At 39.6% G+C, this 57,671-nt stretch carries 58 protein-coding genes, 1 CRISPR repeat array and 2 riboswitches (1 of these 61 only partly in view); of the genes, 50 read left to right on the plus strand and 8 right to left on the minus strand.

The genetic code is table 11. The features are described 5' to 3' along the window. The first annotated feature begins 13 nt into the window (after positions 1–13). The 3 genes from JYB65_RS00605 to JYB65_RS00615 all read left to right on the plus strand — a co-directional run bounded on the left by JYB65_RS00605 (position 14) and on the right by JYB65_RS00615 (position 1,292). The gene (locus tag JYB65_RS00605) at positions 14–205 is read left to right on the plus strand and encodes a hypothetical protein (RefSeq protein ID WP_206580650.1); all 192 of its coding nucleotides are present in this window, start codon (positions 14–16) and stop codon (positions 203–205) included. Positions 206–550: 345 nt separating this feature from the next. Continuing rightward, positions 551–745, plus strand: coding sequence for a hypothetical protein (locus JYB65_RS00610; protein WP_206580651.1), 195 nt, complete (start codon positions 551–553; stop codon positions 743–745). A 217-nt stretch (positions 746–962) separates the two neighbouring features. Next, positions 963–1,292, plus strand: a complete 330-nt coding sequence (locus tag JYB65_RS00615; RefSeq protein WP_206580652.1) for a DMT family transporter — start codon at positions 963–965, stop codon at positions 1,290–1,292. A 5-nt stretch (positions 1,293–1,297) separates the two neighbouring features. Here JYB65_RS00615 and JYB65_RS00620 read toward each other — a convergent pair whose 3' ends face one another. Continuing rightward, the gene (locus JYB65_RS00620; RefSeq protein ID WP_245156548.1) at positions 1,298–1,765 is read right to left on the minus strand and encodes a rhodanese-like domain-containing protein; all 468 of its coding nucleotides are present in this window, start codon (positions 1,763–1,765) and stop codon (positions 1,298–1,300) included. Positions 1,766–1,931: 166 nt separating this feature from the next. Here JYB65_RS00620 and JYB65_RS00625 point away from each other — a divergent pair, with 166 nt between their 5' ends. The 4 genes from JYB65_RS00625 to JYB65_RS00640 all read left to right on the plus strand — a co-directional run bounded on the left by JYB65_RS00625 (position 1,932) and on the right by JYB65_RS00640 (position 4,332). Next, positions 1,932–2,333, plus strand: coding sequence for a hypothetical protein (locus tag JYB65_RS00625; protein WP_206580653.1), 402 nt, complete (start codon positions 1,932–1,934; stop codon positions 2,331–2,333). A 170-nt stretch (positions 2,334–2,503) separates the two neighbouring features. Next, entirely contained in the window at positions 2,504–3,133 is a 630-nt protein-coding gene (locus JYB65_RS00630; RefSeq protein WP_206580654.1) for a TetR/AcrR family transcriptional regulator, read from the plus strand. Positions 3,134–3,151: 18 nt separating this feature from the next. Next, the gene (locus JYB65_RS00635; protein WP_206580655.1) at positions 3,152–3,568 is read left to right on the plus strand and encodes an FMN-binding protein; all 417 of its coding nucleotides are present in this window, start codon (positions 3,152–3,154) and stop codon (positions 3,566–3,568) included. After that, the gene (locus tag JYB65_RS00640; protein WP_206580656.1) at positions 3,565–4,332 is read left to right on the plus strand and encodes an EFR1 family ferrodoxin; all 768 of its coding nucleotides are present in this window, start codon (positions 3,565–3,567) and stop codon (positions 4,330–4,332) included. Before JYB65_RS00635 ends, JYB65_RS00640 begins: the two co-directional genes overlap by 4 nt. On the opposite strand, the gene JYB65_RS00645 is transcribed toward JYB65_RS00640, so the two are convergent. Then, on the minus strand, positions 4,327–5,286 hold the full coding sequence (locus JYB65_RS00645) for a DMT family transporter (protein ID WP_206580657.1): 960 nt from the start codon (positions 5,284–5,286) through the stop codon (positions 4,327–4,329). The genes JYB65_RS00640 and JYB65_RS00645 overlap by 6 nt on opposite strands. A gap of 211 nt (positions 5,287–5,497) precedes the next feature. On the opposite strand from JYB65_RS00645, the gene JYB65_RS00650 reads away from it, so the two are divergent. After that, positions 5,498–5,938, plus strand: a complete 441-nt coding sequence (locus JYB65_RS00650) for a DUF3842 family protein (RefSeq protein ID WP_206580658.1) — start codon at positions 5,498–5,500, stop codon at positions 5,936–5,938. A 58-nt stretch (positions 5,939–5,996) separates the two neighbouring features. Here JYB65_RS00650 and JYB65_RS00655 read toward each other — a convergent pair whose 3' ends face one another. Next, complete coding sequence (locus JYB65_RS00655; RefSeq protein ID WP_206580659.1) at positions 5,997–7,589, minus strand: ABC-F family ATP-binding cassette domain-containing protein; 1,593 nt, start codon at positions 7,587–7,589, stop codon at positions 5,997–5,999. A 510-nt stretch (positions 7,590–8,099) separates the two neighbouring features. Between JYB65_RS00655 and JYB65_RS00660 the strand changes: the two genes are divergently transcribed. Both JYB65_RS00660 and JYB65_RS00665 read left to right on the plus strand, forming a co-directional pair. Beyond that, entirely contained in the window at positions 8,100–9,095 is a 996-nt protein-coding gene (locus tag JYB65_RS00660; RefSeq protein ID WP_245156549.1) for a sodium:calcium antiporter, read from the plus strand. A gap of 114 nt (positions 9,096–9,209) precedes the next feature. Continuing rightward, positions 9,210–9,342, plus strand: a riboswitch (cyclic di-AMP (ydaO/yuaA leader). Between the two features lie 114 nt (positions 9,343–9,456). Beyond that, the gene (locus JYB65_RS00665; protein WP_245156550.1) at positions 9,457–10,026 is read left to right on the plus strand and encodes a GNAT family N-acetyltransferase; all 570 of its coding nucleotides are present in this window, start codon (positions 9,457–9,459) and stop codon (positions 10,024–10,026) included. A gap of 257 nt (positions 10,027–10,283) precedes the next feature. Here JYB65_RS00665 and JYB65_RS15050 read toward each other — a convergent pair whose 3' ends face one another. From JYB65_RS15050 to JYB65_RS00680, 4 genes are read right to left on the minus strand one after another with little or no spacing between them, the layout of a single operon-like run. Then, complete coding sequence (locus JYB65_RS15050; RefSeq protein WP_280634472.1) at positions 10,284–10,415, minus strand: hypothetical protein; 132 nt, start codon at positions 10,413–10,415, stop codon at positions 10,284–10,286. Positions 10,416–10,469: 54 nt separating this feature from the next. Then, a complete protein-coding gene (locus JYB65_RS00670; RefSeq protein ID WP_206581735.1) occupies positions 10,470–11,747 on the minus strand; it encodes a glutamate-5-semialdehyde dehydrogenase in 1,278 nt (425 codons plus the stop codon). Continuing rightward, entirely contained in the window at positions 11,743–12,654 is a 912-nt protein-coding gene (locus tag JYB65_RS00675; RefSeq protein WP_206580660.1) for a metallophosphoesterase family protein, read from the minus strand. The genes JYB65_RS00670 and JYB65_RS00675 overlap by 5 nt, the downstream gene beginning before the upstream one ends. Further along, the gene (locus tag JYB65_RS00680; RefSeq protein ID WP_206580661.1) at positions 12,651–13,664 is read right to left on the minus strand and encodes a ribonuclease H-like domain-containing protein; all 1,014 of its coding nucleotides are present in this window, start codon (positions 13,662–13,664) and stop codon (positions 12,651–12,653) included. The genes JYB65_RS00675 and JYB65_RS00680 overlap by 4 nt, the downstream gene beginning before the upstream one ends. A gap of 511 nt (positions 13,665–14,175) precedes the next feature. Here JYB65_RS00680 and JYB65_RS00685 point away from each other — a divergent pair. From JYB65_RS00685 to JYB65_RS00740, 12 genes are all read left to right on the plus strand, one after another. Further along, entirely contained in the window at positions 14,176–14,436 is a 261-nt protein-coding gene (locus tag JYB65_RS00685) for a stage V sporulation protein S (RefSeq protein WP_206580662.1), read from the plus strand. 220 nt (positions 14,437–14,656) lie between these two features. Further along, positions 14,657–15,349 carry a CRISPR-associated endoribonuclease Cas6 gene (gene cas6 / locus JYB65_RS00690; RefSeq protein WP_206580663.1) on the plus strand — a complete coding sequence of 231 codons (693 nt, stop codon included), beginning with the start codon at positions 14,657–14,659 and terminating at the stop codon, positions 15,347–15,349. Between the two features lie 14 nt (positions 15,350–15,363). Then, a complete protein-coding gene (locus JYB65_RS00695; RefSeq protein WP_206580664.1) occupies positions 15,364–17,139 on the plus strand; it encodes a type I-B CRISPR-associated protein Cas8b/Csh1 in 1,776 nt (591 codons plus the stop codon). Between the two features lie 15 nt (positions 17,140–17,154). After that, positions 17,155–18,111 carry a type I CRISPR-associated protein Cas7 gene (locus JYB65_RS00700; protein ID WP_206580665.1) on the plus strand — a complete coding sequence of 319 codons (957 nt, stop codon included), beginning with the start codon at positions 17,155–17,157 and terminating at the stop codon, positions 18,109–18,111. A 53-nt stretch (positions 18,112–18,164) separates the two neighbouring features. After that, positions 18,165–18,980 carry a type I-B CRISPR-associated protein Cas5b gene (cas5b, locus tag JYB65_RS00705; RefSeq protein WP_206580666.1) on the plus strand — a complete coding sequence of 272 codons (816 nt, stop codon included), beginning with the start codon at positions 18,165–18,167 and terminating at the stop codon, positions 18,978–18,980. A gap of 112 nt (positions 18,981–19,092) precedes the next feature. Then, complete coding sequence (gene cas3 / locus JYB65_RS00710) at positions 19,093–21,681, plus strand: CRISPR-associated helicase Cas3' (RefSeq protein ID WP_342366606.1); 2,589 nt, start codon at positions 19,093–19,095, stop codon at positions 21,679–21,681. Positions 21,682–21,692: 11 nt separating this feature from the next. After that, positions 21,693–22,184 (plus strand): CRISPR-associated protein Cas4, encoded by a 492-nt coding sequence (locus JYB65_RS00715; RefSeq protein WP_206580667.1) that lies wholly within the window; start codon positions 21,693–21,695, stop codon positions 22,182–22,184. Between the two features lie 20 nt (positions 22,185–22,204). Next, positions 22,205–23,203 (plus strand): type I-B CRISPR-associated endonuclease Cas1b, encoded by a 999-nt coding sequence (gene cas1b, locus JYB65_RS00720; RefSeq protein WP_206580668.1) that lies wholly within the window; start codon positions 22,205–22,207, stop codon positions 23,201–23,203. Next, a complete protein-coding gene (gene cas2 / locus JYB65_RS00725; protein ID WP_206580669.1) occupies positions 23,203–23,499 on the plus strand; it encodes a CRISPR-associated endonuclease Cas2 in 297 nt (98 codons plus the stop codon). The genes cas1b and cas2 overlap by 1 nt, the downstream gene beginning before the upstream one ends. Positions 23,500–23,676: 177 nt before the next feature. Further along, a CRISPR array of direct repeats spans positions 23,677–25,411; the repeat unit is 30 nt; unit sequence CTTGAACTTTAACAGATGCTGTATTTAAAT. Positions 25,412–25,578: 167 nt separating this feature from the next. Beyond that, positions 25,579–26,382, plus strand: a complete 804-nt coding sequence (gene proB, locus JYB65_RS00730; RefSeq protein ID WP_206580670.1) for a glutamate 5-kinase — start codon at positions 25,579–25,581, stop codon at positions 26,380–26,382. Positions 26,383–26,482: 100 nt separating this feature from the next. Further along, positions 26,483–27,286 carry a pyrroline-5-carboxylate reductase gene (gene proC / locus JYB65_RS00735; RefSeq protein WP_206580671.1) on the plus strand — a complete coding sequence of 268 codons (804 nt, stop codon included), beginning with the start codon at positions 26,483–26,485 and terminating at the stop codon, positions 27,284–27,286. A gap of 31 nt (positions 27,287–27,317) precedes the next feature. Then, the gene (locus JYB65_RS00740) at positions 27,318–27,854 is read left to right on the plus strand and encodes an NUDIX domain-containing protein (protein ID WP_206580672.1); all 537 of its coding nucleotides are present in this window, start codon (positions 27,318–27,320) and stop codon (positions 27,852–27,854) included. Here the strand turns inward: JYB65_RS00740 and JYB65_RS00745 are convergent. Next, a complete protein-coding gene (locus tag JYB65_RS00745) occupies positions 27,823–28,449 on the minus strand; it encodes a stage II sporulation protein M (protein ID WP_206580673.1) in 627 nt (208 codons plus the stop codon). The two genes, JYB65_RS00740 and JYB65_RS00745, sit on opposite strands and share 32 nt — an antisense overlap. Before the next feature lie 246 nt (positions 28,450–28,695). Here JYB65_RS00745 and JYB65_RS00750 point away from each other — a divergent pair, with 246 nt between their 5' ends. The 28 genes from JYB65_RS00750 to JYB65_RS00885 form a co-directional block, all read left to right on the plus strand. Continuing rightward, positions 28,696–29,586, plus strand: coding sequence for a site-specific tyrosine recombinase (locus tag JYB65_RS00750; protein WP_206580674.1), 891 nt, complete (start codon positions 28,696–28,698; stop codon positions 29,584–29,586). Between the two features lie 143 nt (positions 29,587–29,729). Then, on the plus strand, positions 29,730–30,074 hold the full coding sequence (gene rplS / locus JYB65_RS00755) for a 50S ribosomal protein L19 (RefSeq protein ID WP_209010468.1): 345 nt from the start codon (positions 29,730–29,732) through the stop codon (positions 30,072–30,074). A gap of 112 nt (positions 30,075–30,186) precedes the next feature. After that, positions 30,187–31,026 carry a ribosome biogenesis GTPase YlqF gene (gene ylqF, locus JYB65_RS00760; protein ID WP_206580675.1) on the plus strand — a complete coding sequence of 280 codons (840 nt, stop codon included), beginning with the start codon at positions 30,187–30,189 and terminating at the stop codon, positions 31,024–31,026. An 11-nt stretch (positions 31,027–31,037) separates the two neighbouring features. After that, positions 31,038–31,703: a ribonuclease HII gene (locus tag JYB65_RS00765; RefSeq protein WP_206580676.1), complete on the plus strand. Its 666-nt coding sequence runs from the start codon at positions 31,038–31,040 to the stop codon at positions 31,701–31,703. A gap of 216 nt (positions 31,704–31,919) precedes the next feature. Next, complete coding sequence (locus tag JYB65_RS00770; RefSeq protein ID WP_206581738.1) at positions 31,920–33,596, plus strand: formate--tetrahydrofolate ligase; 1,677 nt, start codon at positions 31,920–31,922, stop codon at positions 33,594–33,596. A 128-nt stretch (positions 33,597–33,724) separates the two neighbouring features. Continuing rightward, positions 33,725–34,360: a cyclodeaminase/cyclohydrolase family protein gene (locus JYB65_RS00775; RefSeq protein WP_206580677.1), complete on the plus strand. Its 636-nt coding sequence runs from the start codon at positions 33,725–33,727 to the stop codon at positions 34,358–34,360. 22 nt (positions 34,361–34,382) lie between these two features. Next, positions 34,383–35,234 carry a bifunctional 5,10-methylenetetrahydrofolate dehydrogenase/5,10-methenyltetrahydrofolate cyclohydrolase gene (locus JYB65_RS00780; protein WP_206580678.1) on the plus strand — a complete coding sequence of 284 codons (852 nt, stop codon included), beginning with the start codon at positions 34,383–34,385 and terminating at the stop codon, positions 35,232–35,234. 217 nt (positions 35,235–35,451) lie between these two features. Continuing rightward, positions 35,452–36,435 (plus strand): porphobilinogen synthase, encoded by a 984-nt coding sequence (gene hemB, locus JYB65_RS00785; RefSeq protein WP_206580679.1) that lies wholly within the window; start codon positions 35,452–35,454, stop codon positions 36,433–36,435. 34 nt (positions 36,436–36,469) lie between these two features. Next, positions 36,470–37,762: a glutamate-1-semialdehyde 2,1-aminomutase gene (gene hemL, locus JYB65_RS00790; RefSeq protein WP_206580680.1), complete on the plus strand. Its 1,293-nt coding sequence runs from the start codon at positions 36,470–36,472 to the stop codon at positions 37,760–37,762. A 239-nt stretch (positions 37,763–38,001) separates the two neighbouring features. Then, positions 38,002–38,188, plus strand: a riboswitch (cobalamin riboswitch). 162 nt (positions 38,189–38,350) lie between these two features. Next, a complete protein-coding gene (locus JYB65_RS00795; RefSeq protein WP_206580681.1) occupies positions 38,351–39,118 on the plus strand; it encodes an energy-coupling factor ABC transporter permease in 768 nt (255 codons plus the stop codon). Further along, complete coding sequence (locus JYB65_RS00800) at positions 39,115–39,423, plus strand: energy-coupling factor ABC transporter substrate-binding protein (protein WP_206580682.1); 309 nt, start codon at positions 39,115–39,117, stop codon at positions 39,421–39,423. The genes JYB65_RS00795 and JYB65_RS00800 overlap by 4 nt, the downstream gene beginning before the upstream one ends. A gap of 33 nt (positions 39,424–39,456) precedes the next feature. Continuing rightward, on the plus strand, positions 39,457–40,239 hold the full coding sequence (gene cbiQ, locus JYB65_RS00805) for a cobalt ECF transporter T component CbiQ (protein WP_206580683.1): 783 nt from the start codon (positions 39,457–39,459) through the stop codon (positions 40,237–40,239). 26 nt (positions 40,240–40,265) lie between these two features. Further along, the gene (locus JYB65_RS00810) at positions 40,266–41,138 is read left to right on the plus strand and encodes an energy-coupling factor ABC transporter ATP-binding protein (RefSeq protein WP_206580684.1); all 873 of its coding nucleotides are present in this window, start codon (positions 40,266–40,268) and stop codon (positions 41,136–41,138) included. A 60-nt stretch (positions 41,139–41,198) separates the two neighbouring features. Then, a complete protein-coding gene (locus JYB65_RS00815) occupies positions 41,199–41,981 on the plus strand; it encodes a sirohydrochlorin cobaltochelatase (RefSeq protein WP_206580685.1) in 783 nt (260 codons plus the stop codon). A 28-nt stretch (positions 41,982–42,009) separates the two neighbouring features. Further along, positions 42,010–42,702 (plus strand): precorrin-2 C(20)-methyltransferase, encoded by a 693-nt coding sequence (gene cobI / locus JYB65_RS00820; RefSeq protein WP_206580686.1) that lies wholly within the window; start codon positions 42,010–42,012, stop codon positions 42,700–42,702. Between the two features lie 43 nt (positions 42,703–42,745). Beyond that, positions 42,746–44,014, plus strand: coding sequence for a glutamyl-tRNA reductase (hemA, locus tag JYB65_RS00825; RefSeq protein WP_206580687.1), 1,269 nt, complete (start codon positions 42,746–42,748; stop codon positions 44,012–44,014). Between the two features lie 26 nt (positions 44,015–44,040). After that, the gene (gene cobK, locus JYB65_RS00830; RefSeq protein ID WP_206580688.1) at positions 44,041–45,321 is read left to right on the plus strand and encodes a precorrin-6A reductase; all 1,281 of its coding nucleotides are present in this window, start codon (positions 44,041–44,043) and stop codon (positions 45,319–45,321) included. A 45-nt stretch (positions 45,322–45,366) separates the two neighbouring features. Then, a complete protein-coding gene (gene hemC / locus JYB65_RS00835; protein WP_206580689.1) occupies positions 45,367–46,248 on the plus strand; it encodes a hydroxymethylbilane synthase in 882 nt (293 codons plus the stop codon). A 1-nt stretch (position 46,249) separates the two neighbouring features. After that, on the plus strand, positions 46,250–47,761 hold the full coding sequence (cobA, locus tag JYB65_RS00840) for a uroporphyrinogen-III C-methyltransferase (protein WP_206580690.1): 1,512 nt from the start codon (positions 46,250–46,252) through the stop codon (positions 47,759–47,761). Positions 47,762–47,878: 117 nt separating this feature from the next. Then, positions 47,879–48,661: a nitroreductase family protein gene (locus JYB65_RS00845; protein WP_206580691.1), complete on the plus strand. Its 783-nt coding sequence runs from the start codon at positions 47,879–47,881 to the stop codon at positions 48,659–48,661. 64 nt (positions 48,662–48,725) lie between these two features. After that, on the plus strand, positions 48,726–49,475 hold the full coding sequence (gene larB / locus JYB65_RS00850; protein WP_206580692.1) for a nickel pincer cofactor biosynthesis protein LarB: 750 nt from the start codon (positions 48,726–48,728) through the stop codon (positions 49,473–49,475). Between the two features lie 63 nt (positions 49,476–49,538). Continuing rightward, the gene (gene larC / locus JYB65_RS00855) at positions 49,539–50,318 is read left to right on the plus strand and encodes a nickel pincer cofactor biosynthesis protein LarC (protein WP_206580693.1); all 780 of its coding nucleotides are present in this window, start codon (positions 49,539–49,541) and stop codon (positions 50,316–50,318) included. A gap of 359 nt (positions 50,319–50,677) precedes the next feature. Continuing rightward, entirely contained in the window at positions 50,678–53,374 is a 2,697-nt protein-coding gene (locus JYB65_RS00860) for a valine--tRNA ligase (protein WP_206580694.1), read from the plus strand. Between the two features lie 64 nt (positions 53,375–53,438). Beyond that, positions 53,439–54,767, plus strand: coding sequence for a bifunctional folylpolyglutamate synthase/dihydrofolate synthase (locus JYB65_RS00865; protein WP_206580695.1), 1,329 nt, complete (start codon positions 53,439–53,441; stop codon positions 54,765–54,767). Then, positions 54,727–55,650 carry a YegS/Rv2252/BmrU family lipid kinase gene (locus tag JYB65_RS00870; protein WP_206580696.1) on the plus strand — a complete coding sequence of 308 codons (924 nt, stop codon included), beginning with the start codon at positions 54,727–54,729 and terminating at the stop codon, positions 55,648–55,650. Before JYB65_RS00865 ends, JYB65_RS00870 begins: the two co-directional genes overlap by 41 nt. Positions 55,651–55,676: 26 nt before the next feature. Further along, entirely contained in the window at positions 55,677–56,762 is a 1,086-nt protein-coding gene (mnmA, locus tag JYB65_RS00875; protein WP_206580697.1) for a tRNA 2-thiouridine(34) synthase MnmA, read from the plus strand. A gap of 16 nt (positions 56,763–56,778) precedes the next feature. Next, a complete protein-coding gene (locus JYB65_RS00880; protein ID WP_206580698.1) occupies positions 56,779–57,231 on the plus strand; it encodes a GNAT family N-acetyltransferase in 453 nt (150 codons plus the stop codon). 220 nt (positions 57,232–57,451) lie between these two features. Further along, positions 57,452–57,671, plus strand: partial view of a polysaccharide deacetylase family protein gene (locus JYB65_RS00885; RefSeq protein ID WP_206580699.1) — the 5' portion only. 533 nt of this gene lie beyond the right edge of the window; 220 of the gene's 753 nt are visible here — the first part of the coding sequence; its start codon is at positions 57,452–57,454; its stop codon lies off the right edge, out of view.

Below are 57,671 nucleotides of genomic sequence, written 5' to 3' on the forward strand. Positions count from 1 at the left end.
TGGAGGTAATACTATGAAAATGACTACAGAAGACTATCTAAAAAAGGCTTTATTGGATACACAGGAACGAGTTCGTGATTTCATGGATATTTCTTATGAAGTGAAAAACCCCGAAGTCAAACAATTTCTCCGTGAATATGCTGCAACAGAAGGCCTTCATGCACAGGAGCTCAAAGATTATCTTGAAACCGGCAAAGTACGATAGAGAAGTTACTAGAACAATCAACAATAAAAAATACTGAATCGATAAACCTTAGAGTATTACTCCAAGGTTTTTTCATAAAAAAACGCTCACTTGTTAGGTGAGCGTGATATTTAATTAGAAACGGCGCCTGCAACAGCAATCACGGGGTTCGCAGCAACAATTTCCTCCGCCGCCACGATTAGTTCCCCAAAGAGCTAATAATACAAGCCATATACCAGGATACATAAAAGCACCCCCTTCCATTGTTCATTTTATATTATGCAATATGTGTTAAATGGTGATTTAGGTGGACATGACGAATACCCTCAAATGATTTGGTTAGGCTAATGGCAAGGAGGTGATATCATGTACGATAATATGGATTTAGGCAACATGAAGTCAAGAGATATTGGGAATTTAACATCAAAGACTCTTATAGATCTTGGCAAGCAGGTTGTTACCGACGGAAACCCTAATCAGGAAGTGGACTATGGGGATTTACCATCCAGAAGATTAGCCGATCTTGGAAAGCAAGTTGTCATAAATCAGTTAAATCAATAGGTTATACAAAAACCTGAATGAGATAAACCCCTTTAGAAGTGAGCTTCTAAGGGGTTTTTTTAATCAAATAATTGCACGCTCTCTTTATAAAAATGATATAATAACATAATTGTTTAAATTCAGCGTTGCTGTAAGAAACGTTCATTGAATCACACTGCGACGCTGCTTGTGTGATAGAATAAAAAATCAGGATGAAGAATATAAGAGGAAACGAGTTATGGGATATTTATATTTAGGCTTAGCTATCGTCGGAGAATTGATCGGAACTACATTTTTAAAGTACTCGGAAGGATATACGAAATTGATTCCTTCTATCGTAAGTATTCTATCCTACGCTTTTTGCTTTTATATATTTTCCAAATCCCTTCTAATGAACATCCATTTAAGTGTTGCTTATGCAACTTGGTCTGCGGTTGGTTTAATTATAACGACGTTGATTTCTATTTTGATCTTTAAAGAAGGGATCACCTTTGCAGGCGTCATCGCTATAGTTATGATAACCATAGGCGTTATTATCCTAAACCTTTATGGAACACCTTCTCACTAATGCCTTTATTCGGTTTCGTAAGGCCAATTGATAATGCCTCCAAAATCGTATATATTGCTGTATCCCATGTCCGCTAATTTTTGAGCCGCTTGCTTACTGCGGCTGCCGCTTCGGCAATACACTAAAATTGTGTCTTCAGGCGATAAACCGGCGGCAGATACGCTTTCTTCATCAATCGTTTCATTTGGCAGAAGAACGGCGTTGGGAATATGTTGAGCGTTGTATTCGTCTTGCCGACGTACATCAACGACGATTGCTTCTTTGTTATCCTCCATTATATCCTTTGCTTCCTCTGGGGTAATGGTTTTAAATGAAGTGGCAGCAATAGATTTAGAACTTGAAGTTTCCATTTGATAATCATTGCCGCACGTATTATCAAAATTGATTTCTTTTAACGGGTCATTGCTTCTCCTGCAACCTGTAAAAATTAAGATTACAATTAAGCCTGATACTAAAATTATACCTTTCAACATTTCGGAGCTCCTTTCTGATCTAATAGTATGATAGGTTATTCATGTCTCCAAGAACAATGTGTAAGCTCCTTCTATTATGCACTGAAATTTCCGATTTTTCAATCCAAACACATTAAAGTCATAGGTGTCATATAATGAAAACGATATATGAAAGGAGAGAATCAGATTGGAAACAAGCGTACCGCAAAAACTGGAAGTCTATATTAATGCGGAGCTGGAGAAGGCAGCACTTTATCGAGAACTTGCTAAAATCGCTCCCAGTGAGACTGCTCGAAAAATTCTTTTAGAATTTGCCAATGATGGTCAGTTTCATTTAGATGAATTTAAACGGATTTATCGTTCTATGACAGGAAACAGTTATAATCCGGAGGTACAGCCGGTTTATCTAACAAAACCCTATCAGGACATATTAGGGAAGTTGGTGCTGGACGAAAGCGGAGACTTTCGCAAATATGAGGAACAGTATCTAGATACTTCTCAAAATTCACCTCTAAAAAACGCGTATTATCGGGCAAAGACCGATTCAAATGTACACGCATTAAGGCTTTTGTACTTACTTAGTGAATGAACTCAATTCATAAAATACCATGTGTGAAACGAGCACATGGTATTTTTATGGAATCAAGCGGGGTTGCGGAGCCGCAAATCAGGTAATATTTTGTTTATCGAATACTAGTTGACAATTTATCGAACTGATAGTACGATAATCGTAATAAAAGTTTTGAAATGGAGTATAGGATGAGAAAAAAAAGAAATGCTTTAATTCAGTTTAATCGCCACTATATCTTAGAGGCCTCAAAACAATTATTTCTGGAAAAGGGTATAGAAAAGACCACCGTAGATGATATTGCAAAGCTCGCCGATTGCAGCAAGTCCACCATTTATGTGTATTTCAAAAGCAAAGAAGAAATTTTTAATTATATTGTCTATGAGTATATGTCTGTATTAAGACAGGGCATAGAGGACAGTATTCAGTCTTCCGCAGAATTTATCGAATGCTATTATGCTATTTGCAGGAAAATGGTCGACTTTCGAAATCAATATCCGATGTATTTTGAGAGCATATTGGCTGAAATCAGTGTTCAATCAGAAGATTTTGAGCAGCAGCCTATTTTAAAAGACATTCACAGGGTTGGTGAAGAGATCAATAGTAGCCTTGAAAATTTTATACGTAAGGCTATAGAAGACGGTCATCTTCGTTCAGAGCTTGATCCGCTGCTAACGGTATTTTCTTTGTGGGGAAGTATTTGCGGGATTATTTCTCTTGCTGACAAGAAAAGAAAATATTTTGAATCAGACTTAAACCTTGATAAACAGAAGTTTTTAGAGTACAGCTTTGAACTATTATTAAGTTGCTTATTAAAATAAAAATAGTGGGGAAAGAGGATGAGTGATAAGAAAAAAATAATGACGAGCGTCATAGCAGTCATTGTCATTGCAGGACTTCTTGTATCCTTGGGCTATTTGGCGGGTGTTGCTAGATATAAAACAGAGGTAAAAGCACTCACTTTTGCCGAAGTAGAGCTGAGTCAAATCCCGGATGGAGACTATGAAGGAAGCTGCGATGTAGGTTTGATCGCTGCCAAGGTAAAAGTGGATGTAAAAGAGGGGCAAATACAGCACATTGATTTGTTAGAACATAAGAATGGAAGAGGCGAAGCAGCAGAAGCGATTATAGACGATATCGTCCGCCGGCAAAAAATTGATGTAGACGCTATAAGTGGAGCTACGAATTCAAGTAAAGTGATTAAAAAAGCAGTTGAAAATGCATTGGAAAGTGCGAAAGGAGGTACATCTGAATGATTTATTATTTTTCAGCTACCGGAAACAGTAAAGTTGCAGCCGAACGGCTGGCCGAGAAGACAGGAGAAGAATGTCTTTCTATTTCAGAACTTCTCAAGGAAGGTAAGTATTGCTATTCTGCCCATGAAAATGAACGCATCGGATTTGTCTTTCCGACTTATTTCTATGGAGTGCCGACCGTTGTGATCGATTTCATAGAGAAACTGGAACTGCAAAATATACAGGGGTCGTATTTCTATCTCGTTTTGACTTGCGGCGGTTCCACCGGGGAAGCCGGAAACGCGTTCGAGAGGATGCTCGCACAAAAGGGGTATGTATTAAGTGCTCAATATTCTGTTAAAATGCCTGATAATTATGTTCCAATTTTTAAGATTCCAGCTCCGGAAAAGCTGGAGGAACTGAATCGACAGGCAGACCAGCAGATCGAAGACGTGTGTGAGCAAGTGGTACGACGAACCGCAGGGGATAGAAATAAACTCAAAGGATTCGCTTCTGCACCAATGACAAAATTCCTGTATCCTCTTTATGAAAAGGGGAGAAAGACGAAAAAATTCTATGTTACGGAAGTCTGTTCTCATTGCGGACTTTGTCAAGCCGTATGTCCCTGTCAGGCGATTCAGATGGCAGAAGGAAAGCCGCATTGGACAAAAGAACGCTGTTCGCTTTGCCTCGGCTGTTTGCACCGATGTCCTGTAGCTGCTATACAATACGGAAAGAGTACGGAAAAGAAGGGGAGATACCTTCATCCAAAGGCACATTTATAAATCCACTTCCAAAACCGGTCGACTTGCGGCAGTAGATTGACAAATACAAACTCCCAGGATGATGATCAATGCGGTAAGCAGTTTTACAGGCTGTAATGGCTCGTGTAAAATAAGCACTGCCAGAATGATCGAAAAAGCCGGAACCAAATTGACAAATATAGAAGAACGGCTGGGGCCGATCTGTTTAATGGCAATTTGCTGAAATAAATAGCCTATCACCGAAGGGAATATCGCCATATAAAGAACCCCGAGCCAAGCACTGAAGGGTATTTCAGGCAGGAATATCCAAGGTCTTTCATAGAGCACAAAAGGAAACAGCATAATATCGCATACGATAAAGCTGTAATAGGTAAGTTGGAGCGGAGGAATCAGGCTTCCTTTTACCTTGCTGAAAACGCTATAGGCCGCCCAGCAAATGACGGCTAAAAGCATTAGGATATCGCCGTTATTAAAATCGAAATTTTTCAGCACTTCCATATGACCGCCGGATATGGTTAAGACGACTCCGGAGAATGAAATCAAGATGCCGAATAGGTGCTTCAACGGTATTTTTTGCGAAAGTGCAATGGCAGCGATGAGTACGGTAACGATAGGATTCATCGCTCCGATAATGGAAGAATTGATGGCAGTGGTATATTTTAGGGATGTAAAAAAAAGAACGTGATAGCCAAACATTCCGATGCTTCCCGTAAATAAAAAAATAGGTAAATGCTGCTTACTTAGCTTAAAAGAATCTGTCAGGGCTTTATTATTTCTATGCCTTACCACAAAATATAAAATGAGAGAGGCGAAGAAAAAACGCAAGAAGGTCAACGAAAATACCGGGATATATGGAATGCAAAACTTTCCGGCGATAAAAGCGCCTGACCAAAAGACGGCGCATATGACCATGCCAAAATAGATTGTATAATCTTTCTTTGAATGTTGCTCGAATAAATTTGATTCTGTGTTCATTGATGTCTCCGGTTTCTATTCAGATGGTTATAAAATGTTAGTACATACTATCATAAATACAGGGAATGGTAAATATTTCAGAAAGTCTTTAGAATATACAGATTATTAAACAAAAAGTGCTGCAAGAGCTGTACTTTAATAGCAGGGGTATGATATCTTACTATATGAAAGATATTTTAAAAGAATGAATCAAAAGGAGTAGAGTTTAAATATGATTATAGCAGTGGTGGACGGACAAGGCGGGGGAATCGGAAAGGCTATTGTAGAGAAAGTTAAGGCAGGTTTCCCGAAAACGGTTGTTTATGCACTTGGAACCAATTCGGTTGCGACAGGTCAGATGCTGAGGGCCGGTGCAGATGAAGGAGCTACGGGCGAAAATGCAATTGTGCACAATATGAAGCGCGTAGACGTAGTGGTCGGTGTAATCGGTATATTGAACGCAAACTCTATGATGGGGGAATTGACTCCGAAGATGGCTGAAGCCATCGGAAGCAGCCCGGCACAGAAGATTTTGCTTCCTTTAAACCGATGCCATATACATGTAGTCAGTGTGAAAGAGCTTTCAATCGGTCAACATATTGACAATGCTGTTTTAGCCATTAAAGAATATATCCAAGCAAACGCAGGCAGTGAAGACTGCCGGCCTGTATAATAGAACAACAGTAAAAATGCCGGAGCACTTATAAAGGCTCCGGCATTTTTTATACCATTTATTTCTGAACTTGTTCGATGAATTCATCGTAAGTGCATATTTTATCTACGATGCTGCCATCTTCCTGAATTTCAATGATTCTGTTTGCGATAGTCTGAATGAATTCGTGGTCATGAGAAGCAAACAGTAAGTTCCCCTTAAAGTCAATCAAACCGTTGTTTAATGCGGTGATGGATTCCAGGTCTAAATGGTTGGTTGGCTGATCTAGCACAAGAATGTTAGAGCCGAACAACATCATTCTGGAAAGCATGCAGCGAACTTTTTCTCCTCCGGAAAGAACCTTTACAGGCTTGTATACATCATCTCCGGAGAATAGCATTCTGCCTAAGAAGCCTCGAAGGAATGTTTCTGTCGTTTCTGTTGTGAATTGACCTAACCACTTGATGATACCCAGGTCACAGTCATCAAAGAATTCAGAGTTTTCTCGCGGAAAGTAGGATTGAGAAGTGCTGACACCCCACTTGAAGGTACCTGAATCCGGCTCCATCTCTTCCATTAAGATTTTGAATAGTGTTGTATTGGCGATTTCGTTTTCACCGACGAATGCAATTTTATCTCCCTTATTTAATCTAAAGGAAACATTATCTAGCACCTTTACGCCGTCAATGGTCTTTGTAATGCCTTCTATAGTAAGAAGCTCTTTACCTGCTTCACGGTCCATCTGGAATCCAACATAAGGGTATCTTCTGGAGGAAGCCGGCATTTCATCTACCGTTAGCTTTTCAATCAGCTTTCTTCTGGAAGTCGCCTGCTTAGACTTGGATTTGTTGGCGGAGAATCGCTGAATAAATGCCTGCAGATCTTTAATCTTATCTTCTGCTTTTTTATTCTGATCTTTAATCATTCGCTGAATCAGCTGAGAAGATTCATACCAGAATTCGTAGTTACCTACATACATCTTAATCTTGCCGTAGTCTACATCGACGATATTGGTACAAACAGTATTTAAAAAATGTCTATCGTGAGAAACAACCAACATCGTACCTGTATAGTCGAGCAGGAAGTCTTCCAACCAATTAATCGCTAAAATATCAAGACCGTTCGTCGGTTCGTCCAATAAGATGATTTCCGGCTTGCCGAACAACGCCTGTGCAAGCAATACCTTTACCTTTTCTTTTTCAGTCAGGCTGCCCATCGGACTATAGAGGATGTCCAAAGAAAGGCCCAGACCTTGCATTAATCGACCGGCATCGGACTCTGCTTCCCAACCATCCAATTCAGCAAATTCACCTTCCAATTCGGACGCTCGGATTCCATCTTCATCGGTGAAATCTTCTTTTGCATAAATAGCTTCTTTTTCAATCGTGATTTCGTAGAGTCTAGGATTCCCTTGGATAATGGTGTCCAGAACATTGAATTCGTCAAAAGCAAAGTGATCTTGCTTCAATACGGACATTCTCATATCCTTCCCGGTTGTGACACTTCCGGTGGTAGGATCTAAGTCTCCCGAAATAATTTTTAAGAAAGTGGACTTTCCGGCACCGTTGGCACCGATAATGCCGTAACAGTTACCGGGTGTAAACTTCAGATCTACATCTTTAAACAATGTAGTGCCGCTAAAGTTCATGCTAACATTTGTTACATTAATCATATTAAAATTGTTCTCCTTTATATACAGTACTGAAAATTTCAGTAAAAATAAAATTTCAGTATTAAAATTATTGCCGCGTAAAAAACACAAGTCCATATATTATACAAAAAATATTAGAATTAGTCAATCAATAAACCTATAGACAGGTACAGAGCCTTTTCGCTATAAGCCTTTTGGAATAGACAATCCATAATCAGACGGTCCTTGAAATTTTGAGAATGGCGTAACAAAAAAATAATTTTAAAAAGAGAAGAATTGACAATACATACAAGCTTGTAGTAATATAGTAGTGTTAAAAGGGAGTAGTTGAGATTACAAAGTCAACATACCGATAGTTTAAAATTATCTGGCTTTGGAGCCTATTTAGGTAACGAGACTTTTAACATAGCTCTAGGAAGAGAGTTATGTTAAGAGTCTTTTTTTTGTTATAGGTAGATCGTCTGCATCCTTCGATTTTCGCAAAAGAAAGTCGTCATAAATGAGTTGCTTGAATTAAGAGGAGGAAAGACTATGTTCATGAATGCATTTTTGCTATTTGTCTGTCTGGGATTGATATTGTTTTCCTGTATTGTTTTCACCAATGCTATTGAATGGTTTGGGAAGAGATTAAATCTAGGGCAAGGAGTGATCGGGAGTGTCTTTGCAGCAATCGGCACGGGACTGCCTGAAACCATCATTCCTATTCTTGCTATTGTCGTCTATAAAAATGAAGGGGCGGACCAAATCGGTATCGGAGCCATCGCCGGTGCACCCTTTATGTTGGGAACATTAGCCTTTTTCGTAACCGGAATGGCTGTATTGATCTATTCCAAACTCGGCAAGAGAAGCATACACATGAAAGTGGATCTCGATGTCATTTCTAGGGACTTGAAATTTTTCATCATTATCTATGGCATCGCTGCACTGACGACTCTTGTACATACGCATCTTATTATAAAGTCCTGCATCGCAATTTTACTGATGTTATCTTACATTATCTATCTAAAATATACCTTTGATGACGAAACCGACCACATAGAAGCCGTCGAAAGATTATATCTGGCCAGGCTTCTTAAAGTGAAGACAAACTTAGCATCGATCTTAATACAATTGGCTGTTGCTTTGTCCGGTATTATTTTTGGAGCACATTTATTTGTGAAATATGTGGAAGAGCTTGCTGTCTGTCTTGGCATAACACCATTGATTCTGTCGATGATCATTACACCGATTGCAACGGAATTGCCGGAAAAGTTAAACTCCGTTATCTGGATAGGCAAGAGAAAAGACACCCTTGCATTGGGAAATATAACGGGTGCCATGGTATTTCAAAGCTGCTTCCCTGTTGTATTCGGCATCCTATGCACCCCTTGGAATCTGACCGGAATCACGTTGATTTCTGCCATATTGGCATTAACCTCAGCGATTATAACCCTTGGATGGATCAAGTTGACGAAAAATTTGAATCCGTATATCCTGATGTTTGGAGGGGTTTTATACGGCGTTTTCCTAATCAATGTATTTTATTAAAAATATCGTAATGCCTCTATTTTGCTGTAGAAATACAGGTAACTTAAGATCGAAGGATACATTTAAATTTGACTTTTAATGTATAAAATGTTAGAATAATAAAAAATAAAATAGACATATGTGTTGCTGAGTCAAGTAATTGAACGGGAGAACCAAATTTATGGGGTGAATCACAGATTAAATGTGTAGGGTATCTTTTCTGCCCGAATCCGTCAGCTAATCTCGTAAGCATAAGAAAAGAGTATATATAATACGTGTTTTTTGTGTGCATAATAAAAGCTACGGGTTCAATCCGTAGCTTTTCGTGTTATTTTGGCTTTAGCAGGAGGGGAGTATTAGAAAAAAATAGAAGGGGTATTTTATGAATAATAATATGTTAGAAGAAATCAATCGTTTGCCACGAAAATTGATTAAAGATTTGGATTTGAACTTGAGCAATTTTAAAGTATATTTAGTTCAGGATTTTGATTTATTGCTGTTAGAGAATATGGTGAATTTTGGACTTAATATATTTGGAGAGCTTGGCATGAATGAATGGGGATTGGTTCCTCAAATTAGACATGGAAGTGTTTATATATTAAAAGAAGATGATAAAACGGATATTGTCGGTCTGGCAATTCTTATGAGAGATTGGGAAAATACTGAAAAAGCGTATCTTTTTGATTTTGCGATAGAAAAAGAAATGCAGGGCCATGGTTTTGGCCGTCAATTTCTTAAAATTATAGCAGAGAATTTGCAGGAACAAGATTTTAAAAAAATAAGCCTGACTGTTGATGTAGAAAATCAGTCGGCCATACATTTATATCGCCATATAGGGTTTAAGCCTGTCGAATATAGCCCGAATGAATACGGTGAGGGACATAACCGTTATATCATGGAGTGGGAGCTTAAGGACTCTAAAGCGAGAGAAAAAGTAATTTATAATTCATAATAGGCATTTAATCTTAAATTTAGTTACAATGAATTCTTAAAAAATGGTTATCTTCTTTTTAAATTGCTATTTTATCATAGTATATGTTAACTAGTTCAACAGATATAAAAAATAAGTTCCCTATCTTTGGGTTCTGTTTATCATACCAAAAAAAGAAGAAGGTTAAATTCACAAATAAAAAAACAAACTACTTTTACTCTGTAACGATTTACAGCGTAAGATAGTTTGTTTTTGTATTCTTTGCGTGTGGGATTATGTTACATAGTGATCCGATCTGCTTTTTTCTTTGAAAACTTAATCGTGGTGATTGCAGATAGGACAATCATAGCGGTCCCTAAGCATACATTAATAATGGATAGTATAAGATTTGCTCTTGCAATTGATTTCATAACCAAATCCTCCTTTTGAAAACTTAAAACTGTATTTATTAGGTTCATTGTATCTTACTTTTCTTTGAAGTGAAAGCTTTTTTTACCTTCTGCATAATCAGCAACAATGTGACCGTTTCCAAACAACTTATATTTATAAGTAACCAGACCGTCAAGCCCTACCGGACCGCGGGCGTGAAGTTTACCGGTACTGATGCCGACCTCTGCGCCAAAGCCATATCGGAAGCCATCCGCAAACCGTGTCGAACAGTTTTGATATACGCTGGCAGAATCAACAAAATTCATAAATTCAGCCGCTGCCGAATCATCCTCTGTAATGATGGAATCGGTATGATGCGATCCGTATTTATTAATGTGTTCAATCGCATCTTGAATAGTATGAACGACCTTAATGGATAATATGTAATCCAAATACTCCGTCTTAAAGTCTTGTTCTGTGGCAGGTTCACAAGAAATCAGCTGTTGTGTCTGATCACAACCTTTCACCAGAACATTTTTAGAGGCAAGTGCATCTTTTAAAGAAGGAAGCAAAGAAGCAGCAACATCAGCATGAACCAGTAAGGTTTCAAGGGTATTGCAAGCCGCCACATACTGTGTTTTCGCATCTAAAATAATTGGAATGGCTTTTGAGAGTTCTGCCGATTGATCTACATACACATGACAGATGCCGTCCGCATGCCCCATAACGGGAATCTTTGAATTCGCCATGATATATTGAACAAACTCATTGGAACCTCTTGGAATCAGCAGATCGATGGATTCATGGCATTTAATCAACTCATCAATACCAGCTCTGTTCTCTACCAGCGTGATAAATCCTTCCGGTAATCCGCAGGAAATCCCGGCATCCTTTATAATGGTAAATAGAGCTTTATTGGTTCGGGCGGCTTCGCTGCCTCCTTTTAGGATGGAACAGTTTCCGCTTTTGATGCATAACGTGGAAATCTGAATCAATGCATCCGGTCTGGACTCAAAGATAACGCCGATTACGCCGATAGGGCAGGTTGTTTTTATAAGAGTAAGTCCTTCATCCAATTCTCTTTCTAAAAGTGTATGAAACAGGGGATCAGGCAGACTGATGAGACTGTCTATTCCGCTTAGTATATCGCTTAATTTGTGCTCATCAAATTTTAGCCGGTTAATAATAGGAGCAGCAAGCTGATTTGCCTTTGCATCTGCCAAATCGGCTTCATTAGCCTCAAAAATCTCTTCCTTCTTCTCTGTGAGAGCATTTGCAATGGCTTGCAGTGTATTGTTCCGGACAGATTCCTGTAAGGTTGCCATACGAAAACTATCCTTCTTAACCTGTTGTGCTATTTCATTATAATTAATCATGTGTAACTACTCCATTCTGAACATAATCCTTAATAGGAACAGGACCTTTTAGGGCCGTACGCTTAATATACATGGTTCCATCCTTTTTTGTATGAACCCGCCAAGTCACTAAAACCAATTTACCATAGACCAATTCGATACCGATAATACCTCTCGGATGCATGCAGCATCCGGTGTTAAAGTAGGTGGACTCCCCGGGGTCGGGGAATTTAGGACGGTGCGTATGTCCGCATATCAGTATTGTATCATGCTCCTGATTCCATTTGGTATAGTTTTTTTCTACCTTATGACGTTTCCTCCGGCTTTTTGCAGGACTCGCGGCATACTTTACCCCGGCCAGATGCATAAAGCGCCAGAAAAAATGAATCATAAAATAGGAGACATGAGACAATTGATCGTTGAGGAGGTCTCCTTGATGACCGTGTACAACAAATATTTTCTGCCCCGTTTTTTTATGCTTAAAAAGAATGGATTCGTACACCTTTAAACCGGGAAAGAGGTCGACCTCCTCTCCTAAATAGTCATCGTAGACACGATACATGTTTTTCTCTACCCAGGCCGGAGATTTTAAACGGTCATTATGATTGCCGAATAACATGAGTAACCTTCCGTTGTCAAAGAACTCTTTTAAAAGTTCAAAAACCATATAGTGTGCGTTTCTGATGTGCTCATAATTGTTATGTTCCCAAAGCTCATCCCCATCGCCTACCTCCACGTATGTAAAATCGTTTTGGTAATAGTAGTTTAAAGCATGGTAAAAAATATGCTTGTTTCGTCCGAATTCGTCGGACAGACTATCATCGCCTCTGTGCGTATCACTGAAAAAAACATATTTTGAGGCATCGTCAAAAGGCATTTCTACTGCTTTTTCATAGACTGCATTTAATCTCGAATTCGTCCTCATCGATTTATGACCTCCAATACTCTTTCTAACAATAGTTTGACAAAATGATTGATTTCTATGTAATGAATGTGGTCGCCCTGTTGTAAAACGAGGAAGCCGTTCTCAAAGGTTTCATATTTACTTAAAGAAGAAAAATCTTTTTCAAAAGACTTGGTATCCACAATTCCTAAAACGGAACGCCTGATGATGGGAAGACCGATGTAAAAGTCCTTTGAATATCGGTCGAAATCAAGGAAACAAGGGCTGTCATCCAATCCATACGAAGAGTAAGAAATCGGATATCGCTGATGACCCCAAATTTTCAACTCTTTCGCTTCCATTGTGATTTTAGAGATGGATAAGCTTTCTACCGGAAATCCTAGAGAGAAAAAGCCTTTATGGATATCGACCTTTTTTAGTACCGGAAGTAATTGAGATAACTGTAAAATGTCATCTCGATTATGTAAGAGAATCAGATCTCGCAAATCACTATCTTTTGTAGACAAATAGCGTTTATATAGTTCTACGCTTTCCGCACCGGAGATTTCATCTTTTCTGGAAGACCAAAGTCCCATGAAATTCTCTACCGTTTTTTGCTTTAAATTCGGAAGCAGCTTGCGTAAGGAGGAATGCCCGTTAATCATCAGATATAAATCGAAATTGTAAGGAAAAAGATTTTCATCTGACAGGCCAAGCTCTGCCATTCTGGTTTTTAAATATTTTATATCAAAATGCTTTCCATTATAGGTAATCAGTATGTCCATTTTTTTTGCCTCATCGAGAAAAGCTGTTAAAGTTTGCTTTTCTTCTTGAAGGTTTTCTGCAAAATACTGTTTGACACGGACGCCATCTTCTTGAAAGATCAAAAGACCGCCAAGGATAAAATGACTGTACTGAGGGTTTAAACCCGTCGTTTCAATATCCAGTACACCGATCTTTTTCTTTCCGAAATAAAAATCTAAAATTCTGGATTGATACATGAGGTAGCTTGTATCAATATATTCTTGTTCTATAATATACGTATGAATCACCACTTTACTTTACTAAAATTAAGCTATATTTTATCCTTTTATTATAACATGCAGGCTACGTCGCCGCATGTTTCAATAAACGCTTCTTTGAGGCAACACCGTCGGCTCCGACTCGCTTTGCTCCCTGCTGTCCGTTTTGCCTAGCCAAGCAAGCTTGAGGCAAAAATGCAACGCCGCATTTCTAATTGATGCGTTTATTATACCAAAAAACAATGGATATTTTATAAAAAATAATACAAAAAACAAAATAGACCGCAGGGGTGCAGTCTATTTTGTTCAAAAGGGGTATTGGGATTAGAGATTAATGAGGTTATCAGGGGGATAACCACGTGCTTATTATAACTAAAAATGTCGTAATATGCAAGAGCTCGTCACAAAAAACTGTAAAAAAAAATATTTTGACGTGCGGTTTATATATAAATTGTTTTTTTGACCCTATATAATAAAAGTATAATATATAGCTTAGCCCGAACAAGAGGGGTTAGAACAAATTATTAGGGAGGAACCAATAATGGAAGTTTTAAAGGTATCAGCAAAGTCAAATCCGAATTCAGTAGCAGGAGCACTGGCAGGAGTATTGAGAGAGAAAGGAGACGCAGAAATTCAAGCAATAGGGGCAGGAGCTTTAAATCAGGCTATTAAGGCGGTTGCAATTGCCAGAGGTTTTGTAGCACCAGGGGGGGTAGACTTGATTTGTGTTCCGGCATTTACGGATATTCAGATTGATGGTGAAGAGCGGACCGCTATAAAATTGATTATTGAACCGAGATAATAAAGATACATAAACGAGGCCGCAGCTTTTCTGATTATACAATCAGAAAAGCTGCGGCCTTTTTCTTTTAATTTGGATTCGAATATTAATTTACATATTATGTAGTAATATGATATATTTTGCATATAAAACATATGATATGACCAAAAAGAAAGCGATAAGGCTGAAAGGAATACTTTCATGATATTTTGTGCATTCAGAAAGGGATGGATATGAAAAAATGACTTATGAATTAAATGTAAAAGTATATTTATTAAAAGATATAACCATTAACGAGATGATGGGGAAGATCGCAGCTCTTATTGATGGAACATTAGGACAAGATGAGGAGTACCTTCGTTTTCATAAGGAAAACAAGCATAAAGGTTATGTTTTTGATGGCTTGTATCCTGTGGAACGAGAGGTAATCTACCATCAAGGAAAAATTTATACCCTTAGAATCCGTACAGTAGATTCTACCTTAGCAGATTATTTTGAAAAGTATCTATTCACGGCCTATACCGACGAAATAAAAGTACTTACCGTAACTAAAAGGTTAATTCCCCAGAAACATATTGAAAAAATATATACGTTGACACCATGCGTCATAAAGAATGATTTCGGTTACTGGCGGGGACATATGACGATAGAAGACTATGAACGCCGTATTCGGGAAAATCTGATTAAAAATTTTAATCAGTTCTATGGGGAAAAGATCAATGAAAATTTCGAATTGTTTACCCGCGTAGAGTTTGATAACAGAAAGCCTATCTCCATACCGTTTAAAAACAATATTACTTTATTAGGGGATAAGCTTACCCTTTATGTTAGTGAGAATGAAATGGCACAGAGTCTAACCTGTTTTGCGCTCGGTACGGGGGTCGGAGAGGGCGGATCACGCGGATTCGGCTTCTGTGGATATAAGTACTTATAGAAGGAGGTGATAGAGTGCTGAAAGATGTCATACAAATCTTTGAGAAAGAGTATCTCAAAGGCAGTACGCCAGAGAATAAGGATCATTTCGTTATTAAAGACCATATACCTGTTGATGGAGACTATTTTGTGATACGGGAAACCGAACAGGGCTTTGAAGTGGCAGACCGAGTGAAAATTCGATACGATAAAAAGACGAAAAATATTGAAAAGACCAATAAATACTTTGATTTTCTACAACATGCGGATTATATGAGCCGCTATTTGAGTTCAAATAAATCTATTAGAAACAAAAATATTTATAGCAATAATTATCTTACGCTTTTCATAAAAAAAGAAACTTTTTTCAATGGGAAGATAACGGAAGAAATATTAGCGGATTATTATGAGGTCTTTAAAGAACCTTATAAAAAGAAATATAAAAAACCGCAGTTAAGAAAGATTTATAAGTTAATGGAAGAAAAGTATGGAAAGGCAGATATAGATCGAATCAATAGAATTGAGGCTTGGGTAAAAGAACACTTGTCTCACCTTGACGTAGAGAATGATAAAACCCATGTTAAGCTGTTTTTCTTATATGATATTAAGGAGTATCAGGCCGAAAGCGAGAAATATATTCAGACAAACATTTATCTTAAGGATAAATATAATAGGCTAGTCAATGGAAAACTGTTTGGTGTTCCCAATGATAATTTAGCACTCAATGATAGCAAGCCCTATACAGAACAGAAAAGCCGGAAAAATACTTCGCCCATTCTATTGAGCCAAGAAGACGTGTTACTCCAAAAGAAGTTCTTTGATTACTTAAATAATATGGCGACTAAAGGTCTTGTGAATCTGTATTTTGGCGAAGAGGGAATTTTAGCGCTAGACAACCAAGAGATTCCAAAGGGCACGTTTTCGGGATATTTTCTAAGGCTTCAAAAGGGAATGGAGCCGGAGATTCATGATTTTGATGTAATTACCAGTTTCAGCAATGAAATACGGCCAGTACTCATCAAAAATGTATTGAAAATCAAACAATCCAACTTGGCATACAGAACGGTAAGTACTTTAACGGAATTGGAGAAAGTCATTGATGATATATTTTTTAAAAAGTCTTTAATTTTCAACTATTTTAGAGAGCCTCAAAAAATCACTATCTATGATGAAGGGGTTAAAAAGAATTTGTTGTTAGCTCGGACAAGCCTATTTAATTGGTTTCATAAAGGAATGGATGATACAGTTTGGGATGTATTGAAAACATGCAGCTTGGATCTGATTAAAGGCTCTATTTACAGAGGAGAAATCTGGAAAGGCGGAGGACGGGCGTGCGAACAATTTAATCTGTATATTTCATTAAGAAATTATTTTGAAAGGAGAGAACGGATGGATAACAGTATCTTGGATGTGGAGAAGCTTAGGGAAAAAATAAATCAGAAAGAGACAGGGCGAATAGAAAGTGACGAAGAATACTATTTCGCTGTAGGTCAACTAGCCAATTATTTTCTGACACTTAGTAGGGCAAAAGTGAGAAATCATTTTCTTTCTAAATCGATCTTAACGGCGAAAACAGATGAAAAGATAAAAAATGAATTGAAGAAACTTTATCATAAATATAACTATGACATTAAGTTCAGCCGTAGGTTTAATAATCTATATGCGATGGTATGCCTGTATTCAAACACAAAATCTCAGGTTAATGAAGATGCTTTGCTGGCAGGATATTTACACAGCAGTTTGATTTATGAGACAAAAAAAGACTCAAATAGCGATGAAATTGAAATGGATTTGGATAAAGAGAAAGAATAACGGAGGAAAGATAGGATGGATAAACGTGTTTATGGTGTAATTGGAATCGCGTCCAGAATGAGTAATTGGAATGCAGACTTTACAGGATATCCTAAAACTACATCGGATGGAAGTATCTTTGGGAGCGACAAAGCTCTGAAATACCCTATTAAAGTGATGTGGAATCAGATGGGAAAGAATGTTTTGTACCTCAAGTCTTTCAAGAGACAAGAGAATAAAAAAGGCGAAATGGAACTTCTGCCTAGATCATTAACGGAACGATATGATTATTTATTTGAAAGAGATGATAGTCAGATCAAGGATAAAACCCAAGTATTAAAAAATCTCTTTTCTGCAATTGATGTGAAAAACTTTGGAGCTACCTTTGCGGAGAAAGGGAACAACATCTCCATCACCGGAGCCGTTCAGATCGGGCAGGGAATGAACAAATACGGGGCTTCCAGCACTTTGGAGCAACCCATATTATCTCCGTTCCGGGATGATTCGGTCAAAGAAAATAACAAAAATGAAGAAAAAGAAGATGCAAAGGCAACAACCCTTGGCACAAAGATAGTTAGTGATGAAGCGCATTATTTTTATCCTTTTTCCATTAATCCTAGTGCCTATAGTGAGTTTATAGAATTAGGCGTTACAGACGGTTATACAGATGAGGATTATCAAAACTTTAAAGAGATTTCATTAGTAGCGGCTACCTCCTTTAGTACCAATGCGAAGATCGGTTGTGAAAATGAATTTGCCATTTTTGTAGAGACAGAAGCAGATTTGTACTTACCAGATTTATCCCAATACATCGTGTTTAACAAGAAAGACTTCATAGATGAAATTCAATTGGGAATGGATGAACTATTGAACGATTTGAAAACCGGCATTAAAAAGGTTGAAATCTACTATAATCCATACACGTTAAAGGTAGTGCATGAAATAAATAATGCCAAAGCTTATAACATCTTTACGAAAAAAGAAATACGATAACATCCGTCAATGGAAGTACAACGATGTCCTTTTACAGGAGGATAGGAGCAGGAATGAATGTATTAAAGTTTACCTTAAGTGGGAAAACAGCTTTTTTTAAAAAACCGGATGTGAATAGTTATTTCTATTTTACTTATGGACATATCCATAAAATAGCTTTGCTGGGGATATTCGGAGCCATCATGGGGTATGGGGGATACAATCAGCAAGTTCGAAATGGAAATGCGGTTTACCCGGAGTTTTATGAAAAGCTTAGAGAGATTAAAATCAGCATTGTGCCGAAGGAAGCTGTAAATGAGGCGTATCAACCAGCTGTTCCCCGTAGGAACGATAGGCAAAAGGGTTATTTTAACAAGAAAGTTCAAATTTTTAACAATACGGTGGGGTACGCCAATGCAGACGGGAACCTGATTGTCAAGGAGCAATGGCTGGAAAACCCTTGCTGGGATATTTACCTGATCTTGCAAGGAGAAGTTGAAGAGGAAATTGCAAAGCGCATTATTAATTCTAGGGCAACGTATATTCCTTATCTAGGGAAAAATGATCATCCGGCTAAAATCAGCCATGCGGAAATCGTGGAGATGGAGCTTATCTCGCTCGATCAAAGCTTTTGTATGGATAGCTTATATCTGAAAGACTGTTTTAAAATTTGTTTGGAAGATGATGATAAATTATTTGATATGGACGAAGATATAGAAATAACCTTTAAATATGAAGAACGCCTCCCCGTCGAGTTAGAAGAAGCGACCAATCAATATATAACGGCTCCCTTTGCCTATACCAATAGCAAGGTTATGTTCAACCAATCCGAGACAGCAAAAAAAACCATAGTAGGCTGCTGTCAAGGGAAGTGCTTACAATTTTATTAAAGTAAATACTTAAAATGTCCTATCGATTTTATCTATCCAGTGTTTGGCCTGAAAGAATATGAGATAAAGTGCAGATAGGACATTGTCATTATTGAAATGGATGGTGCAAAGCGTGAATTACTTTATAAATACAAAAAGAGTAGACTTAAACAGCTTACTGAGTGATGCAGACAAAGTACATGCCCATGTGATGGATGGAAAGCCGCCAGAAACACTAGAAGAGCATAGCAATCGCTGTATTGGTTATTTACATAAGATCATAGATAGAAAACAGCTGGAAAATGTTTTTATAAACTTGGAGAACAGGTTGCTTGAAAAGGTAGGGGAAGAAAGCAGACAACTTTATAGAGACATGTTGTACCATACGATATATTTCCACGATATAGGAAAGATTAATTTTAATTTTCAAAGAATCAAAATGAAAAATAAATTCTATAGTGAGATCTATGATGACGATTGTAATAATAGCAATCATTCTATGCTCTCTGCGCTTATTTATATCAATGAGTTTTTTAGGAGAATAGGGAATATCAATGATGCAGATGAAAGAAATCTACTGTTCTTATTTTTACTGTTGAATGCTTATATGATATCGAAACATCATGGGAATTTGGATTGTTTTGAACTTTTTACGCGGAAATTAACAGAGTCAGACGGAGAGGGAACACTTCTATATACAGAGCAGACGGAACTGTTTCAAAGAAACTATCCGGAAAAGATCCTAGGAGTTGGACCCAATAAAAGAATGATCAAAATAGTGGAATTAGCAGATAAGGGCAAAAAATTTTTGTGTGAGGAAAAGGATGAAGTTTCCATCGCCTTGTATATTTATGAACGATTTGTGATTTCCTTGCTTTTAGCATGTGATTATTATGCAACCACAGAATTTAAAAATCAAAAAGAAGTAGATGATTTTGGTGAGATACAGGATATTGAAGCATTTTATAAAATATTTAAGGCTTCTCCAATTTATCAAAATATACGCTCGTATGAAACGAAGGTTTATTATCAAACAGGAAAATCCTATGATGCTGTAAAAGATATGAACATCTTTAGAAATGAATTATTTTTGGATGCAGAGAAAATGCTGCTGAGAAACTTAGCATGTACTATTTTTTATTTAGAAGCCCCTACTGGTGCGGGGAAAAGTATGGTCAGCTTTAACTTAGCTTTCAAGCTGGTAGAGCAAGCCCCCGCCATCAATAAGATATTTTATGTGTATCCTTTTAATACGCTGATCGAGCAAAATATGGAGAGTCTAAGCAAAATATTTGGAAATAGTGATCAGATGAAGAACATTGCCGTTATTAACTCCTTGGTGCCCATCAAGACCATGCCTAAAGTAAAGAATAGTCAGGAAGATAGCGATGTAATCAATACAGAGAACATTGACTATACAAAATCCTTGTTGGACAGGCAGTTCTTGCACTATCCCTTTATTTTAACAACCCATGTCAGTATGTTTCGGTTTTTATTCGGGACAGGCAAAGAAGACTTGTTTCCTTTATCTCAAATTGTCAATAGTGTGATTATTTTTGATGAGATACAGAGCTATAAGAACAGCATTTGGAAAGAAATCATCACTTTCTTGAATCAATATGCACAGTTATTGAACATTAAGGTCATTATTATGTCTGCGACACTGCCGAACCTCAGTAAATTGGTAGGCACTGAAATAGATGCCGTAAACTTAATTGAGGATAAAAATAAATTTTTTCAACATCCGATTTTCAAGAACAGGGTAAAGGCAGACTTTAGTTTATTAGATATAACCAACGATGTCATGTATCATGTCATAAAGCATGCTGCTAAATGTTCAGAAAAGGACAATATCAACTTACTCATGGAATTTATCTATCGAAGCAGTGCGGATGAGGCCTATGCGCGATTTTGTAATATGGAGATAAAGAATAAGGACATTATGCTTTTGACAGGAGAAAGCTCTGCCTATGAAAGAAAACAGATTGTAAAGGCGTTTAAGGAACGAAAAAATATTCTATTGGTAGCTACCCAAGTCGTTGAAGCTGGGATTGATTTGGATGCGGATTTTGGATATAAAGACATTTCCTTATTGGATTCAGAAGAACAATTCCTAGGAAGAGTAAACCGGCATTTCTCTGATGCAGAAAAAATAGGAATCGTGTATTTCTTTAATTTGGATTCTGCCGAAGCGTTATATCGAGGAGACGTTCGGAAAGAGCCAGCCCATACGCTTGTTGATGAAAAAATTCGAACATTATTCGTTAATAAAGATTTTGATGTTTATTATGAGAGAATCTTGGCGTATTTGTTAAAACGGGTGAATAGTGCGGACGGATTCAACGAATTCATGAACAATGATGTAAATCCATTGAATTTTAAGAGTATTGCAGAAAGAATGAATTTAATCGATGAGCAGTACCAGTATAGTATTTTTTTAAGCAGAGATTTATGGATAAGCGATTCGGAAATGTTACACGGGGAAGAAGTCTGGAATAACTACGTCGGTTTATTGGAAGATACGAAAATGGATTATGCGGAGAAAAGGATTAAACTTCAAGAAGCCTCTATCCAGTTGAATTATTTTATCTATAAAACCCGTAAAAATGATTTCCCTTATGAGAAGCATATTGGAGATTTGTATTATCTTTCTGATGTGGATCAATATTTTGAAGACGGCCGATTCGTTCGGAAGAATTTTGATAACGACCTATTTACCTAAAGGAGGCAGAAATGAAAGTAAACGGAACTCTCATAAATTATTATTTTCACTGTAAAAGGCAATGCTGGCTTCATGGAAATCGTGTCAATTTAGAAGATAACAGTGAAGATGTCAAAATAGGAAAAGCCATTCATGAACTCAAACAGGAACAGAATAAGGAAACTGAAATCAGTATTGAGAATATAAAGATTGATAAGTTATCAGCGGAGTATTTGACAGAAATTAAAAAGTCCGATGCAGACGTGAATGCTGCCACTTGGCAGCTATTACTGTATTTAAAAATATTAAAGGATAAAGGGATTGATAGGAAGGGAAAGCTGGAGTTTATCGAGAAAAACAAAAGCAAAAATATAATTTATGTGGAGCTTGATGATGAAAAAATAGCGGAACTGGATCAAGTCGTGAGAGAAATAGAGGTACTTTTGCAGCAAGCCACAGTACCCGTAGTAAGCAAAATGCCAAAGTGTAAAAAATGCGCTTATTACGAATATTGTTTTATCTAAGAAGATGAGGAGGATTCATAATGGGGAGCACTCGATATATAACGTCTATGGGAGAACTAAGTAGAAAAGATAATTCCCTGTGCTTTCGCAAGAATGGTAAAAATGTATATATTCCGGTAGAGAATACCCGTGAAATTTATTGTATGTCTGAGGTTAGCTTGAATACTAAATTATTGGATTTTATAGCGCAAAATAATATTATTATTCATTTCTATAATTATTATGAAGGCTATAGCGGTACTTTTTACCCAAAAGAGCATTATTGCAGCGGAAAACTATTAGTGAAACAGGTAGAGGCCTATCGTGATAAAAGACTGGAGATTGCGAAAGCCTTTGTCCAGGGCATTGCAGACAATATTTATGAGGTTTTGTATCATTATTATAAGCATGATAAAAAAGAAACCAAAGGAACGATTGACTGGCTAAGGAAGGAATGTAAAGAAAATCTGGAACGTGCAGAGACAATTAAGCAAATTCTTCAAGTAGAAGGAGAGATATGGCAACGGTTTTATAGTGAATTTACACATATCTTACCAGAAGACTTTGTCTTTAATCGCCGGGTAAAACGTCCCCCGGATAACCCGATGAATGCTCTTATATCATTTGGCAACACCTTATTATATGGGAAAACTGTATCTGCAATTTATAATACCCATTTAGATCAAAGAATCAGTTTTCTGCATGAATTAGCAGAAAGAAGATTTTCCCTTAGTTTAGATATTAGTGAGGCGTTTAAACCGGTTATAGTTTTTAAAACTATCTTCGATTTAGTCAATAATAAAAAATTACAGGTGGATAAGCATTTTGAGAAAAAGTACAATTATTGTTTACTAAATGAAGAGGGAAGAGATATTTTCATTAAAGCATTTGAAGAAAGGTTAGAAACTCCATTCCTTCATAATAAGCTTGGCAGAAAAGTAACTTATCGGACTGCCATTAAGCTTGACTGCTATAAATTGATTAAGTGTATTTTGGAAGAACAGGGATTTAAACCTTTTAGTTTGAAGGAGAGATGCTGATGAAGAAGAAAGAACATTACAATTACAACTATGCTTTTCTTTTTTACGATGTAAATGAAAAAAGAGTTGCTAAAGTATTTAAGGTATGCAAAAAATACCTTTCCCACTTTCAAAAATCAGTATTTCGCGGTGATATTACCCCTTCTAAGCTATTATTATTAAAGAATGATTTAAAAAAGGTCATTGATGAAGAAGCGGATTTTGTGTGCATCATCAAATTGAAAAATGATAATGTCTATGGAGAAGATGTACTGGGAAACAAAAGAAATGAAACAGGAGAAGAGCTAATATTATAAAGATTTTACCAAGCGAACATAAACAAAATGATGCTGAGAACCACTTCATGTAAGGTGCAGGAGAGATTTTCTTATTGGAATTCAATTTTAAGACTTTACTTGGTAAAATTTTGGCTTCCCCTTGATTTATAAGGATTGCCAGGTAAAATGTAATTCAGATAGCGCCATTTCCCAGTGCTTGAACTTTAACAGATGCTGTATTTAAATTCCATTCTGACAAATGCAGCGCTTGCGTTATTAACTTGAACTTTAACAGATGCTGTATTTAAATGTATCACCCGCGATGCCTGCGACATCTTGAGCCATAGCTTGAACTTTAACAGATGCTGTATTTAAATGATTGAAACCAGACTGTTGAACGTGGCCGGAGTTACTTGAACTTTAACAGATGCTGTATTTAAATTGGCCCAGCTGTATATGGCCGTTATCGTGAATTAACTTGAACTTTAACAGATGCTGTATTTAAATGCAGTCCGATAAGTTACTTTTCTGCCAAGCTTATTACTTGAACTTTAACAGATGCTGTATTTAAATGTATAGGAGATATTTAGATTAGAACGTATCATTAGACTTGAACTTTAACAGATGCTGTATTTAAATTATGAGCCTAACGCCCTTCTTTGTTGCCCTTCTTCTTCCTTGAACTTTAACAGATGCTGTATTTAAATGTTTCCCATTCTTCCGCATCTGCTCGATCTGCACTTCTTGAACTTTAACAGATGCTGTATTTAAATTATGACTTAGGGGTGAGAGGAAGCTTTTCTTTAAAGCTTGAACTTTAACAGATGCTGTATTTAAATTGCACATTAGTAAGTAGTAAGGATTCTTTTCCTCCCCTTGAACTTTAACAGATGCTGTATTTAAATCACTTAATCAATCTTAGCCTCTCGTCGATTTGGACTACTTGAACTTTAACAGATGCTGTATTTAAATAAAAACAATCCTATATCTGCCGAAGAAGTATACCGACTTGAACTTTAACAGATGCTGTATTTAAATAAGTTTAAGCGACCGAATCGACAGCGAGCAGGGACTTGAACTTTAACAGATGCTGTATTTAAATGCGGTGGGAGTGGGGGACTGACATCAAGCAACGCAACTTGAACTTTAACAGATGCTGTATTTAAATTGCTGTTTCCATTTCTGCATAAGGACCTTTAATATCTTGAACTTTAACAGATGCTGTATTTAAATAATTATTATCTGAAGAAGAGGACTAATTTATTTTTACTTGAACTTTAACAGATGCTGTATTTAAATATTGGTGCCTCTGATATGCAACAGGCTGTATATGACTTGAACTTTAACAGATGCTGTATTTAAATCACTTTTAATTGTTTTAATCGGGTATAGGTTGGATTCTTGAACTTTAACAGATGCTGTATTTAAATTCGATCAAGGTGGCTAGGACATGTTCGCAATCATATCTTGAACTTTAACAGATGCTGTATTTAAATGCCTTTTAACTACGTTGAAATATTTGACGGCAAAGCTTGAACTTTAACAGATGCTGTATTTAAATTAGCTTCTCCGCCTGATGAATACCCGCTTTCAGAACTTGAACTTTAACAGATGCTGTATTTAAATGCGGTCAAGGACTGCTTGTATTCGACGACGAACCGGCTTGAACTTTAACAGATGCTGTATTTAAATACGAAGGTCGTAACGCGGCTTTATTGCCTTGGATACTTGAACTTTAACAGATGCTGTATTTAAATCTATGGCATTGATACCACAGACTATTATTTCTCTTCTTGAACTTTAGCAGATGCTGTATTTAAATCCCTTTACGGTTCCCGCCACAAATCCATAAGTGACCTTGAACTTTAACAGATGCTGTATTTAAATTCGTCAAATTCTTTAACGCTTGCAGGTTTACCGACTTGAACTTTAACAGATGCTGTATTTAAATTGCAAGATTATATCGTCCAAGCTGTTGCAACTTAGACTTTTTGAGAATATTGATAGAAATCAAAAGGTTTTTCCAACTCTTTTATGCATTTATGCTTTAAATATAGCAAAAAAAGGTGTATAATCTTTGGCTATAGGATTAAACATAAAGAAGGATGATAATGATAGATGAGTGTTATAAGTGAAGTAATCAATACGAGTCGAAAAATTGTAATAAAATTGGGCAGTAATGTACTGTCTGATGAGCATGGCACTGTCAACAAAATGGTGATGCACAATATCGTAGAACAGGTCAATGGCTTGATGCAGCAAGGTAAACAGGTTGTCATCGTATCCTCGGGTGCAGGAATCTGCGGGGTAGGGGCTATTAATAAATGGAACCGCCGCGGCGATATTAATTACAAACAGGCGCTTTGCGCAATCGGTCAAGTCGAACTGATGATGGCCTACAAACAATTTTTTGCGGATTATGATTTACATGTAGGACAGATATTACTTACCAAAGAGGACTTTGAAGAGAATACAAGAAATCGGAACATCCGAAATGCTTTATTTACACTGATTGATGAAGGCGTAGTGCCGATCATCAATGAAAACGATAGTGTAAGTGTAGATGAAATCAAGATCGGCGATAACGATACGCTGAGTGCGTTGACCGCAAGCCTGTGGAATGCGGATGCATTAATTATACTGAGCGATATAGACGGTGTATTTGATAAAGACCCTAAGACTTACAAAGATGCCAAACTGATCGAAGAAGTACATGATATCGATACATTGCTGGAGAAGATTGATGTAAGAGGGAAGAGCAGTTTTGGTACGGGTGGTATCACCACTAAGATTGAAGCAGCAAGAAAAGTCAATGAGTATGGCATTCCCCTTGTACTCCTGAACGGTAAAAAGTTAAACATTATCAGGGACGCTGCAGAAGAGCAGGAAACTGGAACAGTATTTTTTGGCAAAAATGAATAGACTTGATAGGTTGAGCTGTCTCCGGTGAGGCAGCTCTTATTGTAGATATTAAATCGTTATATACGAAATATAAAAAATATTTTAGATAAGGAGTAAACAAATGAAGATAGGTTTTATAGGTGCCGGTAATATGGGTGGAGCAATTTTAAGAGGGTACTTAACAACTACCAATATCAATAGGGAAGATGTTTTTGTATCGGAACAAAATCAGGAAAAAGCAGAACAGCTGAAAGCTGAGCTTGGAATCACGCCAGCTAAAGATATAGCCGAATTAGTGGCGCTTTGTGATGTCATCTTATTAGGTGTAAAACCAAATAATTTTGAAACAGTGCTGCCGCTAATCGCAGAAAAATACAGCACGGATAAGGTGTTGGTTTCGATGGCAGCAGGCATCGAGATGAGCTTCATCGAAAAGTATCTTGGGGCAGAGGCAAAGATTGTGAGAATCATGCCTAATACGCCAGCCATGGTCAACGAAGCAATGGTGGCTGTGTGCAGAAATGCCAATGTCAGCGATGAAGAATTTGCACCTGTGTTTCATATCTTTAAAGCAATCGGGAAGGCTGAGGAAGTTCCTGAAAGCTTAATTCATTGTGTGATAGGTGTTAGTGGAAGCAGCCCGGCGTATACCTATATGTATATCGATGCATTGGCAGAAGCTGCTGTGAAAAACGGTATGGCAAAAGAGCAGGCAATTATTTTTGCTGCTCAGTCTGTTCTTGGTGCCGCTAAAATGGTATTAGAAACGGGTGTGGACCCGGTTCAGCTTCGAATTAACGTATGCTCACCGGGAGGAGCTACTATTGAAGCTGTTACCATTCTTCAGCAAAACGGATTTGAAAAAAATATTGCAGAAGGGTTTCAGGCGGCAGTAGAAAAATCAAAAATGATGACTAAGAATTAGATCTTCTAAATAATGAAGAAGGGGAATCGGTATGACATTTGAAGAAAAAACAATCTCCAGTGAGATGATATATAACGGGAAGATTTTGAATTTACGTAAGGATAAGGTTGAAGTAGTCAACGGAGGCGTTTCTTACAGAGAAATCATCGAACACAACGGCGGGGTGGCCGTTTTGGCAATAAAGGATGACCGAAAAGTGGTGATGATTAAGCAGTTTAGAAAACCTATTGAGAAGGTGATTATGGAATTGCCGGCAGGAAAAATAGAGAAGGGTGAAGACCCTTCTGCTACTGCGGTAAGAGAACTGAAAGAAGAAACCGGATATCAAGCGGAACATATTGAATTTCTATGCAAATTTTATCCGACTGTCGGCTATTCCATGGAAATGATCTACATTTATCTGTGCACGGGGCTTACCAAAGGAGAAACCGAATTTGATGATCATGAGGCAATTGATACCTTCGAGTGTGATCTGGATGAATTGTATCAAATGGCCATCAACGGTGAACTGGAAGATGCTAAAACCATGATCGGAGTTATGCAAGCGCGGACACGATTGGCGAAATAATGAACTGTACGATGCAGCTAGCTAAGACCACTATCCATAGAAATATATAAATATGAAGATAAGGCCAGTTTGCTTCTGCAAAACTTTTTCCTACGACCCGCCTTTTTGAATATTTGCGTTGGGATGCTTTATTAATTGCACAGATGGCAGCTAGGAAAAGAGCCGGTAAGAACAGAAGGTTTTGTGGCAGCATCGAAACTAAAATAACTTTTACCCCTGTCAAACCCAGCGCATCCAATATCAGAATGCTGGTGTATCCAAGCGGGATACCTTTGAAAAAGATAATAGATAGAGCGACAGGTAAAACCAGAGGGGTAAAAGCAGAGATAAACAGTATAAATACTAAAAAAAGATTTATCCCTATGGAATGGAATAGTGCTGCAAAGGAGGCTGCCGTGCTGTGTGCATCCATGGAAGAAGTAAATAGATTCAGTTCTATGTAATTTTGCATTTCTAATTTGGTCTGCGGGCTCATCAGCAATTCAAAAGACACTCCTGTGGAGATACCGAAAAGCAGAAAGAAAAACAGCAGTAAAAAACCCTGCCGACTGAAAGTAAGTAAAGAAGATATTTCCTTTAAGTTATATTTTCCCATATAGTTATCCTCAATTAATCCTTTATAAATTATAATGAACGCTAAGATGGAAAACGGCGTCGCCGCAAGGAAAGCGTTCATTGAAACATACGGAAGCTTTGCTTGTATGTTATAATAAAGGATATGTCTGGAATAGAAAAATAGTACTAGTTTTCACGGGATTTATTATTGTAAACCTACTCGACGTACGTTATACTAGTGAATGTTAGAGTGAAAGAGGAAGAAAATTTTTAAGTGGAGAAATCAATGAATGACTATATAGAACAATTTAAGACTTATTTGCTGAAAGAACGAAAGATGTCTGAGAATTCATTGCATGCGTATTATCGTGATGTATTGGAGTACAGCCGCTTTTTAGAAGAAAAACAAGGCGGCGGTTTAAAGGAAAGCTCAAATACAGAAATCGTTTCTTTTGTACTAAAACTTAAAAATGATGGGAAGTCTTCAGCAACAGTGAATCGCAAAGTAGCATCGCTGCGTGCATTTTATAATTTTATGATGGAGAAGGAATACGTAACCGTTAATCCGGTGGCCAATATTAAGTCTCCAAAGATTGAACGAAAAGAACTGGAATTTTTAACGATTGAAGAAGTGGACAAACTTTTGTCGTTGCCGGATGATTCGATAAAAGGCAAAAGAGACCGGGCTATTTTAGAGATTATGTATGCAACGGGGATTCGTGTAAGTGAAATTATTGAAACAAAAGTTTCAGATATCAACTTAAGAATGGGATTCGTTACTTGCACCGGAGAACATGGAAAAGCTCGGATTATCCCAATGGGAAGACCTGCAAGAGCAGCAGTAGAAGCTTATATTTATGAAACTCGTGACAAGCTGCTTAAGAAATCGAAAGAAGAAGAGGAAGCATTGTTCTTGAATTACTTTGGAGAAAAGTTGACCAGACAAGGTCTTTGGAAGATACTGAAAGAATATGCGGCGACTGCTGGATTTGAAAGTAAAATTACACCGCAGACTCTGAGGAATTCGTTTGCCGTACATATGATACAAAATGGAGCAGATTTAAAATCTTTACAAGAATTATTGGGGCATGAGGACATCACAGCGACTCAAATATATTTGTCCGTGACGAAAAACAGAATAAAAGATGTATATGACAGAGCACATCCTCGAGCGTAGATGGGAAAAAGTGTTTGCAATCGGGACATGTGTGTGCTAAAATAGATAAGGTTATTACGGGCGGTCCTCTGGGCATTGAAACATATAAAGCATTTATATATGAAACAGCCATGAACGTCTTGGGAAGGAAGGAGGAAATAACAATGGATATTATGCAGGTAATTGCACAGGAGTACAAGAGAGATGACATTCCTCAGTTCAATGTTGGTGATACAGTAAAGGTACACATCAAGATTAAGGAAGGTACAAGAGAAAGAGTTCAGATTTTCGAAGGCTTTGTGCTTAAGAAACAAAACGGAGGTTTAAGCGAAACTTTTACAGTTAGAAGAATCGCTTCCGGCGTAGGTGTAGAAAAGACTTTCCCTATTAATTCACCAAAGATCGATAAGGTTGAGGTAGTTAAAAGAGGAGATGTTAGAAGAGCGAAGCTTAACTACATGCGTGAAAGAACAGGTAAGGCTGCTAGAATTAAGAGCAAGCATGACTAATAAGAAAAAAAGGGGACCAATGGTCCCTTATTTTTTTTATATTGAAACCTAATTTGTGTTAAAATAAGTAGATAGAAATTTATTTGAGAAATATAGCGGGGTAAATAGAAAAATGATTGAAAATATTAACTGGTATCCAGGCCATATGAAAAAAACGAGGGAAATGATTCAAGAAAATTTGAAAATGATTGACCTTGTTATTGAGGTGATTGATGCCAGAATCCCGATTTCCAGCAGAAATCCGATTATTAATGATATCATTGGGGGTAAACCCAGAGTGATTCTTTTAAATAAGATGGATTTAGCAGACGGAAGAGAAAACGATAAATGGGCGGCGCTTTATAAATCAGAAGGACATTATGTCGTACCGATGAATTGTATGACGGGAGCTGGATTGTCCAACCTGCTCAGTTTGTTGGGGAAGATTCAAGAGAAGAGAAACGAAACGTTAGGAAGAAAAAGAAATCTTCGGATGATGATTGTAGGGGTACCGAATGTAGGGAAATCGTCTCTTATTAATCGAATGATTGGTAAAAAAAGTGCTAAAACGGGAGATCGGCCGGGCGTAACTCGTGGGAAACAATGGTTAACTTTAGAAAACGGTATGCAGCTTTTGGATACGCCGGGTATCCTTTGGCCAAAGTTTGAAGATCCTAGTGTAGGGTTAAATCTAGCCTTTTGCGGATCAATACGCGACGAAACCATGGATTTGGCAACGCTCGCGCTAGAGCTGATTAAAGTGTTGCAGGAAAGATATCCGCAGCTTTTAAAAGAACGATACAAGCTGGAGGAATTAGGAGAAGAAGGTCTTGATACAATGGAAACGATCGCATTGAAGCGAGGTTTTATTCTCCCGGGCAAGCGAATTGACTATGAAAGAACAGCAAGAACGGTACTGGATGAATTCCGTTCCGGGCTCATTGGAACTATCACGTTAGAACGTTGCGAATAAGGACTAATAGGATGAAAAAACAAGAGAGAGAAGCTTTGCTGGTACAGAAGCTGATAGAGATGAAACAATATGAAGAAGCATTATATTTACAAGGCGTAAAATTTGTGGCAGGAGTAGATGAAGTAGGCAGAGGGCCCTTGGCAGGCCCTGTTGTGACGGCTTGCGTTGTCTTACCTGAGCATTTTGACGTACTTGGTGTGGATGATTCGAAAAAACTTTCAGAGAAAAAAAGAGAAGAATTATATATAAAAATTAAAGAGAAAGCTATTGTCTATGCGATAGGGATGGCGGATCATACAACGATTGATGAAATTAATATTTTAGAAGCTACCAAAAAAGCCATGAAGCAAGCCATTGAAAAAGTTCATAGGGAGCTCTTGGCAAATCATGGGCAAGGCATAGATCATGTCCTGATTGATGCATTGACCTTAAAAGATGTAGAAATTCCTCAGACGGGCATCATAAAAGGAGATGCATCCAGCATTTCCATCGCAGCCGCATCTATTTTAGCCAAGGTGACAAGAGATCGCATGATGGTGGAATACGCAAAAGAATATCCGGATTATGCGTTTGAAAGGAATAAGGGATACGGTACAAAAGCACATTATGACGGCATACATAAAACAGGAGTCTGTGACATTCATCGACGCAGTTTTCTCAAAAAGATAACAGGTTGAAGTCGCATTGAAATACATAAAAAACACAGGAAAATGAACATGGAAATACCCGTGATGACTTGACAGGTATATAGCGAGGTAGTATGGTGATAGAAATTGAATATACTGGAATTGCTGTTTAGCGATTTCTATATACATAAAATGGTACGTTATGTTGTGGATGCTTTTAGGAAATCTGGAGGCGAAAAGGATTATAGAAAGGTGAAAAAGTTTATTATGGAAATCAAGAGTGACATTCAAATTGCACAAGAAACTGAGATGTTAGACATCAGAGGTATCGCGAAGGATGCAGGCATTGACGAAAAATATTTAGAGCTTTATGGGAATTACAAAGCAAAGATTGACTACAACATTCTAAAAGAAAAACAAAATCATCCGGATGGAAAGTTAATTCTGGTAACGGCCATCTCTCCAACACCCGCAGGTGAGGGGAAGACAACAACAACCGTAGGACTTTCTGACGGACTTAGAAAAATCGGTAAAAAGGTTTTTGTTGCTTTAAGAGAACCATCCCTTGGACCGGTATTCGGAATGAAAGGCGGTGCAGCAGGCGGAGGATATGCGCAAGTTGTTCCGATGGAAGACATCAACCTTCATTTCACCGGAGATATGCATGCAATAGGGGCAGCCAACAATTTGCTTGCCGCTATGCTTGACAATCACATTTACCAAGGCAATAGTTTAAACATAGATCCAAGAAAAATTACTTGGCACCGATGTGTCGATATGAATGACCGCCAGCTGCGATTTATTACAGATGGTCTGGGAGGCCGAGTAAACGGCACTCCACGCGAAGATTCTTTCGATATTACCGTAGCAAGTGAAATCATGGCCATTTTATGCATGTCAAAGGATATTGACGATTTAAAAGAACGAATTAATAAAATTATAGTCGGCTATACGTATGACGATAAACCTGTTACAGCAGGTCAATTAAATGCACAGGGCGCATTGGCGGCATTGCTGAAGGATGCATTGAAGCCAAATCTTGTGCAGACGTTAGAACATACGCCGGCATTTGTCCATGGTGGGCCGTTTGCCAATATTGCACATGGATGCAATTCCATTATGGCTACTCGGATGGCTTTGAAACTGGCTGACTATGTTGTAACGGAAGCTGGATTCGGCGCGGATCTCGGAGCAGAAAAATTCTTGGATATTAAATGCCGTACAGCAAATTTAAAGCCTTCAGCAGTTGTTATTGTAGCAACCGTTCGCGCTTTGAAACATCACGGAGGTGTCGCAAAGGCTGATTTAGGTTTAGAAAATTTAGAAGCATTGGCTGCAGGTCTTCCGAATTTATTGCAGCATGTAGAAAATATGAGGAATGTATACAAACTTCCGGTGGTCGTAGCGATTAATGCGTTCCCTACCGATACCACAGCAGAATTAAAGTTGGTGGAAGCAAAGTGCCGTGAACTAGGTGTACATGTTGCGTTGAGTGAGGTTTGGGCAAAAGGCGGAGAAGGCGGAAAGACGCTGGCAGAAGAAGTTGTTAAGCTTTGTGAGCAGCCAAATGATTTCGATTACAGCTATTCTCTTGATAGCAGTATTGAAGAAAAGCTGAACGCAATTGCTGCAAAAATATATCATGCAGACGCAGTGAATATTCTTCCGGCTGCCCGTAAACAGTTGGAGCAGCTAGAGAGTCTTGGGTTTGGTAACGTGCCGATTTGCGTAGCAAAAACGCAATATAGTTTTTCCGATGACCCTAAACTGTTAGGAGCACCTAAAGGATTTACGCTGACGGTTAGAAACCTGAAGATTTCAGCAGGCGCAGGTTTTATTGTGGCTTTGACAGGTGACATTATGACAATGCCGGGTCTTCCTAAAGTGCCGTCCGCAGAACGTATAGATGTAGACAATACTGGGAAGATTTCCGGATTGTTCTAATAGGACAGAATTGAAACAGACTAACATCCGATGAAAAATTTCTGCGCAGGGGATATCTTGAATATCCCTTGCGGTCAAGATGAATGTTACGCAAAGAATGCGCAACAGAAAGAAACGAGGAGTGTTAAATGGATTTTGTAAAAGGAAGCTGCGAAGATTTTGTGAAAGTTCTTGCTAGTAAGGCACCGGTTCCGGGTGGCGGAGGTGCAGCAGCTTTAGTAGGTGCCGTGGGCACAGCTCTTGGTAATATGGTCGCCTCCCTCACGGTCGGAAAGAAAAAATATGAGGATGTTGAAGAGCAGATGCATTTGATGAAAACGAAGTGTGATCGGCTTCAGGAAGAATTTCTTGGACTTGTTATGAAAGATGCACAGGTATTTGAACCTCTGTCAAAGGCTTACGGAATGCCAAATGAGACCCCTGAGCAGCAAGAAGAAAAGACGAGAGTCATGGAAGCCGCATTACGGGAGGCCTGCTCTGTGCCGCTAGAAATAATGAAAAAATGCTGTGTCACCATTGAATTGCACAGGGAATTTGCGTCTAAAGGCAGTGCTTTGGCAATCAGCGATGCCGGTGTGGGTGTTGTTTTTTGTAAGGCAGCTTTGCAGGGGGCCGGCTTAAATGTATTTATTAACACAAAAGCGATGAAAGACAGAGCGTATGCGGAAAAAGTGAATGCAGAAACGAAAACTTTATTAATCAAATATGAAGCGATGGCAGATGAAATCTATGCAAGCGTTCTAAAAAAATTATCAAACGGATAGGATAAGACGAAAGGAGATCCCTATGGCAGAACTGTTGAAAGGAAAAGAAGTTGTTGATGCTCTAAATGAGAGACTGAAAGTAGAAGTGGAGCTTCTAAAGGAAAAGGGGATTTCTCCTACATTGGGAATCATACGAGTTGGAAAAAAATCAGAAGATATGTCTTATGAAAAAGGAGCTATAAAGCGTGCAGAGACCATTGGCATCGACGTAAAAAGCTTTGTTCTTGAGGAAAACACTTCGCAGGAACAATTGATACAGCTGATTGAGGATGTCAATCAAGAGGAAAGCATTCATGGCGTTCTTTTATTTAGGCCGTTACCAAAACAGTTCGATGATAATGCCGTTCGCAAGGCGTTACTCGCCTCGAAAGACATAGACGGAATAACGGATCAATCTATGGCAGGTGTATTTTCCGGGACGGAATTAGGCTATCCGCCGTGTACCCCTCAAGCTTGTATGGAGATATTAGATCATTACAATATTGATGCAGCAGGCAAGAAAGTGGTGATCATCGGAAGGAGCTTAGTGGTCGGTAAACCGGCAGCTATGATGATTCTGCAGAAAAACGGTACACCGACGATCTGTCACACCAAAACAAAGGACATGCCTGCTATTTGTCAAGACGCAGAGATCTTGATTGTCGCAGCAGGAAAGGCAAAAGCAATCGGAACCGAATATCTGAATAAAAAACAGATCGTCATTGATGTGGGAATCAACATGAGCGAAGATGGTAAACTTTGCGGAGATGTGGATTTTGAAGAAGCGGAAAAAATTGTGAAAGCGATCACTCCCGTTCCCGGCGGCGTAGGTACAGTAACGACGAGCATGTTAATGAAACACGTGGTAGAGGCAGCTAAGAAGAGGGTCCGCTAAGAGAATAATAAATAAAAGTAAGAGGCTGCCTAAGGCAGTCTTTTTTATTCAATAGGAAATATCGTTTCCTATTTGAATAAAAAAAGGAAGTGCAGAGGGGCGAAGCCACCTTTTTCAGCCAGTTTTTGGGTATTGTTTGTATTGCAAGTTATTTTGAAATTGTGATATGATAATGAAAGCGATTATTCCGTTATCTTTTTAGAAAGGAACTGTGAAAATGGAACTGTTAAAACGGCCAAGGAGATTGAGACTCGACGGCAGAGTTCGAGAGATGATAAGAGAAACCAGAATTTCAAAAGATTCGTTGATTTATCCGCTCTTTATCGAAGAGGGCAAGGGAATTATAAAAGATATTCAAGCGATGCCCGGGCAAAAACGATATAGTGTGGATACCCTGCCTTTTGCATTAGAGGAAGTAGCGAAAGCGGGTGTAAAAAACGTCATGTTTTTTGGCATTCCTTCGCATAAGGACGAGTGTGGAAGTGGCGCCTATCATGATCACGGGGTTGTACAGGAGGCATTCCGAATAGCTGTGAAGGCCTTTCCTGAACTATATTATATAGGCGATGTTTGCATGTGTGAATATACTTCACATGGCCATTGTGGCATCATTAAAGGGGATACGGTGGATAACGACAAGACCCTTCCGCTGTTAGCAAAAACAGCAGTATCGCAGGTGGAAGCCGGTGCCAGTATGGTGGCTCCTTCCGATATGATGGATGGACGAGTTCTTGCTATCCGAAAAGCTTTGGATGCAGCAGGTTTTGAAGATACACCGATCATGTCCTATGCAGCGAAATATGCGTCTGCCTTTTACGGCCCGTTTCGGGATGCAGCAGGTTCCGATAATTTTAAGGGAAATCGGAAGACGTATCAAATGGACTACCATAATAGGCGAGAGGCACTGAAAGAAGTTTATACCGACCTTGAAGAAGGGGCTGATATCATTATGGTAAAACCGGCGCTTTCCTATTTGGACATCATCCGAGAGGTTCGGAATGAAGTGAATGTCCCGGTAGCTGCTTATAGCGTAAGCGGAGAATACGCCATGATTAAAGCGGCTGCGCATATGGGAATGATTGACGAATCGGCTATTATAGCAGAGACGACTACCAGCATTTATCGAGCTGGTGCAGATATATTAATTACTTATTTTGCAAAAGAAATTGCAGCAATGGTAGAAGAAGGACGAATTGGCTAATCCTTATTGATGATAAGAGGAAAGGAATGGAACGATGATTACAAACACGCAGAAATCGGAACGATTGTATGAAGAAGCCCAAAAGTATATCCCAGGAGGAGTAAACAGCCCTGCCAGAGCTTTTCGGTCAGTTGGCGTGACTCCTAGATTTATTGAGAAAGCGGATGCTCAGTACATTTATGATGCAGACGGAAATCAATATATTGATTATATCGGTTCTTGGGGGCCAATGATTTTGGGAAGCAATCATCCGGTTGTAAGAACGGCTGTAGAAGAAACAATTTCCGGAGGGCTAAGCTTTGGTGCGGCTACGGAAAGAGAAATTACAATGGCAAAACTCGTATGTGAATTGGTGCCATCTTTCGAAATGGTCAGAATGGTGAATTCAGGAACAGAAGCGACCATGTCTGCACTCAGAACAGCGAGAGGATACACCGGACGAAATAAAATCATCAAGTTTGAAGGATGTTATCATGGACACAGTGACGGACTTTTAGTAAAGGCCGGATCAGGATTGATTGCGGAAGGCGGATCACCGGACAGTGCCGGTGTAACGCCAAACTGTGCGCAAGATACATTGACAGCACGATATAATGATTTTGAAAGCGTGCAAAAACTATTTGAACTGCATAAAGGTGACATTGCAGCCATAATCGTAGAACCGGTAGCTGCAAATATGGGTGTTGTCCTGCCAAATGAAAGCTTTTTAAAGCAGCTTCGTGAAATTTGCGATGTAAACAAGACCGTATTGATTTTTGATGAAGTGATTACAGGTTTTCGGCTTGCTTTGGGCGGAGCACAAGAATTGTTCGGTATCACGCCGGACATGTCTACTTTCGGCAAAATCATAGGCGGTGGCATGCCGGTAGGTGCTTACGGCGGAAAGAGAGAAATCATGGAAGTGGTAGCTCCTCTTGGACCGGTATATCAGGCAGGAACGTTGAGCGGAAATCCGGTGGCTATGGCAGCAGGTCTCGCTCAGTTGACTTACTTAAAAGAACATGCTGAGATTTATGGTCATTTGAATCATTTAGGACAGAAGTTATATGGAGGACTGGCTGACATCGTAAAAATGGCGAAGGTGGAATGTACGATTAACCAGATCGGCTCTATCGGTACTATTTTCTTCACGGGTGAAGCGGTGACCGACTATACGTCAGCAAAGAAATCTGACCTGAAGCAATATACGGACTATTTCTTACACATGTTGAATCATGGAAACTATTTTGCCCCTGCTCAATATGAAGCAATGTTTATCTCAAATGCACATACTTGTAAAGATATTAATTCTACGCTAGAAGCGGCAGCAAAGTTTTTTCATGTATAATGGGCTTATGTCCGAATGAAACCATAGAAATAAATAACATGACAATGATGTATAAAAAGCACAATTCGTTACGAATTGTGCTTTTTTAGTTTATAGTATATGACGGACACATTGAAAGCTATCTTCAATGTGCCTTTTTTATATAATTAAAATAAGCCATGCCAGCCAGAGCTGAACTTGATGTAAAAATCTCTAGGAAGGGGTTGTAATGAAGTTATCCTGAGTGTTATAATAAATCTGACAATTTAAATATCATAGGTTCTCGGTTTTTTCCTGCCGAGAGAATAGGGAAGTTGGGTGTAATGCCCATGCGGTCGCGCCGCTGTGATGGAAGAGCTGTATTTTATGAAGCCACTGTGCAAATGGGAAGGCAAAATACAGCGTTGACGCCTAAGCCAGAAGACCTGCCTAAGATATCGATTTTCGTATACTGTTCAAATTCCAAACCTTTACAAGGTGTTTTTGAGTTGTGACGAGAATCACATTTTCTTACGAACGATGAGAAAGTGTGATAAGCGGAGCGACGCTCGCTCCCTATTGCACTATTCTGAAAAGTTCAGAATAGTTTTTTTATTTAGGAGGAAAAACATGAAAAAAACAAAAACAGAAAGCTGCCTGCTTATTGCAAGCATGGCCATTGCATTCGTGTTCGGTATGCCAAGTATCTCCAGTGCGATGCACATTATGGAAGGCTATTTGCCTTTAAATTATTGCATTATTTGGGGAGTAATTTGCATACCGTTCATTGTATTAGGTTTTCTATCGATTAAGAAGACCCTGGCTCAAGACCGCAAGTTGTTGCTCATATTGGTGATGATGGCTGCGTATGCTTTTGTATTATCCGCGCTGAAGATCCCTTCGGTAACGGGAAGCAGTTCACATCCAACAGGAACAGGACTGGGAGCCGTGCTCTTTGGCCCGTCAGCTATGTGTGTAATCGGACTGATCGTATTATTATTTCAAGCAATTTTACTGGCACATGGAGGATTGACCACTCTCGGTGCGAATACTTTTTCCATGGCGATCGCAGGGCCATTTCTTTCTTATATAGTCTATAAAATTTGTTTAAAAGTACAAGCTCCGAAATCAGTTGCGGTATTTTTTGCGGCTTGTTTGGGAGATTTATTTACATATTGCATTACGGCTATCCAACTGGCTTTGGCACATCCGGCCGAGGTAGGAGGCTTTATGGCTTCTCTAACTAAATTTATGGCTATTTTTGCCATTACTCAGATTCCGCTCGCCATCATTGAAGGATTGCTTGCCGTGGTGGTTATGAAAGGGCTCGAAAGTGTTGCTCAGCCGGAACTTGAGATGCTTGGATATGGTCGTTATCGTAAGGAGGTAGCAGCATGAGTTTAAGTAAAAATGGTAAAGTGGTAATTTTCTGCTTGATCTTAGCAGTCATTATAGCGGTGGTACCTTTGTTATTTATCCACGATTCAGAGTTTGGCGGAGCGGATGGTGAGGCAGAAGAAGTGATCACCGCAATCAATCCGAATTACCATGCATGGGCGCAGCCACTGTTGGAACCACCGGGAGGAGAAACAGAATCGTTGTTATTCTGCTTACAGGCAGCCACCGGATCGGGACTATTTTTCTTTGGAATGGGTTATTTGGTAGCAAGGAAGAAATTTCAGAAAAAAGAAAAACAAGAATAGAAAACTTAGTAAAAGAAAAGTAGAGGTATTTTCATGATTGTGATAGACAAACTGGCATATTATTCTGCCATCCGAGACAAAAGCCCTTTTTTAAAGTGTGCGTTTGCAATAGGTACTCTGCTTATTTGCGTAGCAGCGCGTTCGTTTGTGATATCCTTTCTCGTATTAAGCATAATGGGATGTGCGACTGTAAGATATAGTCGTACGTCCTTTTTTCAGTATATGAAGCTCATGCTGGCCCCCCTTGCCTTTCTGGCAATGGGAACGGTGGCTATTGCTGTAAATTGGACGTCACAGCCTATGGACTTGTTCAATATAGCTGTAGGGGATAAGTTTTTAGCTGTCAGCTGGTACTCGATTGAGTATGCGGTTCGATTGATTTTGGTTTCTCTGGCTTCTATTTCCTGCCTCTATTTCCTAACGTTGACTACGACCCTGTTGGATTTGCTTTATGTGTTGAAACGGCTGCATTGCCCGAACCTTATCATTGAGCTTATGATGATGACGTATCGATTTATATTTGTGCTTTTGGAAATCGCCGTTTCGATTCTGACCGCACAAAATTGCCGACTTGGGAATAGGAGCTTTAGGAGCTCAATGGAAGGGATGGGCGGAATGCTTTCTGTACTTCTGATACGTGCACTGGATAAATCCAATCGGCTCTTTGAAGCAATGGAATCCAGATGTTATGACGGAGAATTAAATGTGTTACAGGAAAGCAAACCAAGCTCATGGATGGAAAAGGGACTGATACTGAGTTTCCTGATCATACTGACAGCAATCGCAATATGGTGTAAAATAAACGCAGAAGTGTAGAAGAAGTGTAGAAGAAGGATAGGAAGATGGACGAGCAAAATAGAAGGAATCAACAGCCGGACTCAGATATAATGGTTAAAGTAGACGGCTTATATTATACGTATGCAGATGGAACACAAGCACTAAGAGGAATTGATTTAGAAATAAAAAAGGGAGAAAAAGTCGCCATTATGGGTTCAAATGGTTCAGGAAAATCTACTTTTTTTCTGAACTTGAATGGTGTTTTTCGACCACAAAAAGGGAACATTTCTATCAATGGGAAACCCCTTGACTATTCAAAGAAAGGCTTGTTAGAGGTTCGCAGACAGGTTGGAATCGTATTTCAAGACCCAGACAACCAATTGTTTTCGGCTAGTGTTACGCAAGAGATCTCTTTTGGCGTATTGAATCTTGGCTTCCCAAAAGAAGAAGTCCGAGAAAAAGTAGACCAAATAATGGATGAACTGCATATTACAGAATTCAAAGATAAACCAACCCACTTTTTAAGCGGAGGGCAGAAAAAGCGAGTTGCGATTGCGGATGTATTGGTGATGCAGCCCAGCATCGTTATTTTAGACGAGCCCGCTTCTGCTTTAGACCCAAAACATGCGAGAATGATCGATGAGATAGTGGATGAATTAAGCAGGAGCGGAATTACCGTCCTGCTATCCACTCATGATGTGGAACGTGCATTGATATGGGCTGATAAGATCGTCCTCTTTGATGAGGGGAAGGTTTTGAAAGAAGGAAAACCGGAAGAAATCTTTTTTGACGAAGCTTTGTTGGAAAAAACAAATTTAGAAAAGCCATCCGTATTAAAAATATATGATGGTTTAATAAAAGAAGGCCTTTTGCCAAAAGGAGCCTGCATGCCTAAAACGGCAGAAGAGTTAATAACCCTTTTTGTCAATACAAAGTAACGAAATGTGAACGCATAGGTGATATAATTTGCATGTAATTCATGAAAGGATAGACAATAGATGAAAAAACAAGCTATAGTAGTTGTAAGCTTTGGAACAAGTCATAAAGATACGAGAGAAAAAACGATACAGGCTATTGAACAGGCCCTTGCAGGAAAATATCCGCAAAGAGAATGTCGGAGAGCTTTTACCAGCGGGATTATTATGAAGGTTTTGAAAGAACGAGATCAGCTGGTGATAGACAATGTGACAGAAGCCATGGAGCATCTTCTGGAAGATGGGTTTTCAGACGTAATTATTCAGCCTACTCATATTATCAATGGGGATGAATACGACAAAATGATGGCTCAGATAGAACCCTTCAGGGATAAATTCGAAGTCCTTCATGTAGGAGCCCCGCTTCTTACCACTTCGGAGGACTATACGAAAACCTGTGAGGCCATTATGAAACAATTTCCTTCCTTTAAAGAAAACGAAGCGTTGATCTTAATGGGACACGGAACAGGTCATTATACGGATGCGGCTTATGCGGCGCTGGACTATCGGTTTAAAGCACTGGGATATACCAATGTATTTGTCGGTACGGTAGAAGGGTATCCTGATTTTGAAACGATGCTGGAACAAGTAAAACAATTTGAACCGGAACGAGTGATCCTGATGCCTTTTATGGTCGTTGCAGGAGATCATGCGATGAATGATATGGCAGGAGAAGAGGAAGACTCTTGGAAGTCTATATTCGAAGAAGCCGGATTTGAAGTGGAATGTCTGATGAAGGGAATCGGAGAGTTTAAGGAAATTCAACAAATATATATAGAACATGCGCTGGATTGCGCTAAAGAATAGATACATGAGTGATGATGGGAGGACACAAATGGCAACATTATATGGTTTAGGAGTGGGACCGGGAGACCCGGAATTAATGACTTTAAAGGCGGTACGGCTCATTCAGGAGTGTGATATTATCGCGGTTCCGAAGTCCGGACAATCGATCAATGTGGCGTATACGATTGCAAAGAAAGCGGTACCCGATTTTGAGCAAAAACATATTGTTGAATTGGATCTGCCCATGACACGTGATCAGCAAAAATTAGAGCAAAGTCACGAGGCTGCTGCAAAACAGGTAACGGATTGGCTTGATGAAGGCAAAAACGTTGCTTTTTTAACCTTAGGAGATCCTACCATTTACTCGACCTATGCGTATATCCATAAGCTGGTAAAAGGAAAGGGCTATCCGACTGAAATTGTTCCGGGTATCCCTTCGTTTTGTGCAGTTTCCGCTCGATTAAATGATAGTTTGACAGAGGCAGAGGAAGAACTTCATGTCATACCGGCCTCTTATACGGGGGTAGAAGAGGCACTGAACCTGAGGGGCACAAAAGTGCTTATGAAGAGTGGCAAATCTATTTCGGAAATAAAGCAATTATTGAAAAAAAAGCCGGATCAGTTCACGGTGAAAATGGTGGAGCGATGCGGTATGGAGGGCGAAAGAGTGTTTGACAGTATTGATCAAATTGATGAAAACGCCAGCTATTTTTCGGTAATTATCGTTCGTGAAAAGAAATAAAAGGATAAGGGAGTTTTGAAGCTCATAAAGAAAGGTGATTGTAATGAATATACGGATGGTTGGAATTGACCATAACATGGCTCCTTTAAGCTGTCGGGAAGCATTCTCCTTTACCAAAGTGGGATGTCAAGAGGCCGTACAAATTATAGGTGAACAATCTGGAGTAAAAGGCTGCGTGTTGATTTCTACCTGTAACCGAACAGAATTGTGGATTAGCGGATACGGACAATGGGGCGGAACGCATCGTGAGATGGATCCGTATGAACTGTTATGCCGCTTAAAAGGACTTGATTTAACAACTTATAAAGATTATTTTGTTATGCGTGAAAATCGAGAGGCGATTAACCACTTGCTGCAATTAACCTGCGGTTTTGATTCAAAGATTTTTGGTGAAGATCAGATTATTTCCCAGATTAGAGAGGCACTGCAGCTGTCCAGACAAAAAGGCTGCACGGATACAGCATTGGAAAAATTATTTCAGACGGCTTTATCTGCAGGGAAAAAGGTGAAAACAGAGGTTCAGATTTCAAGGATCAGCAGAACTTCTGCAAATCAAATGCTGACGATTTTAAAAAGTAAATTCGAAAATTTGAACGGGATCAAATGTCTGATTATCGGAAACGGACAGATGGGCAGGCTGATTGCCAATACGCTCCTTACGCATGGAGCAGAAGTGTCTATGACATTAAGACGTCCTAGACATTGCATGGAAGAACAGCGGTCCGTTATTCCGGAAGGATGCAGGATGATTTCGTATGATAATAGAATACAAGAAATTTCAGAGCATAAAGTAATAGTGAGTGCAACCATGAGCCCTCACCATACGTTAAAATTAGAAGAAGCCAGAGAATGTCTTGGACAACAATCCTATTATATGTTTGATTTTGCTGTACCTAGGGATATTGACCCTAGAATCGGGGAATTAGAAAATGTAGAAATATATGATATCGACAGCATGGGAGTTTCCGATTTAAGAGAATTGAACGGCGAGGGTATGGAACTGGCTTTTCAGATTTTACAGGAGTACCAAGAAGAACTGATTAAATGGTTTGAATTCAGAAAACATGTGGGTAAAATTCAGGGTATTGTCGAACGTGTAGTGGAAGATACTGTGGAAAGATTTTCATATAATACGGAAAAGTTGGAAAGTAATTGCCCTATAAGCGATATAAATGAAGTAGTAGAAGAATCCGTACAAAAATCCATTGGCAAAATATTATACGGGTTAAAGGAAACTTTACCGCAGGATATATGGAATGAATGTATAAACGGTTTGCATAAAGCCGCCATGAAAGAGACACTAAAGCATTAGTCTAGGAATGTTAAGAGGAGAAAAACATGTTAAAAATTCTTGTTTTTGCAGGAACAACGGAAGGCAGAAATTTGGTTGAAAAGCTTTTGGATAGAGGCCATACTGTACACATAAGCGTTGCTACGGACTATGGGAAAGAAGTGTTAGAAGAGTCCTTTTGCATTCCGCCCGGTGAAGAACGTGTTACCGTTCACACGGGCAGACTTTCGATTGAGCAAATGCAGGAATTGATAAAGAGGGAACGGTATGATGTGGTGGTGGATGCGACTCATCCTTATGCAACGGAGGTTACTGAAAATATTCAGGCTGCTTGCAATCATACCGAGAAAAGGTATTTGCGTTTACTTCGCAGAAGTTCGAACTACTTGAATAAAGAAGATTGTGTTTTTGTGAAAAGCATGCAAGAGGCTGTCAGGATATTAAATGAGGTTGACGGAAAGGCCCTGTTAACCATAGGCAGCAAAGAATTGCAGCCTTTTACTCAAGTCAAGGATTTTAAAGAAAGACTGTTTGCAAGGGTCTTGCCGATGGAGGAGGTGCTTAAGAGCTGCTCGGAATGGGGCTTTACCGGAAAGCATCTCATTTGCATGCAAGGTCCTTTTTCCTATGAAATGAATAAAGCCATGTTAAATCAGCTGGGCTGTAAGTACATGGTTACAAAAGACTCCGGGAAAGAAGGAGGACTCCCTGAGAAATACAGGGCTGTGCAAGATGCAGGAGCAGTACTTATTGTGATTGGAAGACCGGAGGAAGGGCAAGGCTTTGAGCTGGAAGAGCTCTTGAAGGTCATCGAAGGAACCGAAGGAGAGGAAGCCTCCTTGAACAGAGCAGATTGGTTCCCGTTGTTTGCTAATATCAGAGACGTCAATGTAGTGGTTGTCGGGGCCGGTAAAATTGCTCAGAGACGAATTGAAACCTTACTGAAATTTTCGTGCAATTTAAAGGTGATTGCAAGGGAAGCCTCTGAAGAGGTATCGAATCTGATAAATAAGATTGAAATAAAAGAGGAAGCGCAAGACAAGCGATTGAATCTGGTGATAAAAGAATTTAAGGAGGAAGATCTTTGGGATGCTCAAATTGCATTGGCGGCTACTAACAATAGAATATTAAATCAACAGATTGGTCAACTATGCAGACAGCGTGGTATCTTAGTAAACGTAGCAGATTCCAAAGAAGAATGTGATTTTTATTTTCCGGGAGTTGTATTGAAAGAAGAGCTTGTTATTGGCATTACAGCAGGCGGTAAAAATCATGCGTTGGCGAAAAAAGCCGGGACATTTATTCGACAGTCGATAGGAGATCTATAGGAAAGTTTTATTAAATATCAATTTTGACGAAGAGAGAGGTAAGCCATGAAGAAAAAAATTGTTATCGGAAGCAGAGACAGCAAATTGGCTATTACTCAGTCGGAATTAGTGATGGGACAGATTAGAAAAGCCCATCCTGATTTAGAACTGGAGCTTGTGACGATGAAGACCACCGGTGATCTGATTTTAGACAAGAGACTGGATAAAATCGGTGGAAAAGGCCTTTTTGTGAAAGAGCTGGATAAAGCTTTGCAGGAAGGGAGAATTGATCTTTCGGTGCATAGCTTAAAGGATTTGCCGATGGAAATCCCGGAAGAACTTCCGTTAGTAGCTTTTTCAACGAGAGAAAAGCCCTATGATGTATTGGTTTACCCGGCAGGCGATCAATTGGTTGATATAAATCTTCCGGTTGGAACGTCCAGTTTAAGAAGAGAACTTCAATTAAAACAGCTGTATCCGAACTGGAAGGTCGCAAGCATTCGAGGGAATCTTCAGACACGGCTTACCAAACTGGATCGAGGGGATTTCAAGTCGATTATCTTAGCCTATGCCGGAATGGCTCGATTAAAGCTAGAAGACCGAATCGGAAAAGTTTTTAGCCCAGATGAGATGATACCGTCTGCAGGACAGGGAATTATGGTGGTTCAAGGACGTGCCGGCGAAGATTATTCCTTTCTCGATTGTGTAAATGATAAATGTTCAGAGGTAGAAGCGCTTGCTGAACGAGCTTTTGTAAGATACTTGGAAGGCGGATGCAGCACTCCGATCGGAGCCTATGCGGAGGTAAAGGGAGATCACATTTTAATTCGAGGATTCTACTATAACGAAAAAACTGAGGAATGCAAAAAGGATAAAATTTCAGGGGCTGTTCAGGATGCTGAGCGGTTGGCATTGGAGTTAGCCAAGCAATTGAAGGGAGACGCTTAAGATGACATATGTAGCAGGGAAGGTCTGGCTGGTAGGAGCCGGACCTTCTGATCCGGGACTTTTCACGTTGAAAGGAAAAGCGGTATTAGAGCAGGCAGATGTAGTGGTTTATGATAAGTTGGTTGGACAAGGTGTTTTGGCCATGATTCCTGAGAAGACAGAACGTATTTTTGTGGGGAAAGTGTCAGGCAATCATCCGGTTCCGCAACAGGAAATTAATCAAATATTGCTCCGAGAAGCACAAAAAGGGAAACAGGTGGTGCGGCTCAAAGGAGGAGATCCGTTTGTATTCGGACGTGGAGGAGAAGAACTGGAACTGCTGTCTCAGAATGGGATTGCCTTTGAAATCGTACCCGGCATCACTTCAGCAGTTGCGGTTCCGGCCTATAATGGCATTCCGGTTACTCATCGGGATTTCGTTTCTTCACTGCACATTATAACCGGACATACTAAAAAGTCCGATGAAGCGGAAATTGATTACGAAGCACTTGTGAAATTGGATGGTACGTATATCTTTTTAATGGGCGTTGCATCAATCCCTAAAATCTGTGCGGGATTGTTAGGCGCCGGAATAGAACCGGACATGCCGGCTGCTATTTTGGAAAGAGGGACGACTGCTCATCAACGACGTATCGTATCGGATGTGAGCCATTTGCCGGCTGAGGCTGAAAAGGCGGCGGTCAAGACCCCGGCCATTATTGTAGTAGGAAAAGTTTGCGCGCTGGCAGAAGAATTTCACTGGGCGGAAGATCGACCGTTGGGCGGACTTAAAATTGCAGTCACAAGACCTCGTGACAGAAGCTCTGAGCTCGCGCAGAAACTTGCACTGCTTGGGGCAGAGCTTGTACTGCTTCCTGCCATTGAAACGAAGGAAATAGAAAATAATGATGCCCTAGAAGAGGCTTTTCATCATATGAATGAATATGATTGGGCTGTTTTTACCAGTCCTGTCGGCGTAGAAATTTTCTTTAATAAGCTGAGAGCGATGAAAAAAGATATTCGAAGTTTAGCAAGCCTTCAATTTGCCGCAATCGGTTCCGCCACGAAAAAGAGTATTGAAGAAAAAGGTATTTTGGTAAATTTAATGCCGCATGAATACAGCGGAAAAGCGCTGGGTGAGCTTTTAACTCAAACCGTTTTACAGGAAGAACAGGAGCGGAGCCGAAAGGTTAGGCTATTGATTCCAAGAGCAAAAATCGGAACGGAAGATGTGTTAAAACCTCTTGCGGCTGCAGGAATAGGCTATGAGGATTTGCCGATTTATGATACAATAGAGTCGTCAGACTGCGAGAATAGGATGGAACAGGATATCGACTATGTTGCTTTTACCAGTGCTTCTACAGTCAAAGGCTTTGTAAAGCAAACAGGCCTTACTGATTTTAAACATATAAAGGCTGTGTGCATCGGGAAAAAAACTGCTGAGGAAGCTGAAAACTATGGGATGCAAATTATTGTAGCAAAAGAAGCTACCATAGATAGTATGCTAGAATGTTTTAAGCAACTGGCTCACTAGATTGACTTGACAATTACATAGAAAAATAGAGGCGAGGACTTATCCATCGATAGGGTACTTGTCCATTTTTAGTTGTCAGCAGTCGACAAAATTAGACAGGAATGAAAGAGGAATAAAATGATTATCATTGATAAACAAAAATGTATAGGCTGTAAAAAATGTGTTGACTTTTGTCCGTTTACTGTTTTAGAAATGACAGAAGGCAAGGCACAGCTGGTAGAAGGAAAAGGCTGCATCAAATGTTTGCATTGCGCTGCTGTCTGTCCTAAAAAGGCGATTTCATTTGGAGAAATGGAAGGAACGTTGGAAGTGGAACTTGCTGAACTTCCGATCAATTTTAGTAAGCTTTTAGAAACGCACGTGATGACCAGACGTTCTTATCGTCACTTCAAGGATACGCCGGTGGACAGAGAAGTACTGAATCATGCTTTATGGTTGGCTTCTTGGGCCCCAAGTGCAAAGAATCAACATCCGACTAATTGGATTGTGATCGATAATAAGGAACTGATTGAACAAATCATGTTACATATTTTGAATTATGTCAAAGAAACAGGGACTTCACCGGAAGTAGTTTCCGAATATGAAGCGGGAAATAATTGCGTTATGGGCACGGCACCGACCTTGCTTTTAGGATATGCAAAGAACAATAAGGTGAATCCGTTGGCGGATACATCCATTGCTTTAACAACCATTGAGCTGCTGCTACAGGCACAAGCAATCGGAACCTGCTGGGCGGGGTACTTAACCAGATTCTGCAATGCTATTCCGCAGTTAAAGGAATTGCTGGAGCTTCCGGAAGGAAGCAGCTTTTATGCAGCATTAATGCTTGGTTATCCGGATAAAGAGGCCTATCCGTCCATACCGGAAAGAGTAAAAAAGCAGGAAGTAAAATGGCTGTAAAGCTTTTTCTGTCTGAAATAAAAAATCAAACTCATTTCGATTGAACGTTCCAATGGAGGAAAGTATGGACAATAAATATTTAGAACAACTCTTAAATAAAGTGGCCAACGGAGAAACGGCTCCGGCAGAAGCGGTAGAGTTACTGAAAAAATTGCCGTTTGAAGATTTAGAGTTTGTAAATATTGATAATCACAGAGGCATTCGTACAGGCTTTCCGGAGGCTGTATTTTGTCAAGGGAAAATGGTACAGCAAGTTGCCGTCATTATTCAGAAGCTTTCGGAAAACAACGACAATATTATTGGTTCCAGAGCGACGAAGGAGCAATATGAAGCAACGAAGGCTCTTGTGCCGGATGCAATCTATGATGAAGTGGCAAGAACCATTATCATAAACAGAAATCCGATTCCTTCATCCGATAAAATTATCGCAATCGTAACGGCGGGTACAGCAGACATTCCGGTTGCGGAAGAAGCCGCCGTGACAGCAATGGTGCTGGGCAATAAAGTGGACCGGATTTATGATGTGGGGGTTGCGGGTATTCACCGATTATTTGCAAAGCTGGACAGAATACGGTCTGCTAATGTGGTGATTGTCGTGGCCGGCATGGAAGGGGCTTTGGCGAGTGTGGTAGGCGGCCTGGTAGATAAACCGGTGATTGCGGTGCCTACCAGCATCGGATACGGTGCTAATTTAGGCGGATTGTCTGCCCTTTTATCCATGCTCAACAGCTGTGCCAATGGTGTAGGAATCGTGAACATTGATAACGGATTCGGAGCGGCTTATCTTGCTTCCAAAATCAATCGAATGGATTAAGAGCCGAGCTAAAGTGAAAAGAAATCAGCAAGATGAAATCATGTAAAAGGATTAGGTAATAAGATGAAGAAAATATTGTATGTTGATTGCTCTTGTGGAATCAGCGGAGACATGGCTTTCAAAGCTTTGTTGGAATTATGTGGAGAGGCAGAGGCTGTAAGGCAGAAAATCGAAACGATTGATGTGGTGCCTCATCACCATCATGAACATACACACGGTGAAGAAAAACATCATGAGCACACACACGATCATCGTGAGCAACACGACCACGAAGGCGGGCATACTCACGAAGAGATACACCACCATCATGAACATATCAGTTATAAAGATGTGAAGCATATTATTGCACACAGCGGCTTGACAGAGGGTGAAAAACAAAGAGCACTTGATATTTATGCGGTAATCGCTAAGGCCGAAGCAAAGGTGCATGAATCAACGATTGAAGACGTGGGTTTCCATGAAGTGGGAAGAATAGAAGCTATCCGCAATATCGCAGGTATCGCTATTTGTGTGGAACGTTTAGGTGTAGAAGAAATCTATTGTTCGCCTGTTCATGACGGAAAGGGCTTTATTCATTGCAGCCACGGCTTGATACCGGTACCGGTACCGGCAGTGATGGCCATGCGGGAAGACTGTGATTATATCTTCGTGACAGATGAAGTGGAAACCGAAATGGTGACTCCGTCCGGATTGGGCGTGCTGATGGGCCTTGGCGCCGTTTGCACGGAGCACATCCCACAGGGTGATTTAGCCAAATCGGTCGAAGTAAAAGGAACCCGAGATATCGGAAAAGACGGCGGATTGAAGATCAGCTTGATGGAAGTGGAAGGACATGAAATATAAACTTGACAAATGCGTTAAATCAGGTAAACTAAACAAGTATAGATGAAGAATCTTATTAAATTAATTGAATAGAAACTATGCAGAAGAGGAGTAGGAAAAAGAGCGCCTGTTAGAGAATGAAATCCATAGGCTGAGAGATTTCAAGGAAAGCGGTTTTTGAAGGTTGCTTCTGATTATATCGTAGTTTACAGACTAAATGAGTGCCGTCGGCTTGGGTTTTACCGGCTCGATGGAATAAAGGTGGTACCGCGGAGTTGAATTCGTCCTTTAGCAAGCAGAATGACTTGTTAAGGGACTTTTTATTGTCTTTATGCCCGAATCTGAAACTGTTAAATAACTTAAAAAAGGAGAAAAAATAAATGGAAAAAAATCTAGCTAAAAATTACAATCCAAAAGATTTTGAAGACAGAATATACGCGCAATGGGAGTCAAAAGGTGCTTTTCGAGCTGAAATTGATCCGGATAAAAAACCGTTTACTATTGTCATGCCGCCGCCAAACATCACAGGGCAGCTTCACATGGGACATGCTCTAGACCAGACGTTGCAGGACGTATTGACACGTTGGAAGAGAATGCAGGGCTTCAGCGCATTATGGCTTCCAGGTTCTGATCATGCAAGTATTGCAACGGAAGTAAAAGTAGTTGAAAAAATCAGAAACGACGAAGGGCTTGAAAAGGAAGATCTTGGACGTGAAGAGTTCTTAAAGAGGGCATGGCAGTGGAAAGAAGTGTATGGCGGCCGAATTACCGAACAGTGCAGAAAGCTAGGCGACTCCTGCGATTGGAGCAGAGAACGTTTCACGATGGATGAAGGCTGCAACAAAGCAGTAAACGAAATGTTCGTAAGACTTTATAATAAGGGACTGATTTATCGCGGAAACCGTTTGATTAACTGGTGCCCAGAGTGCGGAACATCTCTTTCTGATGCCGAAGTAGAGCATGAAGACAAGAACGGGAAGTACTGGTATTTCAGATATCCGGCAGTTGATGGCGGAGAAGGAATCGTTGTTGCAACTTCCAGACCGGAAACGATGTTTGCGGACGAAGCCATTGCCGTTCATCCGGAGGATGAACGATACAAGGAGTTGATCGGCAAGAAGGTACTTTTACCATTAGTCGGTAAAGAGATCCCGATCATAGCCGATACGTACCCGGACCCTGAAAAAGGAACCGGTGCGGTTAAAATTACTCCGGCGCATGACCCGAACGACTTTGAAGTTGGCGAAAGACATAGCCTTGCGAGAACTTCTTGCATTAATCTGGATGCAACGATGAATGAACTGGCTGGAAAATATAATGGAATGGATCGCTTTGAATGCAGAAAAGCGTGGGTAACAGATCTTGAAGCAGCAGGGTATCTGGTGAAGACCGAAGAAAAAGTCATCCCATCCGGCGGCTGCTATCGCTGCAATACAGTTATCGAACCAATGCTTTCCGATCAGTGGTTTGTGAAGATGGAAGGCTTAGCAAAGCCTGCCATTGAAGCGGCTAAAAATGGTACGTTGGAACATGTTCCGGACCGCTTTGAAAAAATTTACTTGCACTGGCTTGAAAACATCAGAGACTGGTGTATTTCCAGACAGCTTTGGTGGGGACACCGAATCCCAGCTTATTACTGCGAGGATTGCGGTGAAATGATGGTTAGCACAGAAGTACCAGAGAAGTGTACAAAATGCGGCAGCACAAATATTAGGCAGGATGAGGATGTATTGGATACTTGGTTCTCCTCCGGCTTGTGGCCGTTCTCTACACTAGGTTGGCCTGAACAGACGGAAGACTTAAAATATTTCTATCCTACCGATGTATTGGTAACGGGTTATGATATTATTTTCTTCTGGGTTGTAAGAATGGTATTCTCTGCCCTTGAAATGACCGGTGAAGTGCCGTTCAAATATGTCTATGTACACGGTCTTGTAAGAGATGCCGAAGGAAGAAAGATGAGCAAATCCTTAGGCAACGGAATCGATCCGCTTGAAGTCATTGATCAGGTCGGAGCAGATGCGCTGAGATTTATGTTAATGACAGGTATTTCTCCGGGAAATGACATGCGGTTTAAGGAGGACAAATTAGAGGCTTCCAGAAACTTTGCAAATAAGCTATGGAATGCTTCCCGTTTTGTCATCATGAACCTTCAGGATGAAGACGGCAATTTCAAAGAAATGGCTTCGGAAGAAACCGGAATGGATCACATTGTGCTTCGGGATGAAGACAAGTGGATTCTTTCCAGAGTGAACGATGCGGTACAGTACGTAACAAGTTCCATGGATAAGTTTGATCTTGCACTTGCGGGACAAAGAGTATACGAAGTAATTTGGAATGAATACTGTGACTGGTATATTGAGTTGGTTAAGGGCAGACTATATGGGGAGGATGAAGAGGACAAGAAGGTTGCCCGGTTTGTTCTTGTAAGAGCTCTAAAAGATATGCTAAAGCTTCTTCATCCGTTCATGCCGTTTATTACAGAAGAAATTTGGGGATTCCTGCCTAAGAATGCACCTGCAAAGGATAATCCGGACAACTTCTTAATCAAGGAAAGCTGGCCGGTAGTTGATGCGAAGCTGACTTATGACGTAGAAGTGAAGAAGCTTGAAATGGCGATGGAGGCGATTCGAAATATTCGAAATATCAGAGCGGAAGCAGAAGCAGCCCCAAGCAGAAAACTAAGAGCGGTTATTCTTTCCACTGGAAAAGATTTAGAATATATCAAAGCAGGCGAACGATATATCAAGAGCCTTGCCAATATTACGGAAATCAGCTTTATCGAGGATAAAGCACAGGTTCCTGAAGAAGTAATGTCCGCGGTAATGGGCGGCGTGGAAATCTTTATTCCGCTGGATGATTTGTTAGATTATAAAGCGGAATTGGAGAGATTGACAAAGGAAAAGGCAAGATTAGAAGGTGAAGTAAAGCGAGTTGTAGGAAAATTGTCCAATCAGGGCTTTGTGGCTAAAGCTCCTGAAAAAGTGATCAATGAAGAAAAAGAAAAGCAGGCAAAGTATGAAGATATGCTGGCTAAGGTTATCGCAAGACTGGAGCTTGTAGAGAAGAAACTGTAGTTCTAAGAGAATAACTATAAATTCAATAGGGTGATTAGAAATGTCCGGAGTGGAGGGGCAATGAATGAATCATGAAACAGCTATTAATAAGATAAAGACCTTTGAACGTTTTGGCAGCCGACTTGGCTTAGAACGCATGCGTATCCTCATGGAGCTTTTAGGAAATCCTCAAAAGGACTTAAACGTCATACATGTAGCGGGAACCAATGGGAAAGGGTCCGTGTGTCGGTATTTATATGAAGCACTTTCGGCAAATGACTATAAAGTAGGACTTTACACCTCTCCTTTTCTGGAAGTGTTTAATGAACGGATTGAATATAACGGTGCGTTAATATCCGATGAAGAGTTGGAGCAATGTACCGATCATGTCTTACAAAAAGTTCAGCTAATGCTGGAACAGGGGATGGATTCGCCGACGGAATTTGAAATTGTGACGGCAGTTGCTTTTGTATACTTTAAAAAATTGCAGGCAGATTATGTAGTACTAGAAGTAGGCTTGGGTGGCATAGGAGATTCAACGAATATTGTAGAAAATCCGCTGGCCTGTGTCATTACGTCCATTTCATATGACCACATGGACCGATTAGGGGACACCATTGAAAAGATAGCAGCAGAAAAGGCTGGAATTATAAAGCAGGGTGTTCCCGTTATCATGAATGTGACGAGGCGGGAAGCCGCGAAGGTTATTGCAAGAAAAGCGTATGAAACTAATGCGGTTTTGGTTGATGCGACAAAGATAAAATATAAGGTGTTTGAACAATCCATGGAAGGGTATACGTTGGATACCAGGATTTTTGGAACAGAGTATACGGATGTTCAGATTCGTATGATCGGGGAGCATCAACTTTCAAACGTGATGACTGCTTTGATTACGCTTGAGCTTCTCAGAAAGCAGCAGAAAATTAAGGTAGAACGAAGCCGCCTTTATGCAGGACTGAAAAGGGCTATTCAGATAGGGCGTTTTGAGGTGATGGAGAAAAATCCGTACATCATCCTTGACGGAGCGCATAACGAAGATGGTGCAAAAGCACTTGCTGAAACGGTGAAATCTTTTCTTTCGGATAAAAAAATTTTGATGGTGATTGGCATGCTGGAGGATAAGGACTATAATAAAATCTTAGATCAGTTTACGCAAGTGACGGATTGCTTCGTTGTTACCGAACCAAATAATCCAAGAAAATTAAAAACTGAAATTCTATATAAGCTTTTAACGGAAAGAGGGCAAAATTGTACTGTAATAGAAGATCCAGCGGAAGCTTATCAATATGCCGAATCGATAAAAGAACAGTATGAGGTTGTATTGTACGCGGGGTCACTATATTTAGTCGGGCAAATTAGGAGGATTTTGAGAGATGATGGAAGAAAAAGGATTGAAAGTTCTACTGTTTTATAATCCCAGTGCGGGAAATGGATTGCTTAAAAATAATTTAGATTATATTGTTGATCGATTTCAAGAGAAAGGCTACTTGGTTGTTCCGGTGCGGGCTTCTAAGGGTGATTTGTTGGACACGGTGTTTCAGAATATGGATCAGAGTCAGTATCGACAGGTGATTGCTGCCGGAGGGGATGGAACAATTAACATTTGCGTCAACGCAATGATTCGAAATAACATTGATTTACCGCTTACCATCATGCCGGCCGGAACTGCTAATGACTTCGCTTATTATTTTGATCTCCCGCATGACATCAAAGAGATGATTGATATTGCTTTGGGAGAGAACTTTACCTATGCAGACGTAGGGAAAGTCAATGACAAATATTTTGTCAATGTAGCGGCGATGGGCATGCTTGTTGATGTAAGTCAGAAGACCGATCCGAATTTGAAAAATACATTGGGGGTTCTTTCGTACTATTTAAAAGGATTGACGGAGGTAACGAACCTCAGGCCGATACCGGTTAAATTGATCAGCAAGGAGTTTACGATTGATGAGAACATGTATTTTATGCTGGTGATGAACGGAAAATCAGCAGGCGGCTTTAAGAGGATTGCGCCTCATTCGGAAGTGGATGACGGAAAACTGGATGTCATGTTGTTTAAAGAAATGCCAATTATGGATTTCGCCCCTCTACTGATTAATATTCTTCAAGGAAATCATCAGGAAAATAAAAATGTAATTTATTTCAAGACAGAAGAATTAACCATTGAATCGCCGGAAGATGTATCGACGGATGTGGATGGTGAAAAAGGGGGAACCTTCCCGTTACACTTTACAATTTTACCAAAGAGGCTTAAAATTTCAACACTTTACAGTCATATGAAAGCACCGATTTGGTAAAGGATTTGATAGTAGGAGATTTAGCAATGGCGAAAGTATTAGTTGGTATGAGCGGTGGAGTGGACAGCTCGGTATCTGCATATCTGTTAAAACAGCAAGGATATGAGGTTAGTGGTGTAACTCTGAAGCTTTTTGATAACGAAGATATTGGCATTGAGGACAAGACGAGAACTTGCTGCTCTTTGTCTGACGTGCAGGATGCAAGGAGCGTTGCGGATCGACTTGGATGCAGACATTATGTATTTAATTACGGGGAAAGTTTTTTACAGGATGTAGTAGGCAAATTTGCTCATGACTATGAAGACGGCAAAACCCCGAATCCTTGTATAGACTGTAACCGATATATAAAATTCAGCAGGATGCTGGAACGTGCATTGTTTTTAGAGTTTGATTACATTGCGACCGGGCATTATGCACAGATAGAGAAAGATCCTGTTTCGGGACGCTACCTCTTAAAGAAGGGAGCTGACCCCAATAAAGATCAGAGTTATGTGTTATATACATTGACCCAACATGAATTATCGAAGACATTGTTTCCCCTCGGAGGCATGTCAAAAGATCAAATTCGTGAAATTGCAAAGAGAGAAGGTTTTATCAACGCATTAAAACCGGATAGCCAAGACATCTGTTTTGTGAAGGATGGAGATTATGCAGGTTTTTTACAGCAGGTCATGGGTGTTGAAGCAAAACCGGGGAACTTTGTTGATAAACAAGGAGATAAAATCGGAAGACATCAGGGAATCATCCATTATACTATAGGACAGCGAAAGGGCTTGTCTCAAACTTTCGGAAAACCAATGTATGTGCTGAAAAAAGACAAGTCCAGCAATACGGTTATGCTTGGAAACAATGAGGATTTATTTGCGCAAGGAATGATAGTAGAGGACCTGAATTTTATCTCCATAGAAAACTTGACAGAGCCTATGAGGATTACTGCCAAAGCCAGATATTCTATGAAGGAAGTTGGAGCAGTAATCGAACCTGCAGAAAACGGAAAAGTAAAGGTCATTTTTGATGAAAAGCAAAGAGCCATCACTCCTGGTCAGGCAGCGGTATTCTATCATGGTGATATAGTCGTTGGCGGCGGAACAATCGTGGAGGCTGTTTATTAAGAAGAAGGAATAGAAAATGCATGGTTTAAGATTAAAATTATCACAGACGAAAGAGTATGATGCGTTAACAGATTTATTTATGAAAAACGGGCTAGAGTTTTCCAAGGAAGAACCGGTTCGCACAGATGTGGTGAAATGTTGGAAGATTACACATGGCGAGGAACAATTTTTAGCGGCCGGATTAGCTCTTGCAAAACGTCAAGGAGAATTTATTATTGATGGCATTGCAGTGGAACCGGAATACAGAAAAATGAAAATCGGTAAGATCATTTTAAACAAGGCCATTGAGGAAGTAAAAACATTGGGAGGCAACCGGATCTTTCTGGTTGCAAGAGCTCCTGAATTTTTCAGAAAACGAGGCTTTGTAACGGTCTCCAGAGAAGACGCTCCGACGTTCTTTGAATGCGCTACTTGCGAACAATATAACGCGACTTGTTACCCGGAAGTGATGAGACTGGATATTCACTAAATAATAGATAAGGGGCTGTCTTAAAAGGATGTGAGTGAACTCATAAGAGCTTTTGAGGAGCCCTTTTTTTTATTGTAAAATACTAGTTTGGAAAGGTTCTATTTTGCTTTCAAAAAATCTGTGAATAAAACGCATATGGTTGTAATCATGTTTTTATTTTAGCGGCATATCATTAGTAGTGTCAAATGTCATAATTGTCCAAGTAGGAGGGATACTATTCATGAAAATATTAGCGAAGGTTATTGCGGTGGTCTTAGCTTTTGGTGCGGTCATGTGGATTTTTCAAGCGGTCAATGTAAGTGCCGCACTGAGCTCGGTTTTGAGCCCTAATCGTGAGCTGCCTATATATAGTGTGCAAACAGCTGAGAAAAAGATTGCGATCAGTTTTGATGCGGCATGGGGAGATGAAAGCACAGTTGCAATTCTGGATATTCTAGACC

This window comes from Clostridium aminobutyricum (assembly GCF_017255415.1).
Lineage (GTDB): Bacteria > Bacillota > Clostridia > Peptostreptococcales > Anaerovoracaceae > Aminipila > Aminipila aminobutyrica.

What these genes read in the sequence shown, in the direction of transcription:
- JYB65_RS00605 (WP_206580650.1), top strand. Translation starts at nt 14, where the DNA reads ATGAAAATGACTACAGAAGACTATCTAAAAAAGGCTTTATTGGATACA.
- JYB65_RS00610 (WP_206580651.1), top strand. Translation starts at nt 551, where the DNA reads ATGTACGATAATATGGATTTAGGCAACATGAAGTCAAGAGATATTGGG.
- JYB65_RS00615 (WP_206580652.1), top strand. Translation starts at nt 963, where the DNA reads ATGGGATATTTATATTTAGGCTTAGCTATCGTCGGAGAATTGATCGGA.
- JYB65_RS00620 (WP_245156548.1), bottom strand. Translation starts at nt 1,765, where the DNA reads ATGTTGAAAGGTATAATTTTAGTATCAGGCTTAATTGTAATCTTAATT.
- JYB65_RS00630 (WP_206580654.1), top strand. Translation starts at nt 2,504, where the DNA reads ATGAGAAAAAAAAGAAATGCTTTAATTCAGTTTAATCGCCACTATATC.
- JYB65_RS00635 (WP_206580655.1), top strand. Translation starts at nt 3,152, where the DNA reads ATGAGTGATAAGAAAAAAATAATGACGAGCGTCATAGCAGTCATTGTC.
- JYB65_RS00640 (WP_206580656.1), top strand. Translation starts at nt 3,565, where the DNA reads ATGATTTATTATTTTTCAGCTACCGGAAACAGTAAAGTTGCAGCCGAA.
- JYB65_RS00645 (WP_206580657.1), bottom strand. Translation starts at nt 5,286, where the DNA reads ATGAACACAGAATCAAATTTATTCGAGCAACATTCAAAGAAAGATTAT.
- JYB65_RS00650 (WP_206580658.1), top strand. Translation starts at nt 5,498, where the DNA reads ATGATTATAGCAGTGGTGGACGGACAAGGCGGGGGAATCGGAAAGGCT.
- JYB65_RS00655 (WP_206580659.1), bottom strand. Translation starts at nt 7,589, where the DNA reads ATGATTAATGTAACAAATGTTAGCATGAACTTTAGCGGCACTACATTG.
- JYB65_RS00660 (WP_245156549.1), top strand. Translation starts at nt 8,100, where the DNA reads ATGTTCATGAATGCATTTTTGCTATTTGTCTGTCTGGGATTGATATTG.
- JYB65_RS00665 (WP_245156550.1), top strand. Translation starts at nt 9,457, where the DNA reads ATGAATAATAATATGTTAGAAGAAATCAATCGTTTGCCACGAAAATTG.
- JYB65_RS15050 (WP_280634472.1), bottom strand. Translation starts at nt 10,415, where the DNA reads ATGAAATCAATTGCAAGAGCAAATCTTATACTATCCATTATTAATGTA.
- JYB65_RS00675 (WP_206580660.1), bottom strand. Translation starts at nt 12,654, where the DNA reads ATGAGGACGAATTCGAGATTAAATGCAGTCTATGAAAAAGCAGTAGAA.
- JYB65_RS00685 (WP_206580662.1), top strand. Translation starts at nt 14,176, where the DNA reads ATGGAAGTTTTAAAGGTATCAGCAAAGTCAAATCCGAATTCAGTAGCA.
- cas6 (WP_206580663.1), top strand. Translation starts at nt 14,657, where the DNA reads ATGACTTATGAATTAAATGTAAAAGTATATTTATTAAAAGATATAACC.
- JYB65_RS00700 (WP_206580665.1), top strand. Translation starts at nt 17,155, where the DNA reads ATGGATAAACGTGTTTATGGTGTAATTGGAATCGCGTCCAGAATGAGT.
- cas5b (WP_206580666.1), top strand. Translation starts at nt 18,165, where the DNA reads ATGAATGTATTAAAGTTTACCTTAAGTGGGAAAACAGCTTTTTTTAAA.
- JYB65_RS00715 (WP_206580667.1), top strand. Translation starts at nt 21,693, where the DNA reads ATGAAAGTAAACGGAACTCTCATAAATTATTATTTTCACTGTAAAAGG.
- cas1b (WP_206580668.1), top strand. Translation starts at nt 22,205, where the DNA reads ATGGGGAGCACTCGATATATAACGTCTATGGGAGAACTAAGTAGAAAA.
- cas2 (WP_206580669.1), top strand. Translation starts at nt 23,203, where the DNA reads ATGAAGAAGAAAGAACATTACAATTACAACTATGCTTTTCTTTTTTAC.
- proB (WP_206580670.1), top strand. Translation starts at nt 25,579, where the DNA reads ATGAGTGTTATAAGTGAAGTAATCAATACGAGTCGAAAAATTGTAATA.
- proC (WP_206580671.1), top strand. Translation starts at nt 26,483, where the DNA reads ATGAAGATAGGTTTTATAGGTGCCGGTAATATGGGTGGAGCAATTTTA.
- JYB65_RS00740 (WP_206580672.1), top strand. Translation starts at nt 27,318, where the DNA reads ATGACATTTGAAGAAAAAACAATCTCCAGTGAGATGATATATAACGGG.
- JYB65_RS00745 (WP_206580673.1), bottom strand. Translation starts at nt 28,449, where the DNA reads ATGGGAAAATATAACTTAAAGGAAATATCTTCTTTACTTACTTTCAGT.
- JYB65_RS00750 (WP_206580674.1), top strand. Translation starts at nt 28,696, where the DNA reads ATGAATGACTATATAGAACAATTTAAGACTTATTTGCTGAAAGAACGA.
- rplS (WP_209010468.1), top strand. Translation starts at nt 29,730, where the DNA reads ATGGATATTATGCAGGTAATTGCACAGGAGTACAAGAGAGATGACATT.
- ylqF (WP_206580675.1), top strand. Translation starts at nt 30,187, where the DNA reads ATGATTGAAAATATTAACTGGTATCCAGGCCATATGAAAAAAACGAGG.
- JYB65_RS00765 (WP_206580676.1), top strand. Translation starts at nt 31,038, where the DNA reads ATGAAAAAACAAGAGAGAGAAGCTTTGCTGGTACAGAAGCTGATAGAG.
- JYB65_RS00770 (WP_206581738.1), top strand. Translation starts at nt 31,920, where the DNA reads ATGGAAATCAAGAGTGACATTCAAATTGCACAAGAAACTGAGATGTTA.
- JYB65_RS00775 (WP_206580677.1), top strand. Translation starts at nt 33,725, where the DNA reads ATGGATTTTGTAAAAGGAAGCTGCGAAGATTTTGTGAAAGTTCTTGCT.
- JYB65_RS00780 (WP_206580678.1), top strand. Translation starts at nt 34,383, where the DNA reads ATGGCAGAACTGTTGAAAGGAAAAGAAGTTGTTGATGCTCTAAATGAG.
- hemB (WP_206580679.1), top strand. Translation starts at nt 35,452, where the DNA reads ATGGAACTGTTAAAACGGCCAAGGAGATTGAGACTCGACGGCAGAGTT.
- hemL (WP_206580680.1), top strand. Translation starts at nt 36,470, where the DNA reads ATGATTACAAACACGCAGAAATCGGAACGATTGTATGAAGAAGCCCAA.
- JYB65_RS00795 (WP_206580681.1), top strand. Translation starts at nt 38,351, where the DNA reads ATGAAAAAAACAAAAACAGAAAGCTGCCTGCTTATTGCAAGCATGGCC.
- JYB65_RS00800 (WP_206580682.1), top strand. Translation starts at nt 39,115, where the DNA reads ATGAGTTTAAGTAAAAATGGTAAAGTGGTAATTTTCTGCTTGATCTTA.
- cbiQ (WP_206580683.1), top strand. Translation starts at nt 39,457, where the DNA reads ATGATTGTGATAGACAAACTGGCATATTATTCTGCCATCCGAGACAAA.
- JYB65_RS00810 (WP_206580684.1), top strand. Translation starts at nt 40,266, where the DNA reads ATGGACGAGCAAAATAGAAGGAATCAACAGCCGGACTCAGATATAATG.
- JYB65_RS00815 (WP_206580685.1), top strand. Translation starts at nt 41,199, where the DNA reads ATGAAAAAACAAGCTATAGTAGTTGTAAGCTTTGGAACAAGTCATAAA.
- cobI (WP_206580686.1), top strand. Translation starts at nt 42,010, where the DNA reads ATGGCAACATTATATGGTTTAGGAGTGGGACCGGGAGACCCGGAATTA.
- hemA (WP_206580687.1), top strand. Translation starts at nt 42,746, where the DNA reads ATGAATATACGGATGGTTGGAATTGACCATAACATGGCTCCTTTAAGC.
- cobK (WP_206580688.1), top strand. Translation starts at nt 44,041, where the DNA reads ATGTTAAAAATTCTTGTTTTTGCAGGAACAACGGAAGGCAGAAATTTG.
- hemC (WP_206580689.1), top strand. Translation starts at nt 45,367, where the DNA reads ATGAAGAAAAAAATTGTTATCGGAAGCAGAGACAGCAAATTGGCTATT.
- cobA (WP_206580690.1), top strand. Translation starts at nt 46,250, where the DNA reads ATGACATATGTAGCAGGGAAGGTCTGGCTGGTAGGAGCCGGACCTTCT.
- JYB65_RS00845 (WP_206580691.1), top strand. Translation starts at nt 47,879, where the DNA reads ATGATTATCATTGATAAACAAAAATGTATAGGCTGTAAAAAATGTGTT.
- larB (WP_206580692.1), top strand. Translation starts at nt 48,726, where the DNA reads ATGGACAATAAATATTTAGAACAACTCTTAAATAAAGTGGCCAACGGA.
- larC (WP_206580693.1), top strand. Translation starts at nt 49,539, where the DNA reads ATGAAGAAAATATTGTATGTTGATTGCTCTTGTGGAATCAGCGGAGAC.
- JYB65_RS00860 (WP_206580694.1), top strand. Translation starts at nt 50,678, where the DNA reads ATGGAAAAAAATCTAGCTAAAAATTACAATCCAAAAGATTTTGAAGAC.
- JYB65_RS00865 (WP_206580695.1), top strand. Translation starts at nt 53,439, where the DNA reads ATGAATCATGAAACAGCTATTAATAAGATAAAGACCTTTGAACGTTTT.
- JYB65_RS00870 (WP_206580696.1), top strand. Translation starts at nt 54,727, where the DNA reads ATGATGGAAGAAAAAGGATTGAAAGTTCTACTGTTTTATAATCCCAGT.
- mnmA (WP_206580697.1), top strand. Translation starts at nt 55,677, where the DNA reads ATGGCGAAAGTATTAGTTGGTATGAGCGGTGGAGTGGACAGCTCGGTA.
- JYB65_RS00880 (WP_206580698.1), top strand. Translation starts at nt 56,779, where the DNA reads ATGCATGGTTTAAGATTAAAATTATCACAGACGAAAGAGTATGATGCG.